Raw genomic sequence first — 46,505 nt, forward strand, 5'->3', positions numbered from 1 at the left:
TCGTTGCGATCATGCAGCTGTTCCAGATACACGTTCTTGGCGAGATCGCTGTCCTGAGCCCGCATCTGCTGGTAGGCACGTTGTGCCTGCCGCTCCAGCGTGAGCACTCCCGACGGCAGGCGCCCGGTGAGGCCAAGGGCATCCCGTTCCTCCGGTGTGAATGCCACGCCACGGTTACGCAGCGGATCTACAAGTACGCCGGGGGTTGACGGGGTCCGCGTGTGACTCTCGGTCATGAGAACTCCCTCTGTGTGAAGACCGTCCCGGCTCCGAGTAGGGCGACCACGCGGGCACGCCCCGTGCCACAGCCGTCGGCTGGGGTCGCGCGGGACGCGGTCGTGGCGTGCCCAGCACGCGGGCATCGCCGCGAAGGTCAGTGAGAGTGCGACCTCGATCGCAGTCGTGAAGGTCGGCGCACTTCGGGGCGTCCCCATGTCGCCTGCTTCGCCACCTGGCACATCGCGGCGGGCGCCTGACCGCTGCCAAGGTATGAATCCAGCGTAACTACCCGCCGACGGGCCACGCCACTCCACTCGTCGACCCGTCGGACGACCAGCACCACCACATCGTCGTACGGGTCGGTCCACCTCCGCTGCGGCGTCGCAGAGGTGTTTCCGTGACCGCCTTTGCGTGCAACCCGTCACGGACGGCCAGGCGCTCCGCCGTCACGGTCGTCACCGTCCGCACCGCGATCCGTGTCCGCAGCCTGGTTCGCCGGGCCCGGACCACCCACTACCGGCCGCATACCCGTGCGGCCTCCTGAGGTCCGCGACCGGTTGGCTGTTATGCGGTATGCGGGTACGCAGCTCATCTGATATCGGCGAGGTCACGGTCGCGACGGCGTGGAGGGTCGAGCGGGTGCGAGAGGAACGGGACATGACGGTCTCCTTGAAGGCAGTCGCCGGTGACACGGTCTTGCGGGAAGGCGGGTGTGCCGCGTTTCGAACCGTTCTGACCAGCGACGATGGTTGAACGACCACACGGTTGATGAAGCGTGCCGGCGGTGCGTTGGGCTGGTCGGCCGGAAGGGGCTGTGCAGTGCGCGGCGTCCGGCCGTGGAAGGGGTCGGGTATGCGCACCCGGAGGCGGCCCGGGCCGAGCCGGGCCGCTTTGGAGTGGGGTCAGGAGCCGCTGTGCAGGCCGGTGTAGAGGAAGCGGTTGGCCTGGTCGACGGCTGCCTTGGCGGCGTTGGTGTTGGCGAGGGCGTTGAGCATGGCGAAGTCGTGGAAGATGCCGGGGTAGCGGACGGTGGTGATGTCGTTGCCGGCGGCGCGGAGCTTGGCGGCGTACGCCTCGCCCTCGTCCCGCAGAACGTCGGCTTCGTCGGTGATGAGCAGGGCCTTGGGCAGGTCCTTGAGCTGGTTGAGACTCGCGCGCAGCGGGGAGGCGAGGATCTGCCTGCGGTCCTTGGCATTGGGGGCGTAGGCGTCCCAGAACCACTTCATGGCCTTGCGGGTCAGCCAGGGGCCGTCGGCGAACTGCCGGTAGGAGGCGGTTTCGAAGTTGGCGTCGGTGACGGGGTAGAAGAGCACCTGCTCGCGCAGGGCGGGGCCGCCGCGCTGCTTGGCCATGAGGGTGACGGCGGCCGTCATGTTGCCGCCGACGCTGTCGCCGGCGACGGCGATACGGGAGCCGTCGACGTTGATCTCGTCACCGTGCTCGGCGACCCACTTGGTGGCCGCGTACGCCTGCTCGATGGCGATGGGGTAGCGGGCCTCGGGGGAGGGCGTGTAGTCGACGAAGATGACCGCGGCACGGGCGCCGTTGGCGATCTGGCGCACCAGCCGGTCATGGGTGTTCTCGTTGCCGAGGACCCAGCCGCCGCCGTGGAAGTACATGACGGCCGGGAGCTTGCCGCTCACACCGGCGGGGCGGACGATCCGGATGGTCACCTCACCGGTGGGTCCCACCTTGAGCGTGCGGTGACTGACATCGGCCGGCAGCTTGTCGACGGGCCCGGATTGCGCGCTGTCGAGCGCCTTGCGGGCGTCGTTGTAGGACAGCGTGTAGATCGGCGGGTTCTTCGCCGCCGCGGCGGCGAACGTCTGGGCGTCCTTCTCCAGGATCGGGGCGGTCGTGGTGGCGGAGGGCGCGGCGGGGGAGGCCGAGGCGTCGGCGGCGGCGATCGTCGCACCGGCGACGAGGGCGACGGCCGCGGCGACGGCGATCTTGCGGTTGATGCGGACGGGGACGGTGCGCATGGGAAGCTCCTGGCCCGGTGGCGCCTGGTACGCGCCACCAGATCGCTGAGGTGAGGTGAGAGGGGGGGGCGGATTGAATGCGGGTGCGGTGAGGTGAGCGCGCTCAGACGGTGCCGAAGGCACTGCGCAGGGTGGCGACGGCCTGGCTGATGGCGCCTTCGGCCGCGTGGGTCTCGCGCAGGGCGTTGAGCATCACGAAGTCGTGGATGATGCCCTGGTAGCGAACGGAGGTGACGGGGACACCGGCCTGGCGCAGCTTGTTCGCGTACGCCTCGCCCTCGTCCCGCAGGACGTCGGCCTCGCCGGTGATGACCAGGGCCGGGGGCAGGCCGGTGAGCTGCTCGGTGGTGGCACGCAGCGGGGAGGCCGTGATCTCGGCGCGCTGCCGCTCGTCGGTCGTGTACTGGTCCCAGAACCACTGCATGGCATCCCGGCGCAGGAAGTAGCCGGTGGCGAACTGGTGGTACGAGGGCGTGTCGAAGGCGGCGTCGGTGACCGGGTAGAAGAGCACCTGCTGCACCAGGGGGACGTCGCCACGCTCCTTGGCCATCAGGGTCAGCGCGGCGGACATGTTGCCGCCGACCGAGTCGCCGGCCACCGCGATGCGGCCGGCGTCCAGGCCCTTGGAGGTGCCGTCGGTGACGATCCAGCGGGCGACCGCGTAGTTCTGCTCGATGGCGACCGGGTAGCGGGCCTCGGGGGAGAGGTCGTACTCGGGGAAGACGACGGCCGCGCGGGCGCCGACGGCCAGTTCGCGCACCAGGCGGTCGTGGGTGTGGGCGTTGCCGAAGACCCAGCCGGCGCCGTGCAGGTAGACGATCACCGGCAGCGGTCCGTCGGCGTCGGCCGGGCGGACGATGCGGGCCCGCACTGATCCGGTGGGGCCGCCCTGGACGGTCACCCACTCCTCGGTGATCTCCGGCTTGCCGATCTCACCGGACTGGACCTCGTCGACGGCCTTGCGACCCTCCTGCGGACCCAGGTCGAACAGGTACGGCGGGTTGGCGGTGGCCTCGGCGAACGCGGCGGCGGCCGGCTCCAGCACCGGACCGGTGATGTTCTCGGACATGGGGACTCCTCAAGGTGATGCCGGGGCCGGTGGCCTCGACGGCTGGTGCGCCCGGCCGTTCGGCGGGCATGGATAGAACTGTAGCGCTCGATTTAGTCGTGCACAACTTAATCGAGGACGACATGGTCGTGAGCGCCTGGAATGGGTAGCATGGACTCGGCTGATCACCGGAGGTAAGGACCGCACTCATGGGCCACGACGCGCGCCACGACACCGAGCAGGGTTCGCTGCTCCTTCAGGACCAGCTCTGCTTCGCCCTGTATGCCGCCTCGCGGTCGGTCACGACCCGCTACCGGCCCCTGCTGGACGAGCTGGGGCTGACTTACCCGCAGTACCTCGTCATGCTGGTGCTGTGGGAGCAGGACTCGGTCTCCGTGCGGGATCTGGGCAACGCGCTCCAGCTGGAATCCAGCACCCTGTCACCGCTGCTCAAGCGCCTCGAAGCGGGCGGTCTGATACGCCGCGAGCGGCGTGCCGAGGACGAACGCTCCGTCGCCGTACGCCTCACCCAGGCCGGGGCGGATCTCCGGGAGAAAGCCCGCACGGTCCCCCTGGCCATCGGGGAGGCGATGGGTCTGACCCCCGAGCAGGACGCCACCGCGAAGCAGCTGCTCCGCCTGCTCACCGCGAACGTCAGTCACGGTTGAAGGACCGGCTCGCGGCCGCAGCGGCTGGGGGAGGGGCTCAGCTGACCGCGCAGGGGCTGTCGGCCATCCTGCGGCACGACCACAAGCCGGTGATCTTCCTGATCAACAACGGCGGATACACCATCGAACGCGGTTACCTCGGCAAGACCGAGCAGTACAACGACATCGCGACCTGGGCCTACGCCGACTCCCACGGACCTGATGGAGGCCGTCAGTGCGCCCAATGACACGCTGATCTTCATCGAGGCGGTCATGGATCCCTACGACGCTCCCCCCGCGGTCATGGCCAGCAGCAACACCGGCGCGGACATCGACTACGGGCCTCGCGGCCCGCAGCACCGCGACAACGCACAGCTCAGGCCGGCCTGACTCCCCCCAACGCGAAGCGGCGGCGCGGCCGGGGGTGGTCAGACCGCCCGGTGGCTTCGTCCCTGCGCGGGGGCCATGCGGTACAGGCCCTTGCGGTCGTCATGGCAGGTCTTCGCGAAGCCGAAGGCGAGCGCGACCACGAAGCACACCGCGATGCGGGCAGATCAACCCTGGTGGCTGTAGGTGTAGAAGCCCTGTCCGGTCTTGACGCCCAGGTGGCCTGCGTCCACGTACTTCTCCAACAGCTCTCGCGGCCCGGTGGGCAGGGCCGGGTTCTCGGCGGCGTAGTGCTTCTCGATGTCCAGGACCACGTCCAGGCCGACCTGGTCCATCATCCGGAACGGTCCAGCCGGGGCACCAGTGTTGATCTTCCACATCTCGTCCACGTCCTGTGGCGTGGACACCCCCTCGGCGACCACTTCGAGGGCCTCGCGCTTGATGGCCGCCCAGATGCGGTTGAAGATGAAGCCGGTCGACTTCTGGTGCCCGCCGATCGGCCCATCTGCAGTCGCACCGCCGGGCGGAGCCCACTGCCAGGGAAGGCACGCCCGCCGGCCAGGCCGGGAGACACGAGGAGAGCCAGGTGTGGGACGAACTGCTGGCCCTGACGGCCGAACCGGGGAGCGTGCTGCGGGTCCGCATCGCGGACGGCCAGGTGGAAACCCTGGTCCAGGACGCAGGGCCCGCCCCGGACGGGATCGTCGTCGAGGCCGGTGCCGTCTACTGGACCACCATGGGCACGCCAACGCACGATCCGGCCAAGGGCTCGGGGGAGGCGGCCCAGGACTTCTCCCGGCGCAACGGCGGCGTGCACGCGGTGCGTCTGGACGGCAGCGGCCGCCGGGACGTGGTCGAGCCCGGAGCGATCACCACCGGTAAGCAACTGGCTTCGGACGGCGCCGGGTTCCTGTACTGGGGCGACCGTGAGGGCTGCCGGGTGAGCCGAGTCCGGACGGACGGCAGCGGCCTGTCCGACCTGGTGGTCAACCCGGCCGGCGACATCTCGCAGGAATGCGTGGGCGTGGCTGTGGACCCCGTACGCGGGCACCTCTACTGGACTCAGAAAGGCCCGGCCAAGGGCGGCCAGGGCCGCATCTTCCGCTGCGGCCTCGAGCTCCTCGCCGGAGAGAGCCCCGAGCGGCGCAGCGACATCGAAGTGCTCTGGACGGGCCTGCCCGAGCCGATCGACCTGCACCTCGACGGCGACTGGCTCTACTGGACCGACCGCGGCGCTCCGCCGGCCGGCAACACCCTCAACCGGGCACGGGTCCCGGCGGCGGGTGCCCCCGGCGGTACACCGCAGATCCTGGCGAGTGGGTTCGCCGAGACGATCGGCCTGGCTGTCGACGTCGACGCGGGCACCGCCTACGTGTCCGACCTCGGTGGACACATCCGCGCCGTCCCGCTGCCCGGCGGACCGGCCGACGGGCGAGGGGAACGCGACATCGTGTCCCTCCCTCACCCGCTGACCGGCATCACGGCATCAGTTGACCGCACACCCACATGGCCGACCGGACGGCCACCGACCTGAGGGGGCCGCGCAGGTAGGCGGCCGGTCATGGTTGGTGTTGTGGGCGTGTGTCCCGGCGGTGGGTGGTCCAGAACCGGCCGATCAGGCTACAGATGGTGATGATCGTGTCGGCGAGGCCGAAGAAGGCGTCGATCACCGTGTAAGACCGTCGGCGCCGGACAGAGCCGTCGCATCACTCGGAAGCCCCATCCAGGATCCGCCGCGCCCTGGGCTCGACGAGGATCGGAAGGAAGTCACTACAGGCCGGTCCCTGAACGCGGCACAGGCACCGGCCACGACGGCTTCATTGTCGCGGTCACCACCGTGACGCGGCGGAAATTGCACACCGCGGGCGGTGCGTCCACGAACGGACCCACCGCCTGATGGGCCTGCAGCGCGATGCTGACGAGGCTCATCAGCAACGACATCGCCGTCACAGTCGAGGTGCACGGTCACCCACCGCGAACCGGGCACATGCCGAACAGCCGTCGTCTCCCTGAGGTCTTCCGAGAAGCGCTGGATGACACGCGTCGTGAGGTGCAGGTCCACGTCGGGCCTTCAGCACAGCGGCCCGCACGGAGGAATGCCACCATGGCCGATCGCCAGCATGGGACAGCGCCGTATGACGGATTGCCACCGCCGCAGGCGCCGCTCGCGTGGACGGACGCGTATGAAACCTCCTGCGGCATCGGGAGGTTGTTGATCATGATCCGGCCGGTGCGATGCTTCAGGATCGGGCGAATTCCATGGGGTGGCGTGGACGCTGGCCGACAGCTGGCCCGTCCCGAGCAGCACCTTTCAGGTCAGTGTCGTGACTGCGCCCCGTTGAACGCGGCGGTGACTTCGTCCGTCGTGACGATGGCGTGGGCGAAGGTGGGGCCGTTCAGTTCGTGTGCGGCGTGCATCATCTCGGGGCCAAGGGCCGCGGTGGCGTCACGGACCAGCGTCACATGGTAGCCGAGCTCCTGAGCGAAACGCGCGGTGGCCTCGATGCAGGTGTTGGCCAGCAGGCCCACGAGCACCACGTGGGTGATGCCGTGCTGCTTGAGCTGGAAGTCCAGGTCGGTGTTGGCGAACCCGCTCGACCCCCAGTGCTCGTGGACTACCACCTCGCCCGGCTGCGGCTGGAAGTCGTCGTGGAACGACCCGCCCCAGGAGCCCCTGGCGAAGTGGTGCATCTTCTGGATCTTGAGCTGCGAGGGGCTCGGGAAGTCCCAGTCGTCGTAGTCACCCGGCTCCCAGCGACGGTGCGGCACGAACATCACGCGCACGTCGTTCTCGCGGGCCGTCGCGACCACGGAGCGCAGGTGGTCCAGCAGACCGACCTTGGTCGCCACGGGTTCCAGGTGCGGCCAGACCTTGCCGCCCTCTGAGAGGAAGTCGTTGAAGGGGTCGACCAGCAAAACCGCGGTGTGGCACGGGTCGTAGGTGTCGGACACGGTTCCTCCTGAATCTAGATGATGTATAACATCTAGATTCAGGATTACTCTTGTCATCCTGAGTGTCAAACAGGGAGCCGGAGGAATCTCGGGGTACGGATCTGCGGCATCGCGTGGCTGCCCGGCCGTTTGCGCCGGGGAAAAACCGCGAAAGGGCCGTGAGGGATCGTGGGAGACAGGACTCTCCCCGCCTTGTGCTCAGTTTGCGGGAGCCCGGGGCGCGCCGCAGCATGGGCCGGACGTCCCAGGTGCACATCCGCCCGTCGGGCCTGTGGACGCATCCCGTGGGGGCACCCCGGACCATGCGCCGGGTGGGCGCGGCCTCGGACGAGGTGATCGGTCCCGGTGCCTCACCGGGTAGGCGACCGCCAGATGCGGAGGGGAGTCTGATGCCTCAGGAACCTGCGAACGAGAACCCCACGGACGGGTTCGGCGCCCGGATGCCCCGCCGGGACGTGCTGCGCGCGGCCGTGGCGGGCGAGGTGTCACGCTGACCGGTGCCGTGACACCTCGCGGCGGGTCACCGAGCGCCATGCCCGCCCCGACGTCCGAAGGCCTCGGCGCCGTCCAGTGGGCGCCCCGCTCGTAGGGGCTCACCAGGACGTTCACGCGGGTTGGCACTGCTCCTGGTGCAGGGCTGGCCCGAGACCTCGAGACTTGGTACGTCTGGCGCCTGATGATGCCGACGCTGGCCAGGCACTTTACGGTCCTCGCCGTCGACCAGCCCGGTAACCGGCTCTTCGAGCCTCTCGGAGGCCAGCTGTCCGACAGCCCTGCTGAACCGTTCGGTCACCTTCCCCCGCCTCGAAAGCTGGTAGGTGCGAGCCGTGTACCTCCGCCCGAGCAGTACGGAGGCTCCAGCGAACCCGGTCAGGACCGTCTGACGCACAGCGTTCAGCGCGTCGGCCCGGTCCTTGCCGTGAAGGTCCCCCACCGTGTCACCAGCGCAGTGGTCCCAGAACCACAAGGATGCCGACGACAACGACAGCCGCCCCCGCTGCCAACCCGACGGATGCGCGGTGACGACGCATCAGGTGAACAGAGCGCGATCCGATCCTTGCGAGAGGGCGATTGGCCGTAGGGTCTGTTCCACCGCACGAAGTCCTGCCAGTCGATCTACTCCACAGGTTCCCGCCCGCGACCAGCGCGAGCACCTCGAAAGCCGGATGTGGGATTTCAACGCGCTCTTCACCGCAGCCGGTCTGCGTCGCATCAAGGTGAGCACCGCAGGTGCCTTCCGTCCTCGAAGCGGTTCCCGCAGCCTGACGCACCGGACAGCACGTCCGCCCCGGCGAGCCGGCTGCCCAAGCCCGATCACCAGATTCGTTGTGCTTGGCGCCCCGCAGGCGCTGTTGGGATTCCACCGCGAGGCTTGCTGGTGGATCATGCGTCGGTGCAGTACGGACCCAGTGCGGCCGTGCATCTGCCTGCTCTTCAGTAACACGAGTGGGTGGGCTCGAACGGGAAACCCGCGTGCATGTGCTCGGCACAGGCTGAACCGCCAGGTCACGGCCGTCGCCGCAAGGCCGAGGGGCTTAGGTCTGCGATCTTGGGGTAACCGTCGACCGCCATGAGGAGGTCAGCCTCCGCAAGGAGGGAACGCAACACGTGGATGATGCCGTCCTCGCCTCCCAGCGCCAAACCGTAGACATAGGGCCGCCCCACCGCTACCGCTCGCGCGCCCAGCGCCAGGGCTTTCACCACATGGTCGCCGGAGCGCACACCCGAATCGAAGATCACCGGAGTTTCGCCTGCCGCATTGACGACGTCCGGCAGCATGTCGAGTGAGGCGAGGCCACCGTTGGCCTGGCGTCCACCGTGGTTCGAGCAGTAGATCGCATCGACACCGCCGTCGACGGCCCGTTGGACGTCCTCGGGATGCATGATTCCTTTGAGGATCAGCGGCAGGTCGGTCATGGAACGGAACCAGGCGAGATCGTCCCACGTCAGGTGCGGGTCACCGAAGGTCGTCGCCCAGGCTCCCACTGCTGCCTGGAGGTCCTCTTCCGGGGGCTTGGCCAACCGGGACCTGAAGACCGGGTCGCTGAAGTAGTTCTCCAGGGCCAGCCCTCGCAGCTGGGGAAAGTTCGAGCGGCTGAGGTCGCGAGGCCGCCACCCCGGGATCCAGGTGTCCAGTGTGACGACGATCCCCTTGAAACCCGCCTGCTCAGCACGGTGCACCAGGCTTTCGGCAAGTTCCCGGTCGTTCGGGGTGTAGAGCTGGAAGAAGCCCGGGGTGTCACCGAACCGCGCGGCGACCTCCTCCATCGGATCGACCGAGAGAGTGGAGGCGATCATCGGCACGCCGGTCCTCGCCGAGGCTCGTGCCACGGCCAGGTCGCCGTGGCCGTCCTGTGCGCACAGGCCGATCACACCCACGGGGGCCATCAACAGCGGGGACGGGAGGGACAGCCCACACAGCTCGACGGAGAGGTCGCGCTGGGCCCCGTCGACGAGCATCCTCGGGATGAGCCCCCAGTCGTCGAACACCGAGACGTTGAGGTCCTGGGTGCGTTCGTCGCCGGCCCCGCCGGCGACGTAGGACAGGAGCCCGGGGTCCAACGCCTTGGATCCTCGCTCCTCCAACTCTGCGAAGGTCATCGGCAACTTCGGCATGATGCCGGAGAGTCCGTTGAGGTAGATATCGAACTGGTAGTCGCCAAAGTTCGACACGCGGTTTCCTGCCTCCTCCTGGTCGGTTGTGGCCCGGCGGGCCGGTCTGGCTCGGTCGGCAGCCTCAGTCGAACAGGTCCGGCGAGGATGCGATGATCTGGTCCCACAGCGGACGGAACTGGAACCAGCCCGCGAGCGGCCCGCCGATCTGTGCGCGGACCTGCTCCGCGGTCTCCCGGTCGATCTCGTGCGGGGTGCCCGCGGCCATGGCCAGAAGCTGCGCCTGGCACGACCGTTCCATCGTGATGAACCACCACGCGGCGGCGGCAACCGACTGACCGACGGTCAGCAGGCCGTGGTTCTTCAGGATGACGGCCTTCGCCGAGCCGAGCGCCTCGCCGATGCGGCGCCCCTCGTCGGCATCGCTCACGACTCCGCGATAGTCGGCGTAGAGGCCCTGGTCATCGAAGAAGGCGCAGGCGTCCTGGGTGAGTGGTGCCAGCGGGATCCCGAGTGCTGAGAACGCCTTGCCGTGGAGGGAGTGCGCGTGTGCGGCCGCGACGGCGTCGGGGCGGGCCTTGTGGACCTCGGCGTGGATGCAGAAGGCGGCACGGTTCACCGGGCGCTTGCCGTGCAGCAGATTGCCTTCGTGGTCGACACGGACCAGGTCGGAGACCTTGATCTGATGGAAACTCATCCCGAACGGGTTGACCCAGAACGTGTCGGGGAACTCGGGGTCACGGGCAGTGATGTGCCCGGCGACTCCCTCGGAGAAGCCCAGCTTCCCGAAGACCCGGAAGGCGGCGGCGAGTTCCTGCTTGCGTACGTCGCGCTCCTCCTCGACCGAAAGCCCCGTGGGCGGGAGCGGGAGATCGAAGTCGTCGGGGATCGGGCCGATGTTGGCTCGGATCAGGTCGAGCATCTCGGGGGCGTGGCCCTGCGTGATCGTCATGGTCTTCGTTCCTCTCGATGTGTGCAGACGTGGGCGAGCCGTGAGCATGGTGACGGGGATCGTGCGGACTTCAGCCGCTTCCCCCCGTGGCGAGGATCAGTGAGGCGACGCGTTGCGGCGCCTCCAGCAGGGGCCAGTGGCCGACGTCCGCAAGGGCGTGGAGTGTCGCGTTCGGCATGCGTTCGGCGATCCGATCGGCGATGTGGGCACCCGCGACGGGGTCCCGCAGGCCCCAGAGGAACGCCTTGGGCAGATCGCTGGTCTCCATGGCTTCCACCCATCGGTCGCGGTGGGCAGCCCGGTCGGTGATGTAGTGGATCAACCGGTGGGAGTTCAGATGGCCGTCACCGTGGCTCATGCCCTTCCACATCGCGGCTGCGTCGGCGCTTGAGTCGTAGTGCTCGGCGAATGTCGGTGAGAGGGCGGCGGCCATGAGCTCGCCGGTCAGTGCTGCGCTGAGCCGGGGGCCGGTGTCCGGATCGAGCAGCGCCGTCTGGGCCGCTTCCGGCCGGTGGAGTTCCGGGTAGATGCCGCCGTTCAGCAGCGTCAGGCTCGTGATCCGCCTTCTCAATGACCCGTCGGCGCTGCGCGCGAGCAACTCCTGCGCCACGGTGGCCCCGTAGTCGTGTGCCACCAGATGCGTCGAGGTCACCGCCTCGTGCTGCCACAACGCGACCACCAAGTCGGCCTGCTCGTGGATCGAGTAGTCGTGATCGGCCGGCTTCTCGCTCGCGCCGAAGCCGAGGAAATCCGGTATGAGGAGGGTGTGGCGAGCGGCGAGAACAGGAACCGCCCGGGCCCAGTCGTGCGACGAACTGGGGAACCCGTGGAGCAGGGTCATCACGGGACCGCTGCCGATGCGGCGGACGAACACCTGGCGTGGGACTCCCGCGACGGTGAGCGGGAGCAGTTCGCCCTCGGACCACCATCGCTCGATACTGACCGTCATCGGAGCCCTCCGAACAGTGCGGGCAGGAACCGGCGTTCCAGCTCGCCGTGCGGGAGCGCTGCCGGTTCCACCAGGCTTTGGGCCAGTCCGCCTTCCCGAACGGCGACGACGAGGCGCAGCAGCATGTCGAGATCCGTCTCGGTCACCTTGCGCTGTGTGGTCGCGAGGAGTGGTGCGAGCAACTCCGCGATTGCCGCCCGGATCGCCGCGTCGTGGCGGGCGAGGGCTTGGGCCGCCTCGGGGTTGCGGATGGCGTGGAGAGTGAACTCGGTGGAGATGAGGAACCAGGTTCGCGTCTGCTCGTCCACGACGCTCGCCAGCTCGATGAACGTGGCGACCGGTTGCTCGGAGACGAGGGCTTGGTCCACCGCCTCACCCAGCTGTTTCAGGACGATCTCGGAGCGTCGAGTGAACAGCGCGAGGAAGAGTTCGTCCTTGGAGTCGTAGTTCGAGTAGAACGCGCCGGTCGTGTAGCCGGCCCGTGCGCACAGCTCCGCGATCGAGACACCCTGAAACCCGCACTCGGCGAACGCCTGCTCGGCCGCGTCGAGCAGGCGCTCGTTCGTCTCCCGTCGTCTCTTGGTCACGCGCTGTGTCATGCATCCCACCTGTTTCTGTCAAGGCGCTTGACGATGCCGGAGGCCGGATAGATATCCCTATCGGATAGGGGTTTCTATCTGATAGGGACCACTATCGAGTGAGAGTGGCGTTGACGCAAGGCCCGCGACGGCCGTATTCACGCCCGGGGACGCTCTTCGAACCGAGCAGGCTGCATCGAGCAAGGTGCGGCCGGGTTCCGACTCGCTGCTCAGGCCGTCGTGGGGCCGCCCGGCGGCGTCACGACGGGCACTTCATGTCCATGGGTGTCGCAGATGAGGCAAATGTGCCCGGAGAGTCCGGACGAGCGTTGTCGGCGTAGGGCGGTGGGTCCGGATGGACGTGGGCGGTGGTGGTCCCGCCGGCCGACCGGACCCCGGGTGGGAGGCTGCCCAGAGTCCGGCCGGGACCGGTTACGGCGATCTCGGAGAGGTGCCGTCCCGGCTGTGGTTTCCACGCCGCCCGGCGTGCTCACTCATGCCGGACTTCGCCGGCTTCGGTGAGGGTCAGGTCCCGCACTGGGTCCTGTGTCGCAGGCGTCAGCTCCGGTTGCTCTCTGCGACCTGCTTGCCGAGGTCGAGTTCGATGCCGTCCGGCTTCTGCAGGCCTCCTTCGAAGAGGCGCCGGACGCGGTGTTCGTTCACGGGCCGTCCTACCGTCTGGAAGTAGGTGGACAGGGCGGATCCGAACTCTTCGTCCGGAATCGGGATGCTCTCGTCGATGAGGGCCTTGGTTCCGGCCACGGCGACCTTGTCGAACCCTGCGATACGGCGGGCGAAGGCGTCGACGAAATCGTCCAGTTCGTCCTCGGGGAGGACGCGGTTGACGTAGCCGTATTCTGCCGCCAGTTCCGCTGGGAAGTCGTCGGCCCCCAGCAGGATCTCCATCGCGCGGCCCCGGCCCACCAGCCTGCCCAGGTGTCCCGTCGCGTTGCCGCCGGGCACGGCCCCGACGCCGACCTCGAACTGCCCCAGGATCGCGCGGTGTCCGGCGAAGCGGATGTCCGTGGCCAGCGCGAACTCACTTCCCGCTCCGCGGGTGCGGCCCTTGAGTGCGGAGATCGTGACGGCCGGGACCCTGCCGAGGCGGATGAAGTTGTCCGAGTAGGGGTGGAGCCCTGTGGGGCCGGGCTTCATGGCGGCTATGCGCGATTTATCCGCCAGGAAGTCGAAGTGCGCCATGAAGAAGTCGGGATTGTCGCTCCGGAAGACGACCACGGTCAGGTCGGGAGCCTGCTCCATGCGGTTCACCAGGTCGGCGAGCTGCTCGATGGTGTCCACGTCCATGAGGTTGATCGGGCCGTTGGAGAAGGTCACGTTCCAGTAGGACGACGACACTTTGGACACGTGGAACTGCGGTGTGCTTGGCATGCGCCGCAGAGTAGCTAACTATAATTTTGAAAGTCAATCTTTGTGGGTTGCGTGCCCATGGGGCCTCGATGCCGCCCGCCGCCGACCCGGCGCACCTGCGCGCGGCATACTTGTCCGCCGCCGTTGACTTGATCGGTCGAACTGTCCACCTGGCGACCGCGATACGGCATCTTGCGCGGCTGCTTCTGGTCCCGCCAGTCGCATCGTGCGGACGTGGCCGGCCGGCGTCGGCATGGCAGAACGAAACCCCGGCCTGGGCGAATAGGGGAGGCGGGTTGCTTTCCCTGTATGCCATCACGCTCGGTCGAGCAGTCTGGCTTGCAAAGTGCAAGCCTGCCGTGCATGCTTCCTTCCAGCCCCAGAGGCGGCGTTCACCCGATCGCTTCCTGCATGCAGGCCTAGCCATCTGGCGGCCGAGGCAACCGCTGTCATCAGGTCCCCGCCGTACCGGAGGTCACTTTGAATCAGTCCCCCGCTCCCTTGCCGCTCGCCACCGACGTGTATCTGGCCACCCTGCGTGAGAAGGCGACGGCACTCGAGCAGCTGCTGCGCATCGCGGACCCGGCCACCCCGGTGGCCACTTGCGGCAGTTGGAGCATGCACGACCTGGGCATCCATCTGGGTCAGGCGTCCCGCTTCGCGGCAGCCCTGCTGCAGACCGGGCAGTTGCCCCGCGAGCAGTTCGCCCCGCCGGCCGGGCAGGAGATTGCCGACTGGTACGCCGGGGGCGCGGCCGCAATCCTGGCCACCCTGGAGGAGACCGATCCCACCGCACCGGCCTGGGCGTTCGGCTTCGAAGGCGCAGTGGCGGCGCTCTGGTTCCGCCGCGTGGCCCAGGACACCGCGGTCCACCTCGTCGATGCCCAACTGGCCACCGGGGCCGACGTGCATGTCGATCCGCTGATCGCGGCCGACGGCGTGGACGAGGTGTTCGCCGTGATGGTCCCCAGGGTCTGGCAGAACGGCGAGCAGAAGCCGCTGCCGGCGCCCGTGGCGCTTCACACCACGGACACCGGACACAACTGGCTGATCCAGCCGGGCGACATGCCGCAGGCCGTGCCGGTTGACTCGGGGGCCGCAGCGGCCACGGTGCAGGCCCCCTCCGCCGAGTTGCTGCTCGCCCTGTGGAAGCGGCAGCCCGCAAACCCGGAATGGATCAGCGGTGACATCGCCGCGGCCAACGCCCTGCTGACGGCCACGTTGACGCTCTGACCGGCCCCCTCTTCTCTCGTCGGCACCCCCAGCTGTCCCGGGAAAACTGGAGCACCAAGCCGTGTGCGCGGATCCGGACGGCGGCCTGCCGGGCCGTGTCCGAGGGCGGAGCCGGTCTCGCGGTACTTGTGGATTCCGCAGATTCGAGCCCGCCTTTTCCAGGCTTTCGCCCGTGGTTCTTTCCATCCTTCCCAGCGCAAACCTCAATGGCCGGACGAACAAAGTGGGCAGGCGTAACTGCCCTTCGGTGTCCCGCCTTTACCTCAACCCGAACAGTCCAGGAGATCTACCGTGTCTGACATGATTCCGTCGCATTCTCGGCGGAAGTTCCTCGCCACGTCGGCCGCAGCGGCGGCTGCAGTGACCGCCGGATCCCTCGGTGTGCTCCACGCCCAGTCGGCCGTAGCAGCCGAAGGAGGAACCGGCCGCGGACCGCTGGCGGGCGCGAGTGCGGAAGGCTTCGGCACCGTCTCCCAGGCGCCGCACCTGCCCGCAGGGTTCACCGAGACGTTCACCAGCCGGTTCGTCCACGCCAATGGATTGCGCCAGCACGTGGTCGTCGGCGGCAGCGGGCCGGCGCTGCTGCTCGTGCACGGCTGGCCCGAGACCTGGTACGCCTGGCGCCTGCTCATGCCCACGCTGGCCAAGGACTTCACCGTCATCGCCGTCGACCAGCGCGGCATCGGCCTGACCGACAAGCCCCAGGACGGCTACGACACCGCCACCATCGCGGCCGACCTGGCCGCCCTGATGGACGCGCTCGGCCACCAGAAGTTCGCCGTGGCCGGCCACGACACCGGCATGCCGATCGCCTACGCCCTGGCCGCGGACCACCCGGAGCGGGTCGAGCGCCTGGTCGTCGCCGAGGCCCCCCTCCCGGGCATCAGCGTCTCGCCGCCGGCCTTCGGCCCCGAGTGGCTCAACGACCGGATCTGGCACATCGGCTTCAACCGGCTCGCCACGATAAACGAACTGCTCGTCAGGGGACGGGAAGACATCTTCTTCGGCTTCGAGTTCGACATCAACGCCGTGAAGAAGCTGCCCGACTACGCCGTCGACTACTACATCAGCACCCTTGCCTCCGACCGGGACGCGCTGCGCGGCAGCTTCAGCTTCTACCGCGCGTTCGACACCACGCTCGCGCAGAACGTGCAACGCCAGAAGGCCGGCCTGCTGACCATGCCCGTCCTGGCGATCGGCGGAGCGGCAAGCGTCGGTGACGGGGCCGGGGTCACCATGAAGGCCGCCGCGCACGACGTGCAGACCGTGGTCATCCCCGACACCGGTCACTGGGTCGCCGAAGAGGCGCCCGAGCAGATGCTGGCGGCCCTGACCTCGTTCCTGGCCCCCTACCGCGCAGCGCACACCGCCGCCTAGCGGTAGCCGCCGGTTCGCACCCTTTGCGCATGCGCCCGCCCGGTGGGGCCGGGCCGAGCGGAGTCCCCCCAAGTCGGCCCCACCGACCGCGGGCACGGCTCCGGCCCGGGCACCTCGGACATCCACGTCGCCTCCGCAGGCGACGATGACCACGTGCCCGGGTCGGGGAACCCGGTCGGCGTCCCGCCCGGCGAGAGTCGATACGCCAACCCATCTCAGATACAACCGACTTGGAGAGTGAACCATGCTGGAAAACCGCACCCTGGAAATCATCATCATCGCCGCCGCCGTCGTGCTGCTGCTCTTCGGAGCCAAGCGCCTCCCTGACGCCGCGCGAGGGCTGGGCAAGTCCCTGCGCATCTTCAAATCCGAAGTCAGCGCGATGAAGACCGACTCAGCGCAGGCGACAACCGCCGCCCCGAGGAGTGTTGCCGCCGGCCCCATCAAGGACGTCACCGGCCATCCCGTCACCGAATCGGCATCGATCACCCAGTCCTGAGCACCCAGCTCCCCAACGGCCCACCGCGCAGAGACCAACACCCCTATGGTGAACGAAACTCAGCACGCGGGATCACCCACGTCCGCACGGTCGCGGAAGGCTCCGAAGGGGGTCATGCCGCTCGCCGAGCACCTTCGTGAACTGCGGAACCGTCTCCTGGTCTCGATGCTCGCTCTGGCGATCGCCACCGTCGTCGGCTGGCTGTTCCACGGCTGGTTGCTCGACCAACTTACCGGCCCGGCCTGCCACATCACCCACGTCCACGGGGTTGGCCGGCCGACCAAGCAGTGCCCCGACGGCCTGCTGGTCAACACCGGTCTTCTTTCCCCGCTCTCCCTCAGCTTCAAAGTCTCGATCACAGCCGGGCTCGTCCTGGCCAGCCCGGTGTGGAGCTACCAACTCTGGGCCTTCATCGCCCCGGGGCTGTACAAGAAGGAGAAGCGGTACGGTCTCGGCTTCACCTTCGCCGCCGTGCCCCTCTTCTGTGGCGGCGGCTACCTCGCCTACGTGATCTTTCCCAAGGCAGTGCAGATCCTGGCGAGCTTCAACCCCGCGGATTTCTCCCTGTCCCTGCCCGGAGACGAGTTCCTCGGCTTTTTCCTGCGCATGGTGTTCGTCTTCGGCCTCTCCTTCGAACTGCCGCTGCTGCTGGTGCTGCTGAACTCCCTGGGTGTCGTCAGCGCAGCCAGACTGCGCAGCTGGTGGCGTCCGACGGTCTTCGTGATCTTCGTCTTCTCGGCGGTCGTCATCCCAACCGGCGATCCACTCACCATGACCGCCCTGGCCGTCCCCCTCTGCCTGCTCTACTCCCTCGCCCTGGCCGTCGCCACCCTCCACGACCGTACGAAGAAACGACGCCACGCCGAGGATCCCGACAGCCACCTCGACGACGAGGCCTCCTCACCCGACCTCACCACCACCCCCTTGGAATTCCCCGAACCGGTAGACGTCTCTCATCCCGCACACGCGCAACCGACGGTCACCACCCAGCTGAATCTCCCACCGCACGTCCCGGATCACCGCCCACCCGAGGAGCAGTAGGGTGATATTCAATATTGGCCCGCTCGAAATCGCCTCACTCGTCGTTATCGGTCTGATCCTCTTCGGCCCCGACAAACTCCCGAAGATGATCAGCGAGGCCGGGGGATTCATCCGCAAGGTTCGTGAGTTCTCCGACAGCACCAAGCACGAGATCCGTAATGAACTGGGCCCCGAATTCCAGGACTTCGAGTTCCAAGATCTGAACCCCAAGGCCTTCGTCCGTAAGCAACTGTCCCGCCACGGCGACGAACTCGGCCTCTCTGAGATGCAGGAACTGCGCAACGACCTGACAAAGGACGCGCTCGCTGCCACACCGACGCTGCGAGCCGCCCACGTCGATCCACACAGCGGTAGCACCGGCAGGCCTCTCGAGGTCACACCACCGGCCGCTGGAGAGCCGACGCCGTACGACCGTGATATGACGTGAGCTCGACGCCGCACACGCCCCGTTACCTATCTCGTGGCCCCGCAACGGGGCGCCTGGCCCCCGGGTCCGGTATGGCTGTCACAGGTGTCGCCACACCGCTCGACCAGCCCCCGTTCGGTCAGCTGCTTGAGCCGCTTGGTGACGGCGGCCCTCGAGGAGAAGGTCTGCCCATCCTGCTGCACCGGCTGGCGGCCGACCCCGCAGTGCGGGTGCTGGTGCTGACCGGCGACGGCGACACGTTCTGCTCGGGGGCGACATTGCCGGACTGGCCGCGAGCGACGCCCGCGAAGACCAGGACAGCGACACGAGCGTCAACGGGAATGGGGCGCTTGTGGCGGCCGTCGCCGCCGACGAGGCCCTCGCCGCCTTCCCCAAGCCGGCCCTCGCCGCAGCCCGCGGCTACTGCGTGGACGGCGGCTGCCAGTTGGCCGCCGCCTGCGACCGGCGACACGCGGCCCGGGACGCGCGCTTCGGGGTGACCCCGGCCCGGCTCGGCATCGTGTCATTGGGCACAGGGGAGATCGGACGCTCTGCAGCGACGCCAGCGGTCACTTGCACGTCCACGGAACTGCCACGCCCCTCGCGTCGGCCTCTGAGACGCCGCCAGGTGCCCGAAGCGACTGCGTGGCGGCATCACCACATCGTTCAAGGACAGGAGTACTCATGGAAGTCAGTCAGCACCGACCGGACGACGCACACTCGCTGCGCAAGACCGGGCAGCCGTCATCGGCAGCCGGACTTCTGCCGCCGTTGTCCGTCCTCGACTTGGCGTTGACACAAGAGGGCGCCAGTGCCCGCGACGCCCTGGCAGCGGTGGTCTCGACCGCGCGGCGGGCCAGTGAGCTCGGATTTCGCCGGGCGTGGGTGGCCGAGCATCACAGGTATCGGTCCGTCGGCAGTGTTGCGCCCTCTGTAGTGTCGTCCCATCTCGCGTCCTCCACCTCCGGGGTCAGGGTTGGCTCGGGTGGGGTCCTGCTGACGAACCACGCTCCGCTCGCCGTCGCCGAGCAGTTCACCACGCTGGCGGCGCTCCACCCCGGTCGCATCGACCTGGGCATCGGCCGCGGTCCCGGGACGAACGACATCGACACCATCCGCGCGCTGCGTCGCGGAGCCGATCGGGCCACTGACGACGAGTACCGTGCCGACCTCATCGAACTGCTGGGACACCTTGCCGACGCGGATGCCCGGCGAGTGCTGCCGGGGGCCGACGCGCTTCCCGAGCCGTGGCTGCTGTCATCGAGCGTTGCCGGTTCCGAGCTCGCCGCCGAGCTCGGGTTGCCGCTCGCCTTCGCTCATCACATTCGACCGGACAACACGCTGGAGGCGCTGGGCCGTTACCGGGAGCGGTTTCAGGCTTCACGGTGGTGCGAGCGACCGCGAGTGCTGGTGAGCGTGGAAACCCTCTGCGCCACGACCGACGCCGACCTCGCCCGTCTCGGCCGCCCAGCGATGCTTGTCATGGCTGCGGCCCTGGAGGGCCGTGGCGCAGAGGCGCCGCTCCTTTCTCCGGCGAAAGCCGCGACAGAGCCCCTCAGCCCGGCGCTGGAGGAGCGGCTCGGACAGATGCGGGCCACTCAGGCGTATGGGCCCCCTGAAGAAGTGCATCGACGGCTGTCGGCCGTGGCGTCACAAACCGGGGCAGACGAACTGATGCTGTCGACTCCCGTCTACGATCCGGATGACCGGTTGCACTCGCTTTCCCTGGTTGCTGCCACAAACGCCTGAAGACCCCGGAACACCCACACCGCGAGGCGGTCGGCCCGCCCGACATGAGGGCGCGAGCGGTACGACGCACTGCACATGGGGGGCGAACCCGCGTTGTCGAGGACATCTGATCTCCGCACCGGGCCGCACGCCCTTACGACACCGAACTCGACGTCACCGGATGCGCCTCACCAGCCGTCCCCGCCTGTTCCGGGACGAGAGCGGCACGCTTGGGGCCCCGCGCTGTTGGCTTCTCCACGCGAACCATGGGCAGGGCGGTCGCTGAGGTCACGTGAGCCGGTAGGGCGGACGGTTGGGGGCCCGGACGGCTGGCGCCGGTCGGTACGGTTGCTGTACTTCGCTGCTGTACTGCCACGGCCCGGAGACCGCCCCGGCTGCGCAGCCGGGTTCGCCCGCAGGCACCGACCTGGTAACGGGCTGACCTCGCGCGGCCGGCCGAGGACGGCGGGAACCGTGTCGAGGAGCCCCATAGTCCCCAGAGCAGGTTGATGCCCGGGACCGGCGTAGTCTCGTGTGCCATGGCACCCATGGGGAACCCCGCCTCCGCGGCTGCGGGCATCACCGTCTGGCTTCCGATTCCGCTCGCCGACATCCCCGGTCTGCCCGAAGGACCGACGTACGTCCACTGGGACGGCGAGGACATATTCCCCGCCGATCCAGTCGCCGTCGACTTCTACGTCCCGCCGTACTGGAAGGGTCCCGAGGTCGCCACGCGCCCGCTGCGACACGGCGCCCGGCCGCGTGTCGTGCAGACGCTCACCGCCGGAATCGACCACGTGCGCGACCACGTACCTCCTGGCACCGTGTTGTGCAACGCGCGCGGCGTGCACAACGCGAGCGTTGCGGAGCTGGCGCTGACCCTCACCCTCGCCTCGCTGCGGGACATCCCGCACTTCGTCCACGGCCAGGAAATCGAGCAGTGGCGTGCCGGTGTCTACTCCGCGCTCGCCGATCGCACCGTGCTGATCGTCGGCTATGGGGCGATCGGCAGGGCGATCGAGGACCGGCTCACGCCGTTCGAGTGCGACGTGCTGAGGGTCGCCCGAACCGCCCGAAGTGCGCCCCTGGGCCCCGTTCACGCCCTTGCGGACCTACCCGACCTGCTCCCACGGGCCGACGTGGTGATCCTGGCCACGCCCCTCACCGACGCCACCGTCGGCCTCGTCGACGCCGCCTTCCTGGCGCGTATGGGCGACGGCACCCTGCTGGTGAACATCGCGCGCGGCCGCGTCGTGGACACCAATGCGCTGCTCGCCGAGCTGGAGGCCAAACGACTACGCGCGGCGCTCGACGTCACCGACCCCGAGCCGCTGCCCGTGGGCCACCCGCTGTGGCACGCTCCGGGAGTGCTCATCAGCCCCCATGTGGGCAACAAGACCTCTGCCTTCCTGCCGCGGGTCAAGCGCCTGCTGCGCTCCCAGCTCGGCCGCTTCGTCGCCGGAGAGCCGCTGGAGAACGTCGTGACGGACGATTGAAGCGCAGGCGACTGGTACCGCTGAATTGCCGTGTACGAGGTGTGGGTGGTCCCGCGCGGATATTGCACCGACACGCTGCTGTGACGGCCCAGGCATCCGGTCGCTGCTGGATCACGCCCTTGCTTGGGTCGCCGAGGGGGACGCTCTCCACCGGCCAGATCTCGCTGGGCGTGGCCCAGAGGGGCTCTGTCGCCTCCCTGATCCGCTGGTTCGAGCCGGCCAGGTGCACCTGGAAGTCCTCTGAGGTCAGCCAGCGCTCGACTATGAAGACGTCCTCGCCCTCGGTGTGCATCCGATTGGATTCGCGGCGCCGCGAGGCCCCGGAAAGTCCGGGTTCATTGGACGCCCGCGGCACCTGTCATCATTCGTTTGCTGACACTTCGAGTGTCCTCGTTCCTGCCGGATCGGGCCGTGCGGGTGCTCGGCACCTTTTTGGCCACGCCGGCGGACGTGCCGATGGGGGTGGTGGACTTCATCGACGAGGGCTCTCGGGTAGAGGCCTTCAGCTCATCCAGAAACTTCCTGTCGCCAACGACCGGGTGGTATTCCCACGTGGCGACGGAACGTCGCGGCGAAGGCGTTCGGTGAGCTGTATCCCGTACGGCGGGCGATCTGCTCCAAGGTGAGTTCGCCTGCCATCAGGTATTCGCGGGCCAGGGTCAAGCGCCAGTCCGTCAGGTACTGCATCGGCGTCTGCCCGAGCGCACGTTCGAAGTTGCGGGCGAACGACGGGCGCGACATTGCACTCAGGTTGGCCAGTTCCGGCACGGTCCAGCTACGTGCGGGCTCTTCGTGCATTGCTTGGAGTGCTCGCCCCAGTCGTGGGTCCTGGGCGGCGCGGTACCAGCTCGGCGCGTCGGAGCTGTCCTGGTAGGAGGCTCGCATGACCAGGACGAGCAGCACGTCGAGCAGTCGGTCGAGCACGGTCTGCTGGCCAGGGGCCGACTGCGTGAGTTCGCTTGAGATGAGGGAGACCACGCCGTGCAAGTGATCGTGTGCGGATGGCCGAATCACCAGCATCGGAGGCAGTGCCCGGATGAGGCTTTGGCCCACGTCGCCGGCAAGTCGGTAGGCGCCGCACAAGAAGACAGCGGCGTGGGGAGCGTCAGGATCCTCGTCGGCGCCTGCCGCCCAGAACTGCTCGTGGGTCACGCACCTGTCCGGGCTCGGCTCATCTGCGAGGTGATGATCGCGACCACCCACGACGACCGCCAGGTCACCTGGCAGTAGGCGTTCGGCTTCGGCCGGATGGTCGAGCCACACCCATGCATGGCCGCGCACCACGGTGTGGAGCGACAGCTGGATGGACCCGGGCAGCGTCAGCCCCCAGGGTGGACGGACGACCGAGCGTGCGAAAACCGCACCGGCCGCGCGCGCCCTCACGAGATAGTCGTGCAATATGTCCACAGAGTGAGCGTATCACGTTGCATTTCGAGCGTAATAAGCATTGCATAGCTCATTCTCCGCCATAGGCTGGATGCATGAGTGAGCAAACTTCAACAGTTCTTGTCCTGGGCGCGACTGGCAAGACCGGCTCTCGCGTGGCCGCGGACCTCATAAGCCGAGGGGTGTCGGTCCGCAGGGCCGCACGGTCCAGTGCCGACGTCGCCTTCGACTGGAGCGACCGCGACACCTACGCCCCCGCGCTCAAGGGGGTCGATCGCGTCTACCTGGTCGCCCCGGTCGACCGGCTCGACTTTGCCGAGGACGTCTCGGTGTTCCTCGACGAGGCCGAGGCTGCCGCGGTGCAGCACGTGACGTTCCTGAGCGCCTATGGGATGGAGCACGCGCCGGCTGAGGTCTCAACCCGCAGCGTTGAACTCGACCTGCTGGGTCGCCAGCGGCTGGGTCACACCATCCTGCGTCCTGCGTGGTTCATGCAGAACTTCAGCGAGGCCTTCTGCAAGCCGATCAACGGCGCGATCTTGGTGCCCACCGGCGACGGATCCGAGGCGTTCATCGACGCCGATGACATCGCGGCCGTGGCCGCGACCACGCTCGCTGACCCCGCCTCGCACGCGGGCGCGGCGTACAGCCTGACCGGCCCGCAGTCGCTGACCGTCTCCGAGGCTGCCTCCATCATCAGCGAGGTGACCGGTCAGACCATCGCGCATCACGAGCTGGACCGCGAGGTCTGGATTGCCGGCGCGATCGCGAAGGGATTCCCAGCCGAGTTCGCCGCCCTGCTCCGGCAGCTCACCGAGACGGTGGCGTCCGGCAACGGGTCCCGTCCCAACGGCATGGTCGAGCAGGTCACCGGTACACCGGCGCGCATGTTCCGCGACTTTGCCCATAAGAACGCCGCAGCCTGGAAAGAAGCCTAGAAATGATTGACCACGTCTACATCTCCGTATCGGACGTCGAGAAGTCGCGGGACTTCTACCTCGCCGCTCTTGGGCCCCTCGGCTGGAGAGAGTTCGGGAGCTTCGACGCCTCGTCCGCCCCCGAGGGTGTCCCAGACCTCCTTGGCATCGGCGACGCCACCTACGTGGCCGGCGGCCTCGGATCGAGCATCTGGCTGCGCCAGCGCAAGCCGGGCGAGACGGGCTTGTACGTCGGCATCGTGTGCGACAGCAACGAAGCCGTTGACGCCGCTTACGCCGCCGCGATCACCGCCGGCGGCATCGACGAGGGCGCACCGGCGGACCGGACCTACTTCGCCCCCGGCTACTACGCCGCCAACGTCGCCGACTTCGACGGCAACCGCCTCGAGTTCGTGCATAAGGCCTGGAACGAAAAGTAGTGCTGAACGAGGCGGTCTCTCTGGACTGAGCACCGCGTTGGCCGACGCGGCGGGCCGCAGGCCACGTAGGGGTCGCCCTGCTTGGCCTGCGGCCGGTTCCCGCCTCGCCCTGCGGGCTCAGGACGCGCATCAGGCACTGGAGGATGTTCATGAACAGGACAAGCATCTCTTGTCGTCGCGCCGGTTCGAGGCGATCTCTCCGCCCTTGCCGTAGGCGATCACGCGGTTGGCGCCGTGATCCGGGCAACCGTCGGAGGCGGCGTGACGTTCTTGGAGACCTCGTCGAGAGCGTGCAGGCTGCACGCGAGCGCGAGCAAGGTGCCTTGGCACTCGTCCTGCGCGAGGTCGGTGGCATCGATGCTGGTACAGCGACCGTGCTGTTCAGTGGGCCTGGTGTGGGTCCTTCGGTGCTCAGGCAGCCGTGCCGAAGCCGGAGGCGGCCGGTTCCTGTTCGCGGAGCTGGGTGAAGTCGACGTCGAGCTCGGTGGGCGTACGCCTCCGGCTGGATGCCGAGTTCATGGGTGCTGTACTCGCCGAAGCGGCGGATGCTGCCGCCGGAAAAAGACCGCGTCGTACGCTGCCGCCTCGCCGGGCTCGGCGAGACCGACCTCCACCAAGTAGTCGCCCAGCTTCTCCTCGACGTCCTCCCACAGCAGGAGCTGCTCGCTCCAGTCGGCGTACTCCTCGGAGCCAGCCACCGTCGGCGGTCGCTAGGGGATCACGCCCTTGCCGGGGTCGCCGAGGGGGACGCTTTCCACCGGCCAGATCTCGCTGGGGGCGGTCAGTAGGGGTTTTGTCGCGTCCCTGATCCGCTGGAGATTCGAACTGGCCAGGTGCGCCTGGAAGTCCTCGGGGGTGAGCCAGTGCTCGACGATGAAGACGTCCTTGCCATCGGTGTGGAGTGCGAAGAGCCGGCATCCCGGTTCCTGATGGACCAGCGGGGCGAGCTCGCGGTACACGTCAAGCACCTCTTGGGTCTTGCCCGGCGCGGGGATCAGGCGGGCGATGACGACGGGCATACGTGCACAACCTCCCGGGACGGTCTCCCGCGCCGTGAACGTGGGAGTCGGGGTGAAGCCGCACTCTCATGATGCACCGCACCGGCCGCCACGCCACCGGTGGCAGCACGGTAGCGCTCCACAGTTGTTGGCGCCGCCAGCAGCCTTGATCAGTTCTGCTGGAAGTGACGAGCCAGGTCTCCGATGCGGGCGTCTTCTCCGGCGCACCCCTGTGACCTGCGGTGACGTTTTCAAGCCTCTGTCGTCATCCGTAGCCTCTGTCGTCATCCGTCATCGCTGATCGGGCTGGGACGGCCCAGCAGCGGCCCGGGTGGCAGGTGTCACCGTCTCCGGGCCGCTCCCGGGGAGGTGCAGCCCCTGGATGGCCGGTGTCCTCGGCGGACGTAAGTGCCTCGAACTGCCGGTGGGAGATGTTCATCGCACCAGCGTGGGCTGGTCGGCCTGGTCCACCTGCGCGGGCTCGACACCCTCGCGCAGACTGCCGCGGGCTTCGGCACATCGGCACCGCCCACGCTTACGTGACCGCGGTGATCAACCTGCTCGCCGACCGCGTGCCCGGCCTGCTGCGCGTCCTGCGCGAGGCCGACCCCGACCACGTTCTGCCCGACGGCGCCCTGGCGGAGTGGGACCGGGTGGGCGACGGCCCGGTCGAGCACTCCCACAAACAGCGCCGGCACCGCGTGAACGTGGAGCTCGTCACCGATCCGCATGGCCGACTGCGGTGGGATCTCATCCGCACTGCCCGGTCGCGCGTGGCCTGTCCGCAGTCCGCACCCACCGGATCAATCCGGACCTGCGAGTGCCAGGGCGTTCCGGTCCTCGCCGACCGTGCCTACGTGGGACTCGGAGCCGTGCATGACGACACCCCCGTGCAGTCCAAATCGGATGTCGTCGATCTCCGCGGTCGGCCTCACCTTGGAGCGGCAGCGCTGAAAGAGCTCGGTGGTCAGGCTGGGGCGGCGATCACGCAGCAGTCCGTGGCACACCGTCAGGTGACAGGCGGACCGCAGGCCGTTGATCGGCTGACGGACACAGCCTGAGGAGCCCTGGTTCACAGGCCCAGGTCGACGGCCAGGCAGGAGAAGGACATCCACGATCCTTCGGGGTCGTAGGCATACCTGGCCGGGTCTTTCGACGTGGCCGCTTTCTCCTCGACCATGTCCTCGTAACGGATGCGCTCGGGCAACTTGCCGAACCTTGCGTGACGTGCCGCCGCAGCGCTGTCCAAGGTCTCCCGACTTCCCACAGTCAATCTCCGCTCAGTCGGCGGGGCGGGCCGTATCGCCCGGTGTCTCTGGATCACACTCTCTGCCTCACTTGTCAAACCCGTAACGCAACGGTGACTGGCCGGGACCGTGACGTGTCCCAACGGCCGCCGGACGGAGACTCCGCGTGCCAACCGGGCCGGCCCAGCGCAACATCCTGATCGAGGCGAGGCCCGGCAGTCGTAGCACACCCAAGGCTCCTGCGGACCCCAGCTGTTCGACACATGGAAGGCTGTGCCGAGCCGGGCGACCACCTCGCGTACATCGGGATGGATCGGTGCCCTTGAAGCCCACCGGTGACCATCCGTGTCGTGCGGCAAGTGGCCGGGCGCTGCTGATGACGTGTTGTTGCAGGGATCGGCCGGCGAAGCCGCCGTGCGACGGGTGTCATAGGTCGCTCATGAGTGCGCCGTCCGTCACCGGGGCGAATACAGCGCGGCGATGTCGTTGGGCAGCGCGGACTTGATCCGGCGGCCGAATTCGTCGACGAGTACTTCCTCCCTGCCTTCGAGGAGTCCCTTGATCGCGGCTCGCGCGACTTCCTCGGGACTGATCTTGGGCTGGTCGACACCGGCGGACAGGTCGGTGTCGACATACCCGACGTGCACACCGATCACGCGGGTGCCCTGCGCACGCAGGGCCAGCCGCATGGCGTTGGACAGCGACCACTGCGCTGCCTTGCTCGCTGCATATCCGGGCGCCTGGTCCAGGGCCAGCCAGGATGCAGCGGACAGCATGTTGATGACGGCACCGCCGCCGTTGTGGGACAGCGCCGGAGCGAAGGCCTGGGTCACAGCCCAGGTGCCGAGGTAGTTGACCTCCATCTCGCGCCTGGCGTCGGCCAGTGACGCGGTGAGCACCGGCGCCGCGAGGGCGGTTCCGGCGTTGTTGACCAGGATCGAGAGGTCCCCGATCGCCTCGACCGCCGTGGCGATGGTGGCCGGGTCCGTGACGTCCAATTGGATCGGCACCACCCCACGGTCGGTGATCAGTTCGGGGCGGCGTGCGGCGGCGTAGACCGTGGCGCCGTGCTCGGCGAGCTCTCGGGCGAACGCCTGGCCGATCCCGCGGTTGGCGCCCGTCACCAGGGCGGTCTTGCCGTGAATCTGCATGTCTATGTCCCATCCATTCGGTGTCGCACGCGGGCCGAGGTCTGGCGGCGGCGGTAGCCATTCCAGCTGACTTGTATTATTAAAGTCAAGGGGTCCTCCCGCGGGTCGGCGTCCTTCGTCACGGGCTTCGGGCGCCCTTGCCGGCGGGGCGGGCGACGGTGCGACACGCGGGCCCGTCGCTGCGGAGTTCTGCACCCCGGATGTGCGGCGTTGTTGCCTGACGGAATGGACCGCCAGGGACAGCGCTCCGACGGCGAGGAAGGTCATCCCCTCCCAGACCATCACCGTCCAGCCGTGAGCTCCGAAAAGCGCCAGGCCGACGCTGGGGCCGACCGCGCCGCTGGCGAACAAGGCGAACATGTAGACGGTGTTGAGCCTGGCGCGCAGGGCGGCGGGCCCGCTGAAGATCCGGGTCTGGTTGCCTACCAGAAGAGCGGAGGAGACCCCGGCGTCCCGCCGGACGCGAAAGCGCCCGTAGACGGTCGCCCACGGTCCGAACTCGGAGGGCGTCTCGCGCCACTGGGCGCTGGACCGGAACCGCCAGATCACCCCCTCGAACTGCTCCCGCAGCCGCTCGGGGTACGGACCGTACTCGCCTATCGGCAGGTACGGCTCGATTAATTCCCACTGCTCGTCGGTGAGTTGCCTGCGTGTCACACCCAGCGTCCTACCAGGTCCTGTCCCCGCACGGGACCAGAACCCGAGATTGATCGCGACCTCACGCGGGCCCTAGCAGAACGGCTGTGCGGCTGGGGTCGTAGGTCTCGGTCGTGGCGTCTGTCTCCTCAAGTTTGGATGATGAACAACATCCAAAATCAGGATTACCCGCATCATCCTCGAACTCAAATGCCGGCGGCTCGGACACTGCATGTGTATGATGGTCGTCATCCACCTGTCGGCGGCATGCCGCTCCCTGAAAGGAAGACCTGACATGGGGCACTCTCAGAAGGAGAAGGCGGCGTCCCGTGAGCGGGTGCTGCGCATCGCAGCCCGCAAGATCCGCGCGGAAGGTGTCACGCGCCCCGGCATCGCGGAGCTGATGAAGGAGGCGGGGCTGACACACGGCGGCTTCTACAAACACTTCGCCTCCCGGGATGACCTGATCTCCCAGGCTGCGGCCGTAGCCCTGGCCGAGGGCTCGGCGAAAATGGAGAGAGCCGCGCGGAAGAACGAACGAGAGCCGAGGGCCGGTCTCATCGACGCCTACCTCGGGAAACGGCACCGTGACGCGCCGGCCACCGGCTGCGCCCTGGTCACGCTCGGCGCCGCCGCCGGACGCGGTGACCAGCACTTCAAAGAGGCCTACGAGAAGCAGGTCCGCACCTACCTGGACCTGCTCGCCGGTCTCGGCGACGAATCCGAGGAAGCCCGGGCCGAGGCGATGCTCACCCTCAGTGCCCTGGTCGGCGCCACGCTCATGTCCAGGGCCGTGGCCGACAAGGGCCTCTCCGACGAGCTGCTCGCGACAGTGGCCGGCCGACTCAAGAACGGCGGGTCACGGGCCTCGTCCGCTGCTGCCTGACGCGCGAGCCGGTGGGCTTGCCCCGAGGTGCGGCGTCGGTGTCGCGCGCGTCATCGGCGTCGTTCCGCTCCGCGTACCCTCGTACCTGCCGGAGCCCTCAAGTGCCGGGATGTCCCGTCGGTGACGGCAGCGGGCCGGCCCCGGCACCGCGGGGGAGGTGGCCGCCCGCCGTGTGGGTCGTACCCGCTGTGCGGGTGAAGCCGGACCCGTCCTGTCGGCCGTCCTGCCGCCATGCCGGTCGCGGGCGGGCAGTGAGTTCTGGACGCTTGGCGCCCTCTGGATATGGATCTGATACCCAGGTGTACAATTCGTGTACGCCATGCCGTCGCGTGGCATACATGTGGATCCCGCAGAGATGTGGAAGGTGGGGTGGCAGTGCCATCGACGAGGAAGGTGTCCGGTCCCACGGACGATTCGCCGGCCTGCTCCATCGAGCGCAGCCTGCAGGTGCTTGGCGAACGTTGGACACTGCTGGTCCTGCGCGACATATTCGCGGGCAAGCACAGATTCGCCGAAATCCAGTCGTCCCTCGGCATCGCGCCGAACCTGCTCAGCGACAGGCTCAAGCTTCTCAGTGAGGCCGGCGTGTTGCGCACGCGGACGTACCAGGAGCCGGGCAGTCGGCATCGGCAGAGCTACCACCTGACTCCGGCCGGGCAGGAGCTGCAACTCGTGCTGGCGGCTCTCCAGCAGTGGGGTGACCACCACCGCCCTCGCCCGTCGGGACCCTCTTCTCTGCGGCGATTGCGTTCCACCGGTCAGGCCGTGCGGGTGGGGTTCCTCGGTGACGACGGCCGCGAACTGCCCGCCGAGGACGTGACGTTCGTGATGAACACGGGTCCCGGGGCCTGATGGCGTAGGACTTCGTTGCCCAACTCCCCACGGTGACAAAGTGGTGAGGGGCTGTGTCGCGACCGCAGTACGGAGCCTCGTCCTGCAGTAGTTCGCGGTTGCGGCCTGGAAGCGCTGAGGCGAGTGGCGGTGCCTGACACAGGAGAACATCACCGCTGCTGCGGACCATGTCTCCACGACCCTGCGCGGCCGTCAGGTGCTGCTCGCCGGTTCCATCACGGGGAGTGGACGGGTCCGCCGGGCGAGCAGGGAGGCTGCCACCGCCGCGGTGATGAAAGCGACGAGGCTGTAGATCGCGGGTGTCACTGCGGCGGCCGGCATGTTCAGCAACGCGGGGCTCAGGGCGATGGTGACGGCGAGCGCACCGTTGTGGATGCCGATCTCCATCGACGAGGCGACGGCCTGGGGCCGCTCGACGCGGGCCAGGCGGGGAACCCAGTAGCCGATGACCAGGTTCAGGACGCTGAACGCCGCCGTGAGCGGAAGGACGAAGCCGAGGGACTGACCCAGCCGGCCGGCGTTCTGCAGGATCGCACCGACAATCACCACTGCCAGCACGATGAGTGCGACGATCCGTACCGCCTGGCTGAGCGTCCGCGCAAGGCCCGGGCGCAGGTGCCGCAGCGCCATTCCCAGGCCCACCGGCAGTACGACGGTGGCGATCAGCGTGACGACGCCCTGCGGTTGCAGTCCGATGTTGTGGGCGTGGCCGACGTAGTGGCGGGTCACGCCCCACATGACGAGCGGCAGTGTGACGACGGAGATCAGCGAGTTGACCGCGGTGAGGGTGATGTTCAGCGCGATGTCACCGCGGGCGAGGTGGCTGTAGAGGGCCGCGAGCGTTCCGCCGGGTGATGCGGCCAGGAGCAGCATCCCGACCGCGGTGTCGGGGTCGGCTCGGGTCAGAGCAAGCAGCGCCAGACAGAGCGCGGGCATCAGCACCAGCTGGCAGGCCAGTGCCGTGCCCACTGCACGCGGCGCACTGATCACGCGGACGAAGTCGGCCAAGGTGAGAGAAAGGCCCAGACCGAGCATGATGACCGCCAGGGCGGTCGGCAACAGCACGGTGGTCAGGACAGAGCTGTGCAACGTCACTCCTCGGGATCAGTGCCGGTGGTATTCGCCGACCGAGCGGGCGAAGAAGGCACGCAGTGCCTCCTTGTGGTCGTCCTTCGTGAACAACTCGGCCAGTTCGTCGATCTGTCGCCGGTGCGCCTCTTCCCGGCTCATCTCCGGAGCGTCGTTCGCGCAGCGCTTGGTGGCCTCGACCGACAGGGGGGCGCGGGTCGCGATCCGTTCCGCCTTCGCCAGCGCTACGTGCATGAGCGCCTCGGGTGCGCACACCTCGGTGACCAGTCCCCAGGCCGCGGCGCGCTCGGCTTCGTAGCGTTCGCCGGTGAGGAGGATCTCCTTGGCGGGTCCGAGTCCCACGATCCTGGCGAGCCGCCAGAAGTTCGCCATGAGGCCGACGTTGACCCCGGCCGCGACGAAGGACGCCTCGCTCGAGGCGACGCGAATGTCGCAGGCCAGGGCCAGCTCGAATCCGCCGCCGACGGCCGGTCCGTTGACCGCGGCGATCACTGGAGCGCGGAACCTCTCCAGGCCGTCGACGATCCGTTCGAAGTCCGCCAGGAAGTCGGGCAGTTCGGTCCGGCTCATCCGTTGGTCCTGGACCAGGTCCGCGCCGGCGGTGAACACACCCCCGGCCCCGGTGAGGACGACCGCACGAATCTCCGGCTCCTCCTCCAGCCGGTCGATGGCCGCCTTCAGGTGCGCCCGGCTCTCCCAGGTGAGAGTGTTGACGGGCGGGTTGCTGAGTGTGATCACCACAACGTGCGGTGTGTGGTGCCTCAGCTGGACTGCGCTCACTTCTCCTCCTTGGCCACGCCCGCGGCGAGCAGGGCCTCGATCTCGGACCGGCCGAAGCCGGCTTCGGTCAGCACGTCGGTCGTGTGCTCGCCCAGCAGCGGGGCCGGACGATCGATGACGGCCGGAGTGCGGGAGAACTTGACGGGCACGCCGATGTGCTTCACCGGCCCCGCCGCAGGGTGTTCGACCTCGACGAGCATCCGCCTGGCCCGGACCTGGGGGTCGGAGTAGACCTGACCGATGTCGTACACGGGCCCGGCGGGAATGCCGTAGGGCAGGAGGATGTCCATCCACTGCTCGGTGGTGTACTCCAGGAATTTCTTCTGCAGTTGCTCGGTCAGCGACGGGCGGTTGGTCATGCGGGACATCGGATCGGCAAACCGCGGATCCGTCCCCAGCCCCGGACACTCCAAAGCCTCCACGAGGCGTTCCCACATCCGCTGATTGGGTGTGCCGACGGTCAGCCAGCCGTCGGCAGTCCGGAACGCCTCGTAGGGGGCCGCGAGGCGCATCTGCGAGCCGAGCGGGCCGGCTACGTGCCCGGTGGCGAACAGGACGGCGCTCTCCCACACCATCAGGGAGATACCGGCCTCCAGCAGGGATGTGTCCACGTACTGCCCCTCGCCGGTACGCAGACGGTGGACATAGGCGGCGAGCACACCGTTGGCGGCCAGGATCCCCGCGGTGAGGTCACAGATCGGCACGCCCGCCTTGATCAGCGCGCCACCGGGCTCCCCGGTGACGCTCATGATCCCGGACATGCCCTGGGCGACGAGGTCGTACCCGCCCCGGCCGGCCAGTGGGCCGTCCTGGCCGAATCCCGAGATCGAGCAGTAGACCAGGGCGGAGTTCCGTGCGGCGAGGCTGGGATAGTCGCAGCCGAGGCGCTGCATGGCGCCCGGCCTGAAGTTCTCGATGAGGACGTCGACTCCTTCGCTGAGCCTGCGCAGCGCGGCGGCTCCCCGCTCGTCCCGCAAGTCCAGGGCGATCCCGCGCTTGTTCCGGTTCACCGCCATGTATGCCGGCGACTGGCCGCCGGGGAAGTCGGCTCCCCAGCCGCGCAGTTCGTCGCCGGCCGGACGCTCGACTTTGATCACGTCGGCGCCCATGTCGGCGAGGAGCGCCGCGCAATAGGCACCAGCCATCACTTGGCTCACGTCCAGAACCCGCACGCCGTCGAGGGGGCCCGCCATCACATCTCCTGAGGACTTCGCGCTTTGTGCCGCATCGTGGAACAGCTGTGCTACTATGCGGTCCAAACGCTAGGGGAGCGGTCAGGAGGCGTCAACAGATGCGCAGTGTTTTCACGACCTTCACCGTGCTCGAAGCGCTCGCCGAGGCCCAGCCGGTCGGTGTGGGCGCGCTGGCGCGGGAGCTGGATCTGCCCAAGAGCACCGTGCAGCGCAGCCTGACCACGCTGGCCGAGGTGGGGTGGATCCGCCCGCTGGACGGCAGCGGCCACACACGGTGGATACTGACGGCCAGGCCCCTGAAGCTGGCCGGACACGTACTACGCCACGAGCGCATGCTCCGCGAGGCCGCAGCGCCCGCGATGGCGGATCTCGCCCGGCAGACCCGCGAAACGATCCACCTGACGATCGTGGACGGTGACAGCGTGATCCTTCTGGACAAGATCGACAGCACGCACACCGTCCGTAACGTCTCCTGGGTCGGCGGTCGCGCTCCCCTCCACGCGTCGGCCTCCGGACTGGCGATCCTCGCCCACCTTCCGGCAGACGCGATCACCCGCCACCCGCTGACCCCGTACACCGCGCAGACCGTGACGGACGCCGAGGCGCTGCGTGCCACTCTCGCCACGGTCCGCAAGCGCGGTTACGCCATCAACACCGGGATGTGGCGCGACGACGTGAGCGCCGTCGCTGCGGCGATCCTGGATCCGACCGGGGCGCCGGCCGCCTCCCTCAGCATCTCCGTGCCGACCTACCGGCTCTCCGACGAACTCCGCGATCAGTACGGCGTCCTGGTCCGCGACGCCGCCGCGCGCGTGATGTCCCTGTGGGACTGGCAGGACCCCGCAAACAGTCCCATGGCCGAACGGGAAGGCTGAGGCGCGTTCATATTCCGGAACGTATCTCGTCAAAGCCGGCCTGGGCGGGAGAACGGCACGCGACCGCAACCGCGGCCCACTCGTTTCGCCTCGCGTTCCTCGTGACGAACGCCGTCGCCGCCCTGAGCGCGATCCACGGGGTGGCCGGCTCCTCCAGCGAGCACGTGCCGGTCGAGGTTCCGCAAGCCCCGCTGGTGCTCACGCAGCCGACCTCATGGGCTGGCCGAGAAGATGCGGCTCCCCGTAGCAATGATCTGTACGGCCAAGGCGGTCATCGACGAGACGTTCCCCTCCTCCATCGGCGTCTACAGCGGCCGGGCGAGCGAGCTGCACGTGCTCGCAGCGAACGGGACACGCGACTGCCTGCTCTCCATCGGCTACAGGCCGATCAAGGTGACACCGCGCGACTTCACCGCTTCCGTGCCCGCCGACACGATCCGTGCCCCCAGCCACTCGTTTACGGCGGGCCTCGCGTCCCATAGCACCGCGGGCGCCGGACGATACGTGACGTGACGGACCGGCCGCTACCTGGGGCGGGTTGTGATTCGGGGCGGGAGGGTCTGCTCGGCCCAGACCGTCTTGCCGTCGAACGTGTAGCGGACGCCCCAGTTCTGTGCGAGTTGGGCGATGATGAACAAGCCGCGCCCGCCTTCGTCGATGGTCTTCGCGTGGCGCAACCGCGGCGCGACGGGATTGCCGTCGTGGACCTCGCAGGTGAGGGTGCGGTCTTTGATGAGCTGCAACAGGACAGGCGGGGTGCCGTAACGGACAGCGTTGGTGACCAGTTCGCTGACGATCATTTCGGTGGTGTAGGCGCTCTCCTCATCGACTCCCCAAAGGATGAGCTGGTGGCGGACGTGGGTGCGCGCCGCGGCAACGGCTTGGGGGTCGTGGTCGAGATGCCACGTGGCGACCTGGTCGGCGGGGAACGGGTGGGTGCGGGCGAGGAGGAGGATGACGTCGTCGTTGCGGGTGTCGTTCCGCAGCCGGTAGAGCACGTCATCGCACAGATCCTGCAGTGGCCGCTCAGGGTGGGCCAGCACCCGTTGGAGGGTGTCCGGTGACGGTGAGGCTCGCAGCAGTGACGCGGTGTAGAAGGCGAGGACGCTGCCGTCGGCGACAGGGACGGTGGTGGCTGCGAAGGGAGGTCCCTCGGCGGTGCCCAGAGGAGGTCCGGCGGGCAGGTCGGGGATCTGGGTGATCCCGTCGGGATGGGCGATGACGGGTGGGGAATGGCCGGCCAGGGCGATGGTGCAGGTCTGGGCGAGCGGGTCGTGGACCGCGTAGGCGCAGCTTCCGGTGAGGGGCAGGGGGTCGTTGGGCGGCAGGGCCGCGCGTTCCTGGGCCAGGTTGATGGCGGTGTCGTTGAGGCGGGCGAGGAGCTCGTCGGGCTCCAGGTCGAGTGCGGCCAGGGAGCGGATGGCGGTCCCTAGCTGTCCCATGGTGGTGGCCGCGTAGATGCCTTGGCCGACTACTTCGCCAACCACGAGTGCGGTGCGGGTACCGGGCAGGGCGAAGGTGTCGAACCCGCCGCCTCCCCCCGCCTCGGACGGCACGTGCAGATGCGCGGTTTCCACGGTGGTGTGCGTCGCGGTGCTGGACCGCAGCAGGTGGTGCTGGACGGTCAGAGCGATGGTGTGTTCGCGGGTGTAGCGGCGGGCGTTGTCGATGCACAGCGCGGTGTGAGCGGCCACCGCGAGGGCGAGGGTGACATCGTCCCTGTCGTAGACGTCGCCGTGGTCGGTGCGGTACAGGCTCAGCAGTCCCAGCACGGTTCCCCGCAGTGTCAAGGGTGCCGTGATGAGTGCGTGGGCACCGGATGCACCGATCGCCTCGGCACGTGGCGGGTCGGCCGCCAGCCAGGGCGTGTCGGGGCCCAGGGCGACGAGTCGGGGTTTGAGGTCGGCCAGCGTCTGGGCGTAAGGCGTCGGGAACGGCAGGGCGCGCACGTCACCCACCGGATGCGCCCGGGTCTGCTCGTCGCCGCCGCTGTGACCGAAGGCGGCACGGCGCAGCGGCACCTCCGGTCCCAGGGGACTCGGGGGAGGGTCCTCGCCACGCACCACGGCGTCCACCACTTCCACCACTGCGATGTCGGCGAGGTCCGGCACCACGGCCTGCACGAGTTCCTGGCAGGTGGCCACCACGTCGAGGGTCCGTCCCACGTGCTCGCGCACGGAGCTGAGGAGTCGCATGCGGGCGCGCACCTTTTCGCGTTCGGTGACATCGAGCATCTCCGTCAGCAGCCCCCAGATCCTGCCCTCAGCGTCCTCCAGCCGAGCTGCTGAGACGGAGAAGAGGTACTCCGGCCCCGGGGCGCCCTTCGGACGCAACCCCACGAGCCGCTCCCGTGCGGGGGCGCCGTTCTCCAGCACGCTGTACAGCATCGCCTCCACCTCATCGGGTGCGGAAAGGTCATACACGTCGGTGACATGTCGGCCCACGATCTGTTCGGTGGGCACCTCGTGCAGGACCGGCCTGGTGAGGTTGATCCGCAGGATGCGCAGCTCCGTGTCCAAGATCAGCAGCCCGGTAGGGGACTGGCGGAACAGAGCCTCCAGCACCGCAGCACCCTCGCCCGGCGAGACGGCTTCGTTTTGCGCCACGGCAACCCACCTCCACCATCCAGCCTGCACCTGGCCGCTGTGTGGCGCTCCCCGTTGCGGCCTTGGCGTGCTGTTGTCGAGCGCTCTGGCTCACCACCGTCATGGGTGGCGGGGCGTTGCAGGATCAATGCGCCCAGCTCGCCGCACCGGTCGCGCCCCGGCCGGCCCGGCGCGGCGCCGGAGACATCACCGCCGTAGATCAATCCCTTCTCGCCCACCTGGCACACGACGGCCGCGCCTCCCGTCAGGCCCTGTCCACCGACCCGCCCACCGTCGAACGCGGCGTCGAGCAACTGACCCGGTTCGGCGTCTCCGTTGCGACTTCGCCCGCCCTCGGAGGCTGGCCCGTCGCCATCACCTGCCGGGCCAAGGTGCCGCTCGCCGACCTGCCCGCCGTCGGACGCGCCCCGATCCGCCCGCCCGAAACACGCTCGACCCGTACGGCCGCTCCACGGGCGTCGGCACGCCCGACGTCTGGGCCGGACTGCAGACCCTGACGCCACGTGGTCGCAGAGGTCTCCACCACGCCGGACTCCACGCTCCCGCGCCTCGTGGTCTCCGGCCGGACGGGCGCCTGTCGTGCCACCGAGGAGCAGCTGCCGGAGAACACCGTGGCGGACCGCTCCGCGCCCTCGACTACGAATTCCTGTAGGCCGTGCCGGCGAATCGGGCGCCGTCCCACGTCATCATCGAAATCCGGGCCCCATCCGTATCGAGTCGCTGCGCGGCATTGGCGCAGACGGTCCGCATCGGAAGGCGTGCACACCGCGCGCGCCACATCCGCACAGGATCGGCTCGCACGGACGTCGCTCAGGCCGCGCCGCAAACCCAGCCCCAGACCGTCAACCAGGGCCTGTCCGCAGCTCCACCCGGAACCCGAAAGGCATCCGACACCCATGACGATGAATGTTCCCGGCGTGCCGAAGGCCACCGCCCGGCATCTGCTGCGCCGACCGAACCTCTGGCTCTTCCCGACGCTCGTCATGATCGCGGTCAGCGTGCTGGTGTCGCTGTCCTACATCGGAGGCATCATCAACCCCACGGGCAACCTCCACCACCTCCCGATCGCGATCGTCGACGAGGACCAGGCGGTTCACGTCGACGGCCGGAAGGTGCACCTCGGCCGGCAGATCGTCCGGGGCATCACGACCGCGTCGGATTCCCGTCAACGCGTGGAATGGCGGACGCTGAGTCTGCGCGGGGCAGAAGCCGAGATGGACAAAGACGCAGTCTACGGCGCCTTGATCATTCCGGCTGATTTCAGCAGGGGCGTCCTGTCCTTGACCGGCCCCGTCGCGCCCCATGGGACGGCTCCGCGGCAGCCGAGTGTCCATCTGCTCACCAACCCCCGTTCCGGCAGTGTGGCCACCTCCTCGGTTCAAGCCGTCGGAGAGCGAACGATCCACACCGTATCGAGTCGTATCGCCGCGACGCTGGCTGCGCACATGGACCCCGCGCACCACGCGAGCCGCCGGGCGATCCCGACCGCCGAGAAGATGTTGCTGGCCGACCCCGTCACGTTGCACACGAGCGAGCATCGCCCTCTCGGTAACCATTCCGGATTCGGCCTCAGCGCTTTTTACGTCAGCCTCGTCCTCACTCTTGGTGCCTATCTGGGTGCGGGTGTCGTCAGTAGCTCGGTCGATTTCGCTCTGGGATATCAGTCAGCCGAGCGCGGACGTCGCTGGTCCAGCAAGCTGCCGGTCCCGATCACCCGTACCCAAACACTGGTGGCCAAGACCGCCATGTCGGCCGTCCTGTCACCGGTCACCGCGACAGCAATTTTGCTCACGTGCAAATTCGCCCTTCACATGGATACACCCCACTTCGGTCAGCTATGGATCTACTCCGTATGCGCCTCGATCGCCGTCGGGGTGACCGCTCAGACCATCATTTCGCTGGTCGGAGGACTCGGGTCGCTGGTGGGCATGCTCTTCTTCGTCGCCTTGGCGGTGCCCTCGTCCGGGGGGAGCTTCCCCCTCCAGACCGTTCCCAGCCCCTACCGGTGGCTCGCCCAGTTCGAACCCATGCGGCAGATCGACGACGGCGTTCGCGCAATCCTCTACTTCGACGCCCGAGGCGATGCCGGCCTGACGCGTGGCTGGATCATGATCGCCTTGGGGTGTTTCGTCGGCCTGGCCCTGGGACTGATCGTCGCGTGGATCCGTGATCACGGCGGTCACCAGCGGCTCACGAGCCACCAGATCACTGCCGCACATGCACACTTCCGCTCCACGGTCTCCCTCGCGGCCCCAGCCGGCGGTACACAGCACGAATCCGGTGGAAGGCCTGCTCCCCGAACTACGGCGCCCGACCGGCGCAACGCCACCGAGCCAACCCCTCCCTCGCAGGCAGCACCCCGCGTCTTCGGTCGGGTACGGAACTCTTACGGAGACGTTGTGTCCCTGGCCGCCATCACCCTTCTCTCGCTGAATGGGAGCCAACTGGGCCGGATCGGCACGCAATCCGATGGCTCTTACGAAATTGATGCGCCGGCATCCGGAGCCTGCCTCCTTCTTGCTACGGCGGACGACCACCAGCCCCACGCCGCCATCGTTCAGATCGGCGACAGGTCGCGATGCCACGACGTCGTACTGAGCGGACTGAGCGGGACGGTTCCGGCATGACGAGCGGTGGTCCGCCGCCTCCGCCGTTTCGCCCGGTCAGAGTGGGCGGGGCTCGCCCGACGTCACTTGCCTTCTTCGGAGCCGGGGGGCCAGGACGTGGGGCTCAGAATTCCGAGAACATACGCCTTGGCGACCAGTGCGGTCCTGTTCGGCACTTTCAGCAGGCGGCACATCCGGGAGAGATGGTAGTTGACGCCGTCCGCCGTGAGGCCGACCGCCCGGGCGATCAACGCGGAGGTGGCTCCGGACGCGACCAACGCCAGGATGCGTTCTTCTTTCGGTGACAACTCCTGCACCAGATTTGGTTCTGCCCCGTGCGCCATCGGGTCGACGTGCAGGAGCACCATGAGCAGCGTCGGAGTGATGACTTCGTCGCTGACCGGTTCCACGGTGAGTCGGCCGGTTCTCGTCACGCCCACGGCGTCCCACTCGACTCGAATCGGGTAGCGGAAACGACGCCCGAATCGAAGCCCCTCCGAGATCTTGAGCAGTGACTCCTCGTCCGGGGAGACCAGCAGATCGAGCAGGTTGAGATCACGCATATGTCCCGGCGTCAGGCCCCACAGGGCAGAAAATGCGGGATTGGTGATCACCAGCAATCCATCGGGCCGGCTGATCGCAGTGGGTGCCGGCGACCGGTCGAGCAGCCGCAGGAACCGGTTCCGCCAGACCGCCATCTCCTGTCGGAGGTCGGTGCATTCCTCCGGTTCATTGATCATGGACCAGTCGCCTCCTATAACGCGATACGCGATCAATAGCGCTTGTCTTCATGTGCCGAGATCACTTGCTCCGGCGCCTCCAGCGACGGCCAATGGCCCACGTCCGGCAGCTCGAGCAGCCGTGCCCCGGGCACGCAGTCGCGGATCCGCTCGGCGATGTGCGCGCCGGAGACCGGGTCCTCAAGACCCCACACGAACTGAAGCGGAAGGTCTGTCCCCTCGAGCGCCTCGACCCAGCGATCGCGGTACGTCTCCCGATCGCGGACATAGCGCAGCAGCAGATGGGAGTTCAGATGTCCGTCGTCACGGCTGTAAGTCCGCCACATATCCACGCTGTCGGTCAGCGCGTCGTAGGCGGGTGCGAACGTGACGGCGAGGTCGGTGATGAATCCGTCCTGGTCGACCTGCGCGCTCAGCACGGGGCCGAACTGGGAGTCCAGGAGCCGGCTTTGCGCGTTGGTACGCCGGTGCAGTTCGGGGTAGATGCCGCCGTTCATCAGAGTCATGTCGACCAGGGCCACAGACAGCGAACCCTCCGAACGTCGTGCGAGCAGCTCCTGCCCGACCGAGCTGCCGTAGTCATGAGCGACGACCCGGGTGGCACTCAAGCCGTAGTGCGCCCACAGTGCCTCCACCAGATCGGCCTGCTCCATCAGGGAGTAATCGTGCTCGTGCGGCTTAGCGGACGCGCCGAAGCCGAGGAAGTCCGGCATCACCAGGGTGTGGTCGCGGGCCAGCTCGGGCGCCATCTTGGCCCACTGGTGGGACGAAGCCGGGTATCCGTGCAGGAGTGTCAGCGGGGGCCCGCTGCCCATCCGGCGTACGAAGATCAGATGCTCGACGCCGCGCAGGCGGAGAGAGACGTACTCGCCTCCTGACCACCAGGCTTCGACGCCATCGGTTGACCCAGCGGCTGACATTGCGCGCCGCACTCTCGGCTCATGTGACATGTCTACTCTCCGTGTGTCACGACAGACGTTCGAGACAGATGCTCGATCGGATCATCGACTCAGTACGCCACGAACGCTGACAACTTCAGCCGCACCTGCTTCTTCGGGGAGCTCGATGCCGTCCAGGTCAGTGAGGAGTCGCTCCACATCGGCGGCGAGCGAACCGTAGACCTGCCATGCGTTCAGATCGGTCAGTGCGCCACGCTCGAGCAGATCGGTCACCGTTGCATGCCAGGTCAGCATGCAATCGATCACTGTGCGCAACTGCCTCCGGGCATCGCCCTGATGTGCGTCGGCCGCCACACCGAGAGCGGCATATGTGAGGAAGACCTGCCCTGCCAACTCGAGTGCCTCCCCGTATCGCACGGCGAATCCCTGCTTCAGGCCGTGGTCGGTGCCGTCCTGGTCGAGGCTGTCGGCCAGAGTCCTGGCGATGCCTCGCACCTGGAACGACGCCCTGTGGAGAACTTCGCAGGCGTATTCGTAGATTGCGGACATGTGCTGTCGGTGCGCGGCTGCGCGGGCGTTCCAGCGCAGGCTCTCAGCAGCCTTCTGCACCTCGTCGCGAGCGTCCGAGACCTGCCGCTCCAGCTCTCCTGCCCTCTCCAGCCAGAGGTGCGCGTGACTCGCAGACCGTCCTTCCCTCACGTCACGGCCCATGTCCCGCAGCAACGTGCCCGTGCAGCGGGCCAGGCCGCGCACGGCGGCGTCGGACTGGTTGAGATACGTCGGTGGGAAGACCAAGGCATTGACCGCGACTCCCACCGTGGCGCCTGCAAGGGTGGAGACCGCGGGGACGACCACATGCCCGACCGGAGCCGCTGCGGCGGCCGTCAGGCTGATCACCGCAGTCGAAGCGACTTGAAGCCGGTCCTCACCGTTACGACGTCCACCGGTGAGCAGCACCACGATCAGGACGGCCACGATGGCTCCGGCGGTAGCCCCCAGCAACCAGGCGGCGGCGACAGCCAGGGAGACACCTGACACCTGGATCGCCACCCGGCGCGCGGCATGGACCACCGAGCTGTACACCGTGGACGCATTGGCCATGACCAACGCCGTGCCGACGCCGAGGAACTGTTGCTGCCCCGGTAGCCACAAGGCGATGAGCTGCCACGCCAACACCGCTGCGACCAGGCTCTTCACGCCATGGCGCAGGACGTACTCACTCTCTCTCGCACGGACCGTACTGATCATTCGCAGCGCGGCCGTCCAGGCCCGCGGCATTACCGCCGTGCTTCCATGCCGCGTGCCGGGGAGAAAAGGATCCATAGTGCTGTTCCGCCGATGGGGTGTCTCGATGGTCGGTCCGGGTGTCATCGGTGTTCAGCGGACCGCGTCGGCATCCTGGGCAGCGGCGAGCGACTGCCCCGTGGCCCGCACGAGCACCTCCGGAACGTCCGACGGGGGCAGTACGGCCTCCAGCAGCACCAGGTCGGCCGGATCGGCGGCGCCGGCCAGTGCCGCGCTCAGCTCGGCCGGTGTACTCGCCCGCATGGTGGCCGCCGACTCGCCTCCCATGGCCGCCGGGAGCAGGCTCCAGTTCCATCGGGGAATGTCGTTGTAGCGACGCTCCCCACCGTGGAGTACGTTCTCGATGGTGTAGCGGCCGTTGTTGATCAGCAGCACGATCGGCGTGCAGCCTTCCCGCAGATGGGTGCCGAGCTCCTGAGCGGTCACCTGTGCGGAGCCGTCCCCGATGAGCAGAATCGTGCGCCGCCCGGGCGCCGCGAGCTGTGCGCCGAGGGTCGCCGGGAGGGTGTACCCGATGGAGGCCCACAACGGCTGGCCGATGAAAGTCGCCCCGGCCGGCAGCCGCATCGCCTGCGCTCCGAAGAGCGAGGTGCCCAGTTCGGCGACCACTATGTCGCCCGGCCTCAGGAAGCTCTGGACCGTCGGCCAGAACGTCGCGTGACGCAGGGCTTCCGCGCTGTCGGAGGGCGTCTCGTCGGCCAGGTCATCGGCTGAGGCCGGCGGAAGATCCGGGCGCGCCCACGACCGGCCCGACTCGGCCAGCACTCCGGTCAGCGCACGCACGGCGTCCCGCATCGGCAGGGGAGCGAACACCCGGTCGCCGACGTGGGTGGCGCAGGGCTGTATGTCGATGGTCCGCTCCGCGTCGATACGGTGGCTGAATGCAGTGGTGCTGTCGCTGAACCGCACACCGACCGACAGCAGTACGTCGGCCTGCTCGATGGCGGCGAGCACCCGCTTGTCGCTGGCGGCGCCGCAGTAGGTGCCGGTGAAGAAGGGGGCGCTCTCGTCGAGCACGCTTTTGCCCATGGACAGCGTCGCGTTCGGGATCCGGCCGGCAGCGACCAGCTCGGCCACCTCGGCCCGGACACCGAACCGGTCGGCCAGGAAGTCGGCGAGAAGACCCAGTGTGTCGGCCTTGGCCAGCATGGTGCGTGCGGCGTCGGTGAACTCCTCCAGCACCGGGGCCGAAGCCTCCGGCGCCGGTACGAGAAGCGGCTGCGTCGGCGGCTCGGCCGGGCTCGCGGCCACGTCGGTGGGCAGTACGAGGTAGCCAGGACGCCGTTCCCGTTGGCTGGCGGCCAGCACCCGGTCGATCTCGGCGGTCGCGTTGCCCGCGCTCAGGTAGGCCTGGGCCACGGTGACCTCGGCGTGTGCCCGGGCGAAGTGCCGGTAGTCGCCGTCACCGAGGGTGTGGTGGAGCAGCGCGCCGGCCTGTTGTGCCGCCGTGGACGGTGCGCCCACGATGTGGATGACCGGGACGTATTCGGCGTAGGCGCCGGCGATCCCGTTGATCGCGCTGAGCTCGCCCACACCGTAGGTGGTCAGCAGGGCACCGGCCCCGTTGACGCGGGCGTAGCCGTCGGCTGCGTAGGCGGCGTTGAGCTCGTTGGCGTTGCCGACCCAGCTGATGCGGTCGTGCTCGACGATGCGATCGAGGAAGGCCATGTTGTAGTCGCCCGGCACGCCGAACACGTGCTGGACACCGATCTCGTCGAGCCGGGCAAGAAGGTGGTCGCCAACGGTGTAGTCGCCTGTCATGTCTGGACCTCGGTTTCCGGCAGATGCGCCTGTTCCACTGGTTTTTCGCTAACGGTTCGAGCATTTCACTGCATAACGGACAAAACTACGGCGAAAACCTGAAGATGCTGAGCCAGGATTTGTGGAATCCACGAGCCCGGGCCGCTGTCGGGCCAACCGTTCGCCGCTCACCCTTCGACCTCACGGTTCCCCGCGTCCGCACCCCCCGCAGGCCGATCTTCCGTCCCGGATTTGAGATTTTCACCACCCAGCGCTCTGGATCTACGGTGAAAAGCCAGAAATGCTAGGGTCGAGTTCGTGGAATCCGAGAACCCGGCACTGTCGACGCCCCTCTCGGGCGCGGCCCGGAACGCCGTTGCTCAGATCTGCGCGCACATCACCGACGACCTGCCGGTGATCAGTCTCGAGGTCGTCCGGCGAATCCGGGCCGAGATCCCCGACTACGCCGTCGTGCCTACGGAGGAACACCGGGACTTCGTGCTGTACGAGGGCCGCATGCTGTTCGCCGGAATCGCCGAGCAGCGGCCGCCGGGGGAGGAGCAGATCGCCCACGCCCGGGAGCTGGGGCGGCGGCGCGCCGAGCAGGGCCTGCCCATCGAACTCATGCTCGGGGCCTATCACGTCACCTTTCGCGAGGCGTGGAACTTGATCCTGCAGCGGGCCACGGCCGACCACCCCGAGCACGTCGGCGACCTGACGCATCTGGTCACGCTCATCTGGACCTGGATCCGGGTCCTCACCGGCAACGCATCCGAGGCCTACGGCGAGGAAGTCCGGCGCGCTCAGGTCACCCGGGTCACGCTCGCCCACCGGCTGTTCGCCGCGCTCACCGCCGACCCCGTCCAGGTGGAGGCGGCGGCCCCCCTGGCCCAAGCGCTCGGCTACCGAGTCGACGGCGAGTTCCAGGCGCTGTGCCTGCCCGCCGAGGACTGGCAGGACGACCGCACCGAACAGCTGCGCCTTCGGCTGAACGCCCTGACCGGCGAACTCCACTGCGCCACCGCCGGCGCCCGGCTCCTGGTCCTGGGTCAGCGGCACGACCCGGACGCCGTGGCCGCAGCCGCCGCGGCCATCCCGCCGCGGCGGGACGCCACCGCGATCGGCGTCGGCCTGTCCCGCCCCGGCCTGGCCGGGGCGGCGGACAGCGTCACCGACGCGACCCAGGCGCTGTCCCGGACGGGCGAGCAGTGCCGTGTCGTGTACTTCGCCGACGCCTGGCTCGCCGCCGGCCTCGGCGGGCAGGCCACCCGCTTGGCTCCGCTGTTCACCAAGGCCGTGGCCACGGCGCGCACGGACCCCCACCTGGCCCAGGCCGTGGTTGCATTCGCAGACCACGGCCTGTCGGTGGCCGGAGCGGCCCGCGGGTTGCACCTGCACCCGAACTCGCTGGCTTACCGGCTCGGCCGGTGGCACGAACTCACCGGATTCGATCCGCGCAGCGGCGACGGACTCGTCGCGTCCCTGGTCGCGCTCCGTCTCTATCAGACGTGACGGAGGATTCCTTCGCCCTTGTCTGCCGCGGGGTGTGCGCCGCATGGGGACCGAGGCATGCGGGCGGACCGAGCGCATAGGTGCCGACCTGATAGCAGGTAATGCCCGCAGGGAACGCTCACGACAATCACGGCGAGGGCCAACGGCGGGTCGGCACGAATGTTCCATCGAGCCGAAGAGCCTCGCCCGCGCCCGGTCGCGGTAGCACTCTGACCGGAATGCGACTCCATGCCGATTGGCGTAAGCACTACGAGAAGTTGTAGTCGAGCTTCGGTGCGTCGCGGTCACGCAAGCCTAGATTGGCAAATGCAGGCAATCGCCCCGCAGTCCGGCGAGGGCAGCCAACCATTCGAAATGGTGTGGACCTCGAAGACGCGGAGACGGTATGGCATGCGGCCCAACGGCCCGGCATACCGAGTGGCCCATCCACTGCCGCAGCAGAGCAGCACTTCACCGTCGCATTCCCAGAAGGAGCCGTTGTGTCCCGTCTTACCTACCCCGACCGGCAGGAATTTCCCAAGGAACTGCGTGAGTTCCTCGACCAGCTGCCGCAGCACGCGGCATTCGACATGCTGTCGCACTCGCAGGCCACCGTCGAGATCTTCCTTCGGCAGGGCCAGGCGCAGTTCACCCAGCTGACGCTTTCCCCGCGAGACCGTGAACTGACCATTCTGACCACGGCCAGCGCCACGGACTGCGCATACGAGTTCACCCAGCACGTGCCGATCTCAGCATCCGTCGGTGTGTCGGACGCCGTACGGGACGCGATCAAGCGCAAGGACTTCAACGCCCCGGAACTCCCCGGCGACGACCGCGCAATCATCCGCTTCGTGGCCGCGGTCATAGCCGCCCCGACCGTTTCCGACGAGATCTTCTCCGCGGCGAAGGAGCGCCTCACTCCACGCGAGATCCTCGAGATCATGCAGGTGACCGGGTTCTACTGGTCCTTCGGACGGGTCTGCACCGTTCTCGATGTCGAGGTCGAGAAAGACCATGGTGATGCCGTGATCGACGCGAGCCGGCGCATGCAGGTACCGGCGCGGTGACGTGGGGGGGGTGGGGGGCCCGCCCGGGGCCCCCCCCCCCCCCCCCCCCCGCCGGGGCCGGGGGGGGCCGGGGGAAAATTGCCCAGCCGTAGGTTGGGGGGGGGTTGGGGGCCACCCGACGCCACC

43 protein-coding genes and 6 pseudogenes are annotated in these 46,505 nt (G+C 68.3%); 23 read left to right on the forward strand and 26 right to left on the reverse strand.

What is annotated here, in order from left to right; genetic code table 11:
- The 3 genes and pseudogenes from ACFYZB_RS41375 to ACFYZB_RS41385 all read right to left on the reverse strand — a co-directional run.
- Positions 1–236 (reverse strand): annotated as a pseudogene (locus ACFYZB_RS41375) (NAD-dependent malic enzyme); the annotation flags it as partial.
- A gap of 885 nt (positions 237–1,121) precedes the next feature.
- Positions 1,122–2,201 (reverse strand): alpha/beta hydrolase, encoded by a 1,080-nt coding sequence (locus ACFYZB_RS41380; RefSeq protein WP_382029644.1) that lies wholly within the window; start codon positions 2,199–2,201, stop codon positions 1,122–1,124.
- A gap of 103 nt (positions 2,202–2,304) precedes the next feature.
- Positions 2,305–3,270: an alpha/beta hydrolase gene (locus ACFYZB_RS41385; protein WP_388767067.1), complete on the reverse strand. Its 966-nt coding sequence runs from the start codon at positions 3,268–3,270 to the stop codon at positions 2,305–2,307.
- Positions 3,271–3,458: 188 nt separating this feature from the next.
- On the opposite strand from ACFYZB_RS41385, the gene ACFYZB_RS41390 reads away from it, so the two are divergent.
- The 3 genes from ACFYZB_RS41390 to ACFYZB_RS41400 are packed head-to-tail and all read left to right on the forward strand — an operon-like array spanning position 3,459 to position 4,286.
- On the forward strand, positions 3,459–3,917 hold the full coding sequence (locus ACFYZB_RS41390; protein WP_351217951.1) for a MarR family transcriptional regulator: 459 nt from the start codon (positions 3,459–3,461) through the stop codon (positions 3,915–3,917).
- Complete coding sequence (locus tag ACFYZB_RS41395) at positions 3,914–4,144, forward strand: hypothetical protein (RefSeq protein ID WP_388767068.1); 231 nt, start codon at positions 3,914–3,916, stop codon at positions 4,142–4,144. Before ACFYZB_RS41390 ends, ACFYZB_RS41395 begins: the two co-directional genes overlap by 4 nt.
- On the forward strand, positions 4,119–4,286 hold the full coding sequence (locus tag ACFYZB_RS41400; protein ID WP_351217947.1) for a hypothetical protein: 168 nt from the start codon (positions 4,119–4,121) through the stop codon (positions 4,284–4,286). Before ACFYZB_RS41395 ends, ACFYZB_RS41400 begins: the two co-directional genes overlap by 26 nt.
- Positions 4,287–4,450: 164 nt before the next feature.
- On the opposite strand, the gene ACFYZB_RS41405 is transcribed toward ACFYZB_RS41400, so the two are convergent.
- On the reverse strand, positions 4,451–4,966 hold the full coding sequence (locus ACFYZB_RS41405; RefSeq protein ID WP_388767101.1) for a 3-hydroxyacyl-CoA dehydrogenase family protein: 516 nt from the start codon (positions 4,964–4,966) through the stop codon (positions 4,451–4,453).
- On the opposite strand from ACFYZB_RS41405, the gene ACFYZB_RS41410 reads away from it, so the two are divergent.
- Positions 4,870–5,817 carry a hypothetical protein gene (locus ACFYZB_RS41410; protein ID WP_388767069.1) on the forward strand — a complete coding sequence of 316 codons (948 nt, stop codon included), beginning with the start codon at positions 4,870–4,872 and terminating at the stop codon, positions 5,815–5,817. The genes ACFYZB_RS41405 and ACFYZB_RS41410 overlap by 97 nt on opposite strands.
- A 236-nt stretch (positions 5,818–6,053) precedes the next feature.
- On the opposite strand, the pseudogene ACFYZB_RS41415 reads toward ACFYZB_RS41410, so the two are convergent.
- From ACFYZB_RS41415 to ACFYZB_RS41445, 7 genes and pseudogenes are all read right to left on the reverse strand, one after another.
- Positions 6,054–6,348, reverse strand: a pseudogene (locus tag ACFYZB_RS41415) (luciferase family protein); the annotation flags it as partial.
- 251 nt (positions 6,349–6,599) lie between these two features.
- Positions 6,600–7,235 carry an isochorismatase family cysteine hydrolase gene (locus ACFYZB_RS41420; protein ID WP_382029656.1) on the reverse strand — a complete coding sequence of 212 codons (636 nt, stop codon included), beginning with the start codon at positions 7,233–7,235 and terminating at the stop codon, positions 6,600–6,602.
- Positions 7,236–8,741: 1,506 nt separating this feature from the next.
- The gene (locus tag ACFYZB_RS41425; protein ID WP_388767103.1) at positions 8,742–9,851 is read right to left on the reverse strand and encodes an alpha-hydroxy-acid oxidizing protein; all 1,110 of its coding nucleotides are present in this window, start codon (positions 9,849–9,851) and stop codon (positions 8,742–8,744) included.
- Between the two features lie 121 nt (positions 9,852–9,972).
- Entirely contained in the window at positions 9,973–10,800 is an 828-nt protein-coding gene (locus ACFYZB_RS41430) for a class II aldolase/adducin family protein (protein WP_388767070.1), read from the reverse strand.
- A 70-nt stretch (positions 10,801–10,870) separates the two neighbouring features.
- Positions 10,871–11,749, reverse strand: a complete 879-nt coding sequence (locus ACFYZB_RS41435; protein ID WP_388767072.1) for an alpha/beta fold hydrolase — start codon at positions 11,747–11,749, stop codon at positions 10,871–10,873.
- Positions 11,746–12,348, reverse strand: a complete 603-nt coding sequence (locus tag ACFYZB_RS41440) for a TetR/AcrR family transcriptional regulator (protein WP_351217937.1) — start codon at positions 12,346–12,348, stop codon at positions 11,746–11,748. Before ACFYZB_RS41440 ends, ACFYZB_RS41435 begins: the two co-directional genes overlap by 4 nt.
- A gap of 537 nt (positions 12,349–12,885) precedes the next feature.
- Positions 12,886–13,716 (reverse strand): enoyl-CoA hydratase/isomerase family protein, encoded by an 831-nt coding sequence (locus ACFYZB_RS41445; protein ID WP_351215031.1) that lies wholly within the window; start codon positions 13,714–13,716, stop codon positions 12,886–12,888.
- Between the two features lie 459 nt (positions 13,717–14,175).
- Between ACFYZB_RS41445 and ACFYZB_RS41450 the strand changes: the two genes are divergently transcribed.
- The 5 genes from ACFYZB_RS41450 (at position 14,176) to ACFYZB_RS41470 (ending at position 18,272) form a co-directional block, all read left to right on the forward strand.
- The gene (locus tag ACFYZB_RS41450; RefSeq protein ID WP_388767073.1) at positions 14,176–14,928 is read left to right on the forward strand and encodes a maleylpyruvate isomerase family mycothiol-dependent enzyme; all 753 of its coding nucleotides are present in this window, start codon (positions 14,176–14,178) and stop codon (positions 14,926–14,928) included.
- A 300-nt stretch (positions 14,929–15,228) separates the two neighbouring features.
- Positions 15,229–16,305 (forward strand): alpha/beta hydrolase, encoded by a 1,077-nt coding sequence (locus ACFYZB_RS41455; protein ID WP_351215153.1) that lies wholly within the window; start codon positions 15,229–15,231, stop codon positions 16,303–16,305.
- Between the two features lie 244 nt (positions 16,306–16,549).
- Positions 16,550–16,804, forward strand: coding sequence for a Sec-independent protein translocase subunit TatA (gene tatA / locus ACFYZB_RS41460; RefSeq protein ID WP_388767075.1), 255 nt, complete (start codon positions 16,550–16,552; stop codon positions 16,802–16,804).
- Positions 16,805–16,918: 114 nt separating this feature from the next.
- Positions 16,919–17,845, forward strand: coding sequence for a twin-arginine translocase subunit TatC (gene tatC, locus ACFYZB_RS41465; RefSeq protein WP_388767076.1), 927 nt, complete (start codon positions 16,919–16,921; stop codon positions 17,843–17,845).
- 4 nt (positions 17,846–17,849) lie between these two features.
- Positions 17,850–18,272 (forward strand): sec-independent translocase, encoded by a 423-nt coding sequence (locus ACFYZB_RS41470; RefSeq protein ID WP_388767104.1) that lies wholly within the window; start codon positions 17,850–17,852, stop codon positions 18,270–18,272.
- Positions 18,273–18,349: 77 nt separating this feature from the next.
- On the opposite strand, the pseudogene ACFYZB_RS41475 reads toward ACFYZB_RS41470, so the two are convergent.
- A pseudogene (locus ACFYZB_RS41475) lies at positions 18,350–18,439 on the reverse strand (MarR family transcriptional regulator); the annotation flags it as partial.
- Here ACFYZB_RS41475 and ACFYZB_RS41480 point away from each other — a divergent pair.
- From ACFYZB_RS41480 to ACFYZB_RS41490, 3 genes and pseudogenes are all read left to right on the forward strand, one after another.
- Positions 18,437–18,774: pseudogene (locus ACFYZB_RS41480) on the forward strand (enoyl-CoA hydratase/isomerase family protein); the annotation flags it as partial. The pseudogenes ACFYZB_RS41475 and ACFYZB_RS41480 overlap by 3 nt on opposite strands.
- Before the next feature lie 161 nt (positions 18,775–18,935).
- Entirely contained in the window at positions 18,936–20,000 is a 1,065-nt protein-coding gene (locus ACFYZB_RS41485; RefSeq protein WP_388767077.1) for an LLM class flavin-dependent oxidoreductase, read from the forward strand.
- Positions 20,001–20,518: 518 nt separating this feature from the next.
- Entirely contained in the window at positions 20,519–21,475 is a 957-nt protein-coding gene (locus tag ACFYZB_RS41490; RefSeq protein WP_351215041.1) for a 2-hydroxyacid dehydrogenase, read from the forward strand.
- Positions 21,476–21,982: 507 nt separating this feature from the next.
- Here ACFYZB_RS41490 and ACFYZB_RS41495 read toward each other — a convergent pair.
- Positions 21,983–22,882 (reverse strand): cupin domain-containing protein, encoded by a 900-nt coding sequence (locus tag ACFYZB_RS41495; RefSeq protein ID WP_388767078.1) that lies wholly within the window; start codon positions 22,880–22,882, stop codon positions 21,983–21,985.
- Positions 22,883–22,956: 74 nt separating this feature from the next.
- Between ACFYZB_RS41495 and ACFYZB_RS41500 the strand changes: the two genes are divergently transcribed.
- Together ACFYZB_RS41500 and ACFYZB_RS41505 are read left to right on the forward strand one after the other, a co-directional pair.
- On the forward strand, positions 22,957–23,799 hold the full coding sequence (locus ACFYZB_RS41500; RefSeq protein ID WP_351215045.1) for an NAD(P)H-binding protein: 843 nt from the start codon (positions 22,957–22,959) through the stop codon (positions 23,797–23,799).
- A gap of 2 nt (positions 23,800–23,801) precedes the next feature.
- The gene (locus ACFYZB_RS41505; protein ID WP_351215047.1) at positions 23,802–24,218 is read left to right on the forward strand and encodes a VOC family protein; all 417 of its coding nucleotides are present in this window, start codon (positions 23,802–23,804) and stop codon (positions 24,216–24,218) included.
- 515 nt (positions 24,219–24,733) lie between these two features.
- On the opposite strand, the gene ACFYZB_RS41510 is transcribed toward ACFYZB_RS41505, so the two are convergent.
- Together ACFYZB_RS41510 and ACFYZB_RS41515 are read right to left on the reverse strand one after the other, a co-directional pair.
- On the reverse strand, positions 24,734–24,916 hold the full coding sequence (locus ACFYZB_RS41510) for a hypothetical protein (RefSeq protein WP_382018842.1): 183 nt from the start codon (positions 24,914–24,916) through the stop codon (positions 24,734–24,736).
- Positions 24,917–24,928: 12 nt separating this feature from the next.
- Entirely contained in the window at positions 24,929–25,237 is a 309-nt protein-coding gene (locus ACFYZB_RS41515) for a putative quinol monooxygenase (protein WP_351215049.1), read from the reverse strand.
- 417 nt (positions 25,238–25,654) lie between these two features.
- On the opposite strand from ACFYZB_RS41515, the pseudogene ACFYZB_RS41520 reads away from it, so the two are divergent.
- Positions 25,655–26,085: pseudogene (locus ACFYZB_RS41520) on the forward strand (transposase family protein); the annotation flags it as partial.
- Between the two features lie 203 nt (positions 26,086–26,288).
- Here the strand turns inward: ACFYZB_RS41520 and ACFYZB_RS41525 are convergent.
- The 3 genes and pseudogenes from ACFYZB_RS41525 to ACFYZB_RS41535 all read right to left on the reverse strand — a co-directional run.
- Complete coding sequence (locus tag ACFYZB_RS41525; RefSeq protein WP_388767079.1) at positions 26,289–26,483, reverse strand: hypothetical protein; 195 nt, start codon at positions 26,481–26,483, stop codon at positions 26,289–26,291.
- Between the two features lie 435 nt (positions 26,484–26,918).
- Positions 26,919–27,974 (reverse strand): SDR family oxidoreductase, encoded by a 1,056-nt coding sequence (locus ACFYZB_RS41530; RefSeq protein WP_388767105.1) that lies wholly within the window; start codon positions 27,972–27,974, stop codon positions 26,919–26,921.
- 60 nt (positions 27,975–28,034) lie between these two features.
- Positions 28,035–28,271, reverse strand: a pseudogene (locus ACFYZB_RS41535) (transposase); the annotation flags it as partial.
- 274 nt (positions 28,272–28,545) lie between these two features.
- Here ACFYZB_RS41535 and ACFYZB_RS41540 point away from each other — a divergent pair.
- Together ACFYZB_RS41540 and ACFYZB_RS41545 are read left to right on the forward strand one after the other, a co-directional pair.
- The gene (locus tag ACFYZB_RS41540; RefSeq protein WP_351215054.1) at positions 28,546–29,136 is read left to right on the forward strand and encodes a TetR/AcrR family transcriptional regulator; all 591 of its coding nucleotides are present in this window, start codon (positions 28,546–28,548) and stop codon (positions 29,134–29,136) included.
- A 393-nt stretch (positions 29,137–29,529) separates the two neighbouring features.
- Positions 29,530–29,988 (forward strand): winged helix-turn-helix transcriptional regulator, encoded by a 459-nt coding sequence (locus ACFYZB_RS41545; protein WP_388767080.1) that lies wholly within the window; start codon positions 29,530–29,532, stop codon positions 29,986–29,988.
- Positions 29,989–30,180: 192 nt separating this feature from the next.
- Here the strand turns inward: ACFYZB_RS41545 and ACFYZB_RS41550 are convergent, their stop codons facing one another.
- From ACFYZB_RS41550 to ACFYZB_RS41560, 3 genes are read right to left on the reverse strand one after another with little or no spacing between them, the layout of a single operon-like run.
- Positions 30,181–31,077: a bile acid:sodium symporter family protein gene (locus ACFYZB_RS41550; protein ID WP_388767081.1), complete on the reverse strand. Its 897-nt coding sequence runs from the start codon at positions 31,075–31,077 to the stop codon at positions 30,181–30,183.
- Between the two features lie 15 nt (positions 31,078–31,092).
- Positions 31,093–31,857: an enoyl-CoA hydratase/isomerase family protein gene (locus ACFYZB_RS41555; protein ID WP_351215060.1), complete on the reverse strand. Its 765-nt coding sequence runs from the start codon at positions 31,855–31,857 to the stop codon at positions 31,093–31,095.
- Positions 31,854–33,050 carry a CaiB/BaiF CoA transferase family protein gene (locus ACFYZB_RS41560; RefSeq protein WP_388767083.1) on the reverse strand — a complete coding sequence of 399 codons (1,197 nt, stop codon included), beginning with the start codon at positions 33,048–33,050 and terminating at the stop codon, positions 31,854–31,856. The genes ACFYZB_RS41555 and ACFYZB_RS41560 overlap by 4 nt, the downstream gene beginning before the upstream one ends.
- 98 nt (positions 33,051–33,148) lie before the next feature.
- On the opposite strand from ACFYZB_RS41560, the gene ACFYZB_RS41565 reads away from it, so the two are divergent.
- Together ACFYZB_RS41565 and ACFYZB_RS41570 are read left to right on the forward strand one after the other, a co-directional pair.
- Positions 33,149–33,925, forward strand: a complete 777-nt coding sequence (locus tag ACFYZB_RS41565) for an IclR family transcriptional regulator (RefSeq protein ID WP_388767084.1) — start codon at positions 33,149–33,151, stop codon at positions 33,923–33,925.
- A gap of 231 nt (positions 33,926–34,156) precedes the next feature.
- On the forward strand, positions 34,157–34,438 hold the full coding sequence (locus tag ACFYZB_RS41570; RefSeq protein WP_388767085.1) for a hypothetical protein: 282 nt from the start codon (positions 34,157–34,159) through the stop codon (positions 34,436–34,438).
- 11 nt (positions 34,439–34,449) lie between these two features.
- Here the strand turns inward: ACFYZB_RS41570 and ACFYZB_RS41575 are convergent, their stop codons facing one another.
- Entirely contained in the window at positions 34,450–36,531 is a 2,082-nt protein-coding gene (locus ACFYZB_RS41575; protein WP_388767086.1) for a SpoIIE family protein phosphatase, read from the reverse strand.
- Positions 36,532–36,647: 116 nt separating this feature from the next.
- On the opposite strand from ACFYZB_RS41575, the gene ACFYZB_RS41580 reads away from it, so the two are divergent.
- Both ACFYZB_RS41580 and ACFYZB_RS41585 read left to right on the forward strand, forming a co-directional pair.
- On the forward strand, positions 36,648–37,028 hold the full coding sequence (locus tag ACFYZB_RS41580; protein ID WP_388767087.1) for a hypothetical protein: 381 nt from the start codon (positions 36,648–36,650) through the stop codon (positions 37,026–37,028).
- Between the two features lie 399 nt (positions 37,029–37,427).
- Positions 37,428–39,158 (forward strand): YhgE/Pip domain-containing protein, encoded by a 1,731-nt coding sequence (locus ACFYZB_RS41585; RefSeq protein WP_388767088.1) that lies wholly within the window; start codon positions 37,428–37,430, stop codon positions 39,156–39,158.
- A gap of 62 nt (positions 39,159–39,220) precedes the next feature.
- Here ACFYZB_RS41585 and ACFYZB_RS41590 read toward each other — a convergent pair whose 3' ends face one another.
- From ACFYZB_RS41590 to ACFYZB_RS41605, 4 genes are all read right to left on the reverse strand, one after another.
- Positions 39,221–39,877 (reverse strand): LuxR C-terminal-related transcriptional regulator, encoded by a 657-nt coding sequence (locus tag ACFYZB_RS41590; protein ID WP_351215074.1) that lies wholly within the window; start codon positions 39,875–39,877, stop codon positions 39,221–39,223.
- A gap of 32 nt (positions 39,878–39,909) precedes the next feature.
- Positions 39,910–40,809, reverse strand: a complete 900-nt coding sequence (locus ACFYZB_RS41595) for an alpha/beta fold hydrolase (protein ID WP_388767089.1) — start codon at positions 40,807–40,809, stop codon at positions 39,910–39,912.
- Positions 40,810–40,878: 69 nt separating this feature from the next.
- Positions 40,879–42,099: an aromatic acid exporter family protein gene (locus ACFYZB_RS41600; RefSeq protein WP_388767090.1), complete on the reverse strand. Its 1,221-nt coding sequence runs from the start codon at positions 42,097–42,099 to the stop codon at positions 40,879–40,881.
- Between the two features lie 54 nt (positions 42,100–42,153).
- Positions 42,154–43,842, reverse strand: a complete 1,689-nt coding sequence (locus ACFYZB_RS41605; protein WP_388767092.1) for an alpha-keto acid decarboxylase family protein — start codon at positions 43,840–43,842, stop codon at positions 42,154–42,156.
- Between the two features lie 297 nt (positions 43,843–44,139).
- On the opposite strand from ACFYZB_RS41605, the gene ACFYZB_RS41610 reads away from it, so the two are divergent.
- Both ACFYZB_RS41610 and ACFYZB_RS41615 read left to right on the forward strand, forming a co-directional pair.
- Positions 44,140–45,333, forward strand: coding sequence for a PucR family transcriptional regulator (locus tag ACFYZB_RS41610; RefSeq protein ID WP_388767093.1), 1,194 nt, complete (start codon positions 44,140–44,142; stop codon positions 45,331–45,333).
- A 359-nt stretch (positions 45,334–45,692) separates the two neighbouring features.
- A complete protein-coding gene (locus ACFYZB_RS41615; RefSeq protein WP_388767094.1) occupies positions 45,693–46,379 on the forward strand; it encodes a carboxymuconolactone decarboxylase family protein in 687 nt (228 codons plus the stop codon).
- Positions 46,380–46,505: the final 126 nt, after the last annotated feature.

The organism is Streptomyces sp. NPDC001852 (assembly GCF_042891825.1).
GTDB lineage: Bacteria > Actinomycetota > Actinomycetes > Streptomycetales > Streptomycetaceae > Streptomyces.

Excerpts from the sequence above, each read along its gene's own strand:
- ACFYZB_RS41490 (WP_351215041.1), top strand. The coding sequence starts at position 20,519 with ATGGCACCCATGGGGAACCCCGCCTCCGCGGCTGCGGGCATCACCGTC.
- ACFYZB_RS41380 (WP_382029644.1), bottom strand. The coding sequence starts at position 2,201 with ATGCGCACCGTCCCCGTCCGCATCAACCGCAAGATCGCCGTCGCCGCG.
- ACFYZB_RS41600 (WP_388767090.1), bottom strand. The coding sequence starts at position 42,099 with ATGGATCCTTTTCTCCCCGGCACGCGGCATGGAAGCACGGCGGTAATG.
- ACFYZB_RS41455 (WP_351215153.1), top strand. The coding sequence starts at position 15,229 with ATGATTCCGTCGCATTCTCGGCGGAAGTTCCTCGCCACGTCGGCCGCA.
- ACFYZB_RS41540 (WP_351215054.1), top strand. The coding sequence starts at position 28,546 with ATGGGGCACTCTCAGAAGGAGAAGGCGGCGTCCCGTGAGCGGGTGCTG.
- ACFYZB_RS41385 (WP_388767067.1), bottom strand. The coding sequence starts at position 3,270 with ATGTCCGAGAACATCACCGGTCCGGTGCTGGAGCCGGCCGCCGCCGCG.
- tatA (WP_388767075.1), top strand. The coding sequence starts at position 16,550 with ATGCTGGAAAACCGCACCCTGGAAATCATCATCATCGCCGCCGCCGTC.
- ACFYZB_RS41585 (WP_388767088.1), top strand. The coding sequence starts at position 37,428 with ATGACGATGAATGTTCCCGGCGTGCCGAAGGCCACCGCCCGGCATCTG.
- ACFYZB_RS41530 (WP_388767105.1), bottom strand. The coding sequence starts at position 27,974 with ATGTTCGCCTTGTTCGCCAGCGGCGCGGTCGGCCCCAGCGTCGGCCTG.
- ACFYZB_RS41590 (WP_351215074.1), bottom strand. The coding sequence starts at position 39,877 with ATGATCAATGAACCGGAGGAATGCACCGACCTCCGACAGGAGATGGCG.
- ACFYZB_RS41565 (WP_388767084.1), top strand. The coding sequence starts at position 33,149 with ATGCGCAGTGTTTTCACGACCTTCACCGTGCTCGAAGCGCTCGCCGAG.
- ACFYZB_RS41515 (WP_351215049.1), bottom strand. The coding sequence starts at position 25,237 with ATGCCCGTCGTCATCGCCCGCCTGATCCCCGCGCCGGGCAAGACCCAA.
- ACFYZB_RS41485 (WP_388767077.1), top strand. The coding sequence starts at position 18,936 with ATGGAAGTCAGTCAGCACCGACCGGACGACGCACACTCGCTGCGCAAG.
- ACFYZB_RS41605 (WP_388767092.1), bottom strand. The coding sequence starts at position 43,842 with ATGACAGGCGACTACACCGTTGGCGACCACCTTCTTGCCCGGCTCGAC.
- tatC (WP_388767076.1), top strand. The coding sequence starts at position 16,919 with ATGCCGCTCGCCGAGCACCTTCGTGAACTGCGGAACCGTCTCCTGGTC.
- ACFYZB_RS41440 (WP_351217937.1), bottom strand. The coding sequence starts at position 12,348 with ATGACACAGCGCGTGACCAAGAGACGACGGGAGACGAACGAGCGCCTG.
- ACFYZB_RS41425 (WP_388767103.1), bottom strand. The coding sequence starts at position 9,851 with ATGCCGAAGTTGCCGATGACCTTCGCAGAGTTGGAGGAGCGAGGATCC.
- ACFYZB_RS41435 (WP_388767072.1), bottom strand. The coding sequence starts at position 11,749 with ATGACGGTCAGTATCGAGCGATGGTGGTCCGAGGGCGAACTGCTCCCG.
- ACFYZB_RS41570 (WP_388767085.1), top strand. The coding sequence starts at position 34,157 with ATGCGGCTCCCCGTAGCAATGATCTGTACGGCCAAGGCGGTCATCGAC.
- ACFYZB_RS41400 (WP_351217947.1), top strand. The coding sequence starts at position 4,119 with ATGGAGGCCGTCAGTGCGCCCAATGACACGCTGATCTTCATCGAGGCG.
- ACFYZB_RS41430 (WP_388767070.1), bottom strand. The coding sequence starts at position 10,800 with ATGACGATCACGCAGGGCCACGCCCCCGAGATGCTCGACCTGATCCGA.
- ACFYZB_RS41445 (WP_351215031.1), bottom strand. The coding sequence starts at position 13,716 with ATGCCAAGCACACCGCAGTTCCACGTGTCCAAAGTGTCGTCGTCCTAC.
- ACFYZB_RS41390 (WP_351217951.1), top strand. The coding sequence starts at position 3,459 with ATGGGCCACGACGCGCGCCACGACACCGAGCAGGGTTCGCTGCTCCTT.
- ACFYZB_RS41500 (WP_351215045.1), top strand. The coding sequence starts at position 22,957 with ATGAGTGAGCAAACTTCAACAGTTCTTGTCCTGGGCGCGACTGGCAAG.
- ACFYZB_RS41505 (WP_351215047.1), top strand. The coding sequence starts at position 23,802 with ATGATTGACCACGTCTACATCTCCGTATCGGACGTCGAGAAGTCGCGG.
- ACFYZB_RS41560 (WP_388767083.1), bottom strand. The coding sequence starts at position 33,050 with ATGGCGGGCCCCCTCGACGGCGTGCGGGTTCTGGACGTGAGCCAAGTG.